This is a genomic window from Paenibacillus liaoningensis, from assembly GCF_059609455.1.
The window spans coordinates 1-52,409 of the sequence record NZ_JCAALU010000030.1 but is presented as its reverse complement, the minus strand read 5'-3'; the positions used below and the strand labels follow the sequence as shown (position 1 = coordinate 52,409).

Below are 52,409 nucleotides of genomic sequence, written 5' to 3'. Positions count from 1 at the left end.
ATTTGACGGTACACCCCCTCTTCTATCCGAATAGCGATTTATCTATTGGAGAGATCCTGCGAATAAGCGAGCATTCGTGAGAAAACTACATTTTACCGAGGGAGTTCAATACTTGTCCTATCTGCATATAATCTCCGATGACCCAATTGAAGGACAGCCGACCATGTATCCATGATTTCAAAGATCACTCATATCCTCATGGTATTGTCTTAGTAAATCCTTTGTTTTTATTTTCAATTTCAGACTACATGACTCATATAATTTTGAATAACTGATTAATGTATCAAAGGATATATTTTGATTACCAAATCTCCTTTATAGCTTTTTAGCAACTCCACCTACTTTTCTGATTCTATAGGAATCAATATCCTCAATAGATTCAATAAGTGCTTTGTTACTAGCCGGCAACCGATCTTGATTAAATGTTAGCAGCCGTGACTTTTCCAACGGAGATAGTTTATTCATTATATTAAATTTCAGTAATCGAGAATTTGAATCCTCTTTTATTTCTGAGGCTATTGCACATATCTTTTGTGATAATATTTCATCAAAGGATTGAAGAGCAAGCTTTTCTATTCCTAATTTTTCTCTCGGGAAATGTTCATCCATCCAAACACTATCGTTTCTTTGCAGCCAATTGTATTCTCGAGGATGCATACGCAGCAGAAAAATTCGCTTATTTGTTTTATTAGACTGAGAAGTTTGCAACAGAGTCAACCGATATAAATCTTTTTTTTCATTAATAGTTATAGCGCCCGTCTGCTCAATGACCTGTACAATGTCTCGAGTAATTAGTAGTGGACTTTTTTCATAATGTGTAGACCTAGATTTTTTTAACCTTCGAATACAATTATTTATGGCTGTTTCAGAATACCCTGTTTCCTTTTGGATTTGATATGGCGTGAATCCCTCTAAATATAATGTTACTACTCTTTCATACCATAAATGCCCCATTGAAACAGTAAGTGGCTTTTGGGATTCTTTTCTGCCACGCATCCATCTTTTCGAATAAGTATACCCGCATACTATACATTGAAATGTTGTTGTAATTGAAATCCCTCCTGAGATTTTCAATTTACGGTCACATCTTTGAATTGTCTTCTTTCCATACTGAATACATATTGGGTTTAGACATTCCCATGGACCATTACCAAATGGAATTGGATTTGCAATAGGATGCTCATACTTCAAAAAGTTTGTTACTGAACCGAAAAAATATCTTATTAACAGGACATAAAAAAGGATATGCGTCCTCATATGAAAAGGATGCAAAAAAACATTGGCAAAATGTTGCGATAGTAATGTACTAACATTTAATCCTGTAACCTCTAGTTGTGCAGGACTATGGTTATCTACTATGTTTTTCAATAACTCGCGGCGCATAAACCGACCTCCATAATGGATAAAATTAAGCTCCCACATTTTCATCATGATTTTGCTTTGTATATGATCAGCATGAATGATGTCCGAGAGAGAGTTCAATGTATAGAGGTCTTCAAGTAGAGTATTCTGGTAGTCAAGAATGGAACATTCATTGCGAGTTCTATTTACTTCAATATCACTTAAGCATCTACGGCATTTGGGAGTTGACAACAGTCTTTTTGCATAATCCTCACTAAGAGAGCACATACAATTAGGGCAACAATCTATCAGTTCAACTTTATGCAGATGACAGCAAGCAATAAAACCGAATTGATGTGCGCGATGAACGTAACATTCACCGTATTTTTCATAATCTTCATGTAGGCATTTAGAACAATACTTTACCTGTTTTGAAAATAGATTTGTGCCATTAAATATATTGGCCTTATTCTTCTCATTTGGAATATGCATAAGTTCATTTTCTTTGTTTCGATCGCTCTTCTTTAGAAAACAGCCAATAAGTCTTGCCCAAGTGTGATGGTTAATAAAATAATCAAATTCAAACGGGTGCCCATCCGGTAATTTTTCGTATAACTTAATTAAATTGGTAGGAAACATTGGGATTTTGAAAGACTTTATTTCAAATAGCTCCTCCTTGGTATCTGACAATTTAATATTGGGGGACATAAGATGGTATCTGTAGATAATACTTCTGATATCTTCGTCCGGATACAGTTGTGGAAAAAATGCTAAACTCGACATTATGATACTTCCTTTTTCAATGATTCATCTATTTAAGTTCTAATAAAATTTCCGATTTGTTCGAAATCCTATTCTCAAGCAGATATATGATATGGAGACAACGACTAACCTTCTATTAAATTGTTTCTGTGCAAATCAAAAATAATAGTTGAGCAATTCCATGAATTTTATTTCCACTTCTTTCCTCAGTGGACGGTTTAAGCCAGCTAACTTCAGTAGTTTCCACCCTGATAGCCTACCTTCCACCTCATGAAGCTTGTTTGCAGCCCAAATTAACCTACGTATTTGATATGTCTCTGTAGAATCGACATGCTTATTAATAAATTCATTGGTTTTAGGGAGCTTGTTTAGATTCTTTATAAGTTTATGTTTCAGTTGGCCTAAATCCGTATATCTAGCTATTGAGTTCAACGTTATTCTTTGTGGATTAGGTAACTGCTTCATCTGCTCAACTGTCTTTAACACTACGCCGTACAAAATGTCATCTCGCGAATTCCAATCCACTTTTCTTTTAACCTTCGTTAGCGAGTCTCCTTTCTCGTTGTTTCTTCTCGACTTGCAAAGATATTTTTGATTATTCGATGCACATAAGGCTGCTTTATTATTATTTAGAATCTCCGTTTGATTCTTTACAGTCCCTGGATCAACACCGAGAATTTTCGCCTTCTGACGAAGAGTTATAATGCTCTCATTAAGACACTTTAATTTATCTAACCAAATCGAACCAAAATTTTTAATTCTACCTATTCGGTTCATATCCTCATCGCAAGTATCTGGACCTCTTCTTGAATATATAAATCCGCAATTGCAATGAAAGGTCCCAACTGGCTTTGTAGTTGTTGAGCAGCGAGTAACGACACATTTATCAATAACCATTTGATTGTAATGATCAGCCGCTTTATTGAGACATGGCCAAGGGCCGTTACCAAATGGAAAATTATTGGTGGTGACAGAAAAACCAGCAACAGATTTTTCAAGAAAGCCGAAAATTAATAAATGCCTTAGTGGATGCGTAATTTCTTCTTGATTCCTGATTATTTTATGTAACCATGTATCAGAGCTATTTGAGTCGATACCACAGTCTAGATATTCCAGCAGTTTATCCGTGTAGCTATTCCGAAAATTCTGTATAAGGCGATTAATCCTTACCCGACCGCCTACTGTTCGGTAGCCTTCCATTGATGGTAGCTTTCTATAAGATGCGGTTTCCTCTTTAGCTATTTGGGAAGAGTGTAGAAGAAAATTCGATTGAACAGCAATGAATGTTAGATGATCCAACCAACTGGAGTCAATAACAGGTTCGGTATAATCCGCTTCATTATAAATTGTTAAAGAAACAAATGAAAATTTGTGATGAATCGTTGAATATTCTATCGTACTGACCTTTAAGATGGACTTATGCAACGGACATATATTTACACCGGGCAACTGATGACAACGATGCCAATAAGGCTCACCATATTTCTTGGTGTCATCCTGATAGCAACTACTGCAATATTTTAAATTGGTCGGCAGTTTGATTCTGCATGCAGGAATTCCCATTAATACATGAGATTCTCCCCTGCTACTCCCTTCTGCCATTAAGCGATACAATTCCTTTGTCTTATCTTTTGAAACATAGGACGTATAATACGGATAAAGTGTGTGATTTTTGATAAGTTCCTCTGTGGTATAGGCAGTTCCGCTCCTAGCAGCCAAAGCACTCAAGTGACTAGGTAAATCTACAGTTGCACACACCAATCGGCTACCAAATAAATCATGAACCGTTTGTTTTTGCGTTCTGTTGCCTGACATCAGATGATATCTAGCAATTCCACTGTATATAATTTCATCCGGGTATAAAGAAGGGAAATACGCTAACAATATAATCACCCTTTTCGGAGTTTATATTGCTAGTGTTCCCTTCTTCCTCGTAATCTATTACTCTTAAAAAATTAGTTTGGATAATTCTTCTTCCGAAGGAACAATTCCCTGTTCCACTAACTTCTCGTAAATTTCTTCCTCTTTTATGTTAGTACTCTTTGTTGCATTCCTGAGATCATCCACTTCTAGAACAGGCTGTTCCTTCTTTCTAGATTTCCTGCTCTTAGTACCTGTACCGCTGCTCGTTTTCATTGTTACGTCTGGATTGACTATGTCAGATGCTGTTTCTTGGAGCTCCAATTCCTTAAGAAGCTCTTTCCTCAAAACAACAATATTCTTTTCAGACTCATTTCGTTGTAGCACACGCTCAGAGATCACTTCCGAGACATCTGCAGTGGCACCAAAATCAATTGCTGTTTTAACCAGTTCCAAGAAAATTTCTTGATTAATCGCTGTTTTATCGTTTCGTTTTTCCAACGTACGTATTTCACCTTGTAGACACACCTTCTCTGTTGCCTTTTGAAGAAATTCATCTAGTGTATCCCATGTAGGCCGCAGATCATCTATAAGCATCATTGCTGATGGATCATTCCGCTTCAGTACCTTTAACAATGGTTGAATGAGCCGCATATGCCGATTTGCAACATCCTTAAGAACGCTTACTGAAATTCGTTCCTTTTCATCTCCGTACATAATAACTTCCCATTGAGAGAGCATATACAATTTCACTGCAATATCCACAATACCCTGTGATAGTTCATACATTGTCTTCTTAAGCGGCTCACTAAGCTTTGTCGGATTTGATGTCCATTGAAAGCGCCAAAGCCGCTCAATGAAGTACTCCCACTCCTCTCCATCTGTTAATCGATCCATAATCAAGTCACCTTGGCCAGTACTTCTGCGTGCTTGGCTGAAAGAACCTGATAGCAGCTTCATTGCTTTAAAAGTGCCAATAAGAATTACTGGAACACCTATCGTATTAATTAATTGGGTAAAATAGTTTAACATTCGCTCGGCTCCGCCACTCTTCATAAAGCTTAGATTTTGTATTTCGTCGATGACCAACACGCCGAGCCCATGTAAGGTTGAAATATGGGCCATGATTGGAATCAATATATCCACGGATGAGCCTTTAGAAGCAAACTTCCGAAAATAATCCGTAGCTAGGTGAGAATCAACCGCTTGAAAAAAATTTAAACATAATCCTTTTAATGAGCCATCAAATGGGCAATTCAATTTTAACCAAACTAATTGCTTACGAATAAAGGGCTGCCCATTATAGACGGAGTGATGAATCACCTGAGGGTATAACAACAAAGAGCTTTCAATAGCCGTAGTTTTCCCTTGACCGCTTACTCCTAAAATGGCAAATCCAGTTGCTGTAGAACGTACTCCCGCTATATTTGCACCATCAATTCCAACTCCCGCATTCAATATTTCCTTGAAACCAATATGGAACTGCCTCATTGTTTCAGGCAAAAAAGGATTCCTTGCTTTATAGCCATGTCGCATTAATCTAGAAAGACGTTGCTCTACTAATAAATGCGTAGGCAATGGCTCTACGTAATCACAGATTTGCTGAACTAGATGGAGTCTTGTTTGATTTCCTAACTTTCTTTGCTCTTCATTATAATCAGGGTATTTACCAACATGAATTGCAACGTGCTCCTCCTCAAAAATGGGAGGCAATGCTTCAATAAATGGATTATTCTTGTAGCTGCCGATTACTTGTGGTTTATAATTAGCTTCTTCATGTTTACCGATTAAACTCGGAGTGTAGTGATACATAAACTCCGCATTTACTTTCTTAGTCATTTTCTTTCTTCCTCCTTGCAGTAGATAAAATATCCAATTTGGACTTGGGTCTGTAAGTCTCTAACAGTTGATTATTTGTATTTGCTTCATTTTCTTCCATCTCAGCCCCTACGGATCTATCTAGTTCAAAGCTCTGCTCTTTTCTCAACTTATCCCGCTCTATTTTCCTTCCAGGCTGAATATTCGCTTTCTTCTCCGTTTTAGTCAATGAATTATCACGTTGATTTTCTGCCCTTTTTTCCGCTTGAGCTTTGATATTTTCCAGCCTTGCGCTTAAACTGACTTCTTGTTGAAGTAAGGTAGAGTTATATAAATTTTTCTGTAACTTTTCCTCAAAACTTTTCATTTCAATCTCCTCCAAACTCAAATCAGCGAAACGAGAAGACTTATCTAACAAATGACACTTTATAAAGCTACGTCCATCCTGAACCTTCACATAGACATAGTCCATACACCGCCTGTCGTAGGCTATTACTGTTTTTATCGATTTCCCTTGTACGAACCAGCCTTGTCTACTGAGTTCTTCACAACCGAAAAACATCCCCTTAAAATAGATGCCTTCAGAACTTGCTGTCACCTCGGCTTCGGGCAAAACATTCAGCCGTACAATATCAAGAGGTACCTCCTGAAGGAAATGATCATGCGCGATGCCCCAGTTCCACAATTCTCTGGGAATCGGCCTAATTTTATCTTTCGATAGTGCTTTATCTAATGGATAGTGCTTCATATAGTGAAAATTGTTTCGATGCAATATTAATTCAATCATCATCTTTGTAAAGTCTTTTAGCGTTAATTTGGCATCCAACACATAGTCTGGCCCTCCACGCTTCATGTACTCCTTTTTCACGGCACCAGGCATCCATGGTTGCAACGTTAAATTTAATGTTCTGAACTGTTGCTCTACAATACCCTTAAGATCTGCCCGATATGGCGGTGCATTTTTCAGCTTAATCCCCAAAGCCTTGCCTAATGAATCAGCATTTTTGCTCTCCATCTCCCCTCTGTCTGAAAAAAAATGCTGTGGCATATGGTGGCAAGGCCATTCGTCTTCTGTTATTTCAAGATCATACTGTGCACAGAACTCTACCTTGTTCATGCACGTGTTCTCAATAGCCATCATAATACCCTGCCAAGATGGACCTTCTAAACCAACATACATCCCTGCAACTATGTGCGTCCAAACGTCGACAACAATATAGACTACAGGTCTGCCAATAATTTGATTCGAATCATCACTGCTGACTAAATACACATCTGCAACTGTAGCATCGATCTCGAATATTTGCCCCGGTCCCGTTGCTTTGAGAGTCTCCGATCCTAATAAGGGTCTAAAATCGCGATCAAAATTAACTTTCCCCTCTCGAGCAACTAATCTCTTTTTCCGGGTATATCTAGTACGAATATGGTAGCGTAATTGAGCAATGCTAGGCATCTTATGATCAGGCGGAATAATGGGAACCTCCACGCCATGCTCTATTTTGGTTTCTATGCCGTAGCATCCTTTTAACATTTCAATGTACGTATGCTTAACGGAATCCCTTCTATTCACTTTTAAGTAGATTGTTCTAATGTATTTGTCGAAATTCTTTCTTGTTTCCTCATTTACTAAAACACCATTTAACTCTGGCGCAATAATAGTTGTAATCCTCTTCCGCCCCATCTTTTGGGTAGGATTTTTTTTCTTATTGGGTCCGCCACAATTTCTAAAGCGGGGAAGCAGAGCATTTATCTTTTTTCCTCCCATCCAGTAATATCGTAGGTACTTATAAATAAACTTTTTCCCTTTATTTTTTCGTTCACAAACATCCTTAATCATTTGAAAACGTTCACTCTTATCAAAGATATTTGGCTCTCGTTCTACGATGTCATTAATACAAGACCAGGCGTGCTCCCTAACTTCGATTTCTTTGGGGGTTAATTTCTCCTCCGGTATCATGAACTTAGCATAGGGATCATAGGATAACTTCATAATCTTGCCTGCATCGAGTTCATTTTGGAGTTCTGAAAGATAACCCCATTTGGGAAGTCCGTTCTTGTCAATAATGGAAATCGTGATAACAGCATCTTGTTTGTTATCCATCCAAAGGATTCTCTCACAATCCTGTAACTTCCCATCTAGAGATTCTCTTTTCAGAATGTTATTAACAAATAAACTCAATCAAGCCCACCTCGAATCATAAAATTATTTTCTTTGATTATTAAAGGTTCCAAGGTTGCTTTTACCCGCTGCTTCATATCAATGATCCAAAAACGATTTGCAATTAGGTGCTTCACAATTTGAATACAAGTTCCCTTGGGCAGAGCGTACTGCGCATCAAAAGCCAAGGTTACTTTGGCCAGAGGGACATCACTCTGTTTGAGCGCTTGATAAAGAACTGATTGCATTTTATTCACCATATCTCTGTTAATATGACCTAAACAACTAAGTGACTTAGCGGTATGAAGCCATTCGACATTTTTGACCAAATCATAATTAATTTGTTGCTCAGTGATTAATGACCATTCAATCCCCACGTCCTTAAAGAAATGTTTCTCTATTTGCAATTTTTCAAGTGTTCGTCTGTTCAATTTATTGATTGGCTTGATCGAGTGTGCAATAAAACCTATATCCTCTTCTTTTCTGACTGTAAGTAACATATCTGTTGTCATTACGATAGGGTACTTAGTTTTAGGATCAATTGGATGACGTATGCCTAGTTTCTCTGCAATAAACAAGGTCTTTTCTAATGGTAATAATGGGAATTGTTCCCTTATATCAATAATTGCTTCCGACCATTCCATCTGATAATGATGCGCTAGTTCAAAATGCTCTGACAAATAATGATGAAGTCGCCCACTCTTCCATCCCATTATTCTTGTTACAATACCTGTTGACGGGACATCATGAATCGTGAGCCATGGCTTATAATCAGCGAAGTGTCCCGATCCTCGTCCCTCCCTTAGTCTTCTTGCTATCGATGCTTTAGTAGTTCTTGTTCTAGTTTTAGCCATTGCGCCTCCTTGTAAATTATTATTTTACTAAATTTAAATTTTGTTAATTTTTAATTAACAAAAATAATAAACGAATAATATTCAACTTGTCAATAGCTGTTGTAAATTTATATTCTACTGTGTTACGATCCCAATATGGGATCGTAACTATTCAGTTTTCTGAATAGTTTTCATAATAATTCTATGATCTCTTCATATGAATAGAAAAGTTGGAGGTTGTGTGTATGTCTGAAATCGGAGAAAGAATTAGGGATTTGAGAATAAAGCTGGAGTGGACACAAGATTTTCTCGCTCAAAAGATCGGCACTTCAAAATACGTAATATCTAACTGGGAACGAGGGATAGCAAGTCCAGATCACAAACAAATTGTTCTTTTATGCAACTCCCTAAATGTGTCCGCTGATTATTTACTCGGAATTATAGAAGTAGCAGCTCCGTATTATCAGGGTTCGTTTGGTCAATTGAGCTTATTACCTCAAGTCGATTACTCATTTGTCAAGGAAGCTTCATGGGATCTGTTAAAACTCATTGATTCTGGAATAGTATTGATTGTAGACAACAAGGTGATTAATAGTCATGATAAACGCCTTCTTAATGAAATAATTTCATCAATCTTCAATAGACTTCAAGAGGTCACTAGAGAAACCGAGGAAAGAACGAAAACATTGCTTAATGCACAAATTTCGGATGAGCCTACCTCGGACAACTCATTATTTTAGTTTCCCATGATGCCTTCGATACTCTTTTAATGCTCGAATAATTTCGTAATATGCTTCAAGATCTTCGCTATTAACCGACTTAATTTCAATAGGACGGCAGGTAATCATTTCATTTTCATGTTGGATAAAAAAATATTCACTACACAACGGGTATTGGAAGGCTACTACTCTCCATTCCCCTTCCATCATTGCCCTTTCAAACCACCCATTTCTAATAGCTAAAGAGCACGAATATAGTTTTTCATTAACCCTAATCCCCTGTCCTGTTACTTTTGCGTATCTTTTATGATATTGTTGCATTCAATCACTCCAATAACCGTTTTACTATAATTATTATCCGTTTATCGATATTTTAAACATTTCAAGTCTTGGCTCAACCGCTTAACAGACTACAACAATAATATTGCTACCTTTAACTGTCCGTTTAAAATTTAAGTTTTCAAACTGGAGCTTTGAGAATAGAACTTGGCTTATTACATGATAGAACGTTTAATGAAACTGGGTGATTACGTTGATGACTATAACATTCGCGGTATCAAAGAGGAGAGTAAGTATAGAAGACGAGGGATTAGTTCACGATAGTAAAACCGAAAGATATTAGCAAAATTTTTTTAAAAATATATACCATCTGGTTTTGGCTCGATTATTGTAAAGGTTCATTGTTACATATGCGCAAGAAAACTGATTAAATGTCACACTCACATTCCAAACAGACGACGAATAAAGTACGTCATAGTTGATTTAACGGAATGGCCGTGCCGGAGCTCAATGCTCCATAATGGTCTGATATAGGCAGTCTTTTCTAGCAATTGAGAAATTCGTTTCTTTATGCTCTATCAGCATTTCACAGCGTTAAGGAATGGTCGAATCCCTTTAAAAGACAGAGATCGACGTACATTTTGATACCTCTTTATTTAAATTCAACCTAATAACGTTTCCTCTAAAACTCTCGGATTTACTTTCTAACGCATTTAAACTCTTGATCTTGGTTTTTTTTAATTTTTCAACATCGAATTTGGATGGGTCTATTTTATCCGCTTATAGGTTCTCCTTGTCTACTTTTTTGCCCAACAAAAGTTTCGTGTCCACAATGAAAAGTTCAGCTAATATCGTCAATTATTTTGCTAATTAGCCCAAACAATGATTGAGCAGCTGCCAAACTAAAATCAAAAATGGATACCTGAAATTCGTCGACTCAGCAATAAATATAAAATGATGAGGTGTTAACTTTAAGTGGTGAGTTGTGGAATGCGACTAAACAATTTCCTTTAATGGATCAGAAATTTTAAAGTTTTTCTATCCTTCGATCATTCTTTAATTCAACAATGTCTACAATCTCCCTCTGGTCTCGAGCAGACAACTTCCTGAAGCTGATGATTAGGCTGTTCTCCACATGATTAAGCTCCCCTACCACTTCCTTAAGTTCATCCTCACTTGCCATATCTCCGAACAAAAGCCATGTGGGGTTTACGTTAAACTCCTTTATAATTGCCAATATTGTCTCCAGTGACGGATTGTATTTGCTCTGCTCCAGTTCACTTAAAGTTCCTTGAGACACACCAACTCGGTTCGAAAACTCCATTTGATTCATCTGATTTTTTTTTCTAATTATACGAACTCGTTCCCCAAGCATTAGCTACAATCCCTTCTAAATAAAAATATCCCGATGATCTAAACAAAGCATCATCGGGACTGTTCTAGCGGTTCCACACTTTTGTCACTGGTTCCACACTTTTAACATAGGTTCCAGACTTTTTTTACTGATTCCACACTTTTTTATCACTGGACAACAGGGGGGAATTTATTACTCTCCCCTACTCCACCGTAACACTCTTCGCCAAATTTCTCGGTTTATCAACATCATGCCCGAGCGCAAGCGAAGCATAGTAGGAGATCAATTGCAGTGGTACAACGGACAGTGCTGGCGTCAGGATCGGCAGTGTGCGAGGGATCGAGAACAGTGTATCAACCGATTTGTTCGCTTCCTCTTCATAGCCAACATTACCAATACCGAGCACATTCGCGCCGCGCGCTTTTACTTCTTTAATATTGCTCAATGTTTTCTCATACAACTCTTCCTGCGTGACCAAAGCGATAACCGGAACGCCTTCTTCGATCAGCGCCAGCGTGCCATGCTTCAGCTCGCCAGCTGGGTAAGCTTCCGAGTGAATATACGAAATTTCTTTCAGCTTCAGCGAGCCTTCCAGCGCTACTGGATAGTCAATGCCGCGGCCAATAAAGAATAGGCTCGGATGCGAGGAGATCGATTCAGCAATATCGCGCAATACCGGCGCTTGCTCCAAAATGCTTTCCACTTGCTCAGGAAGCTCTTGCATCGCAGCAAGAATTTCGCTTACCTCCGCTGTATTTTTCGTTCCCAGCGTATCCGCGAAATACAAGCTGAGCAGGTAGAATACTACGAGCTGCGACGTGTAAGCTTTCGTCGAAGCAACCGCAATTTCCGGTCCTGCCAACGTTACCAGCACATCATCCGCTTCGCGGGCAATCGAGCTGCCCACTACGTTCGTAATCGCCAATACGCGAGCGCCATTGCGCTTCGCTTCACGAAGTGCAGCAAGCGTATCCGCTGTTTCACCGGATTGGCTGACTACAATTACGAGCGTGTCTGGCGTAATGATCGGCGAGCGGTAACGATATTCCGAAGCGACATCCGTTTCAACCGGAATGCGGGCAATGGACTCAATAACCGTTTTACCAACAAGGCCAGCATGATATGCTGTTCCGCAAGCTACGATATGCACTTTACGAATCGATTTAATATAATCCTTCGTCATCGCCAGTTCAGACAGCTGTACCGATTTGCCGTCGTCAGCAACGCGGCCCAGCATCGTGTCGCGGTATGCTTTCGGCTGCTCATAAATTTCTTTCAGCATAAAATGATCAAATCCGGCTTTTTCTGCGGTTACCAGATCCCAATCGACATGGAATATTTCCTTGGAAATAGCTGCGCCTTCTGTCGTCATCAATTCGACACTATCACGTGTCAAAATAGCCATTTCGCCGTCGTCCAAAATATAAACGTCACGCGTATGCTCCAAAATCGCCGGAATATCCGATCCGATGAAGTTTTCGCCTTTGCCTACGCCGATGACGAGCGGGCTTGCAAAACGAACCGCTACGAGCTTCTCCGGTTCAAACTCTGTCAAAACGCCCAGAGCGAATGCTCCGCGCATACGTTTAACGGCACGCTGCACCGCTTCAATGATGTTGCCGTCATACTCATCAGCTACGAGATGCGAGATCACTTCTGTATCCGTCTCCGATACGAATACATGGCCTTTCGCAGTCAATTCATCTTTCAGATCCAGATAGTTCTCAATGATACCATTGTGAACGACCGAAAATTTAGCGGAATTGTCCGTATGCGGATGAGAGTTCACATCGGATGGCTTGCCGTGTGTTGCCCAGCGCGTATGCCCAATGCCGACGGAACCATGCAATGGCTCGCCTTGCAGCTTGCCTTCAAGATTAGCAAGGCGTCCTTTAGCTTTCGAAACTTCAAGACCGTTGTCTGTGAATACAGCAATACCTGCCGAGTCATAGCCGCGGTATTCCAGCTTTTTCAGCCCTTCGATCAAAATCGCCTGCGAGTCACGTTTACCAATATATCCTACAATTCCACACATAATTTAATAGACCTCCGTTTTAGGTATAATGCCCTTATGACGGATGCCTGCCTATATGCGGCACAGGCGCTATTCGGTTGTCACAAATTCAGTTCTGCTTTTGTCCAAAGAAGTTGTGTAACCCTCTGCCCATACCAGCCCCACAGGCGGCACCATAGACATACGGGAATAAAAGTTCAATTATTTCGTCTGTTGATGCCTGCTGAACGTTTGTATGAATGGTCGCCCAATCATTTTGCGTCTCAGCTTTCGGTTGGCATGCTATAACCGGGAGGCCCCCGCCGAACATTTCGAACACCTCCACCTCGTCAGCTTCCCGTATGATCGCCCCGAGTGCTTCTCCATAACCACTGTGTCCGCACATCCAACATGCAGCCCATTCATCGGTTACGTAGAGCATCAAAACGAATCATCACGCAAGCTCTGGCGCTTATATTGCAGTGTAACCTCAATCCTCGCTTTCCTTCTGGAATGAAATCATTACTCTCTATTGTATTCATTATCAGGCAAATATGCAACAGCATCGGGCTCGTGCCCATTCATAAGCAGCTATACCCACCGATTGTCTCCATTGCCTCATTCATTCTATGTCTCAACAAATTATCGGTGCCTAGCCGCCTGCCTCCGCAAATCACCTTAGCATGCGCTCAAGCTTCAACGCATATGCTTCGGTTCAATCACCGGAGGCAAGCGGCCTTAATCATTAAAGGCACTGATTATTGTCATTTATGCCGCTTAACATTACTATCGTTTACTATTGCTCACATAAAAAATAAGTCACGTATAATATTACTGCCATTAAAGTATATAGGCGCCAACCCTTACGGACATTGAAGATTATGGTTGAAGTTTCCTATCGTTAACGATTATCGCCGCTGAAAACTCAGCCCATTAATCTTTAACCGAGTTCTTTTTTCACCACATCAACGATTTTTGCCACGTATGCTTCAACCTGAGCCTTGTCTGGCCCTTCTGCCATGACGCGAATGAGCGATTCCGTACCGGAAGGACGAACGAGCACGCGGCCGTTGTCGCCAAGCTCACGAGACACTTCTTCCGCTGCTGCTTCAATCGCCTGGTTGCCCAGGTATTTGCTCTTGTCTTCTACGCGCACGTTAACAAGCACTTGCGGGAACTTGCGCATAATGGTTTTCAGCTCGCTGAGCTTGCGGCCGGAAGCTTTAATCGTATCGACCAGTTGCAAAGCGGTCAGAATGCCGTCACCCGTCGTAATATAATCTAGAAAAATAACATGGCCGGACTGCTCACCGCCCAAGTTGAAGCCGCCGCGACGCATTTCTTCCATCACGTAGCGGTCGCCAACAGCCGTTTGCGCGGTTTGCAGGCCAAGCTGCCCCGCCGCCTTGAAGAAACCAATGTTCGCCATAACCGTCGTAACGATGGTGTCATGCTTCAGCTTTCCAGCCTGTTTCATGGCGTCGCCAATGATACACAAAATATAATCGCCATCGACCTCTTCGCCCTGGTCATCAATCGCAATCAGACGATCGGCGTCGCCGTCAAAGGATAGTCCCAAATCCGCTTTATGCGCCAGCACCTGCTCACGCAAATATTCCGGATGCGTCGATCCGACGCCCGCATTGATGTTGCGGCCATCCGGCTCCGCTCCTACCGTAATAATTTCCGCGCCAAGCTCGCGGAATACAGCTGGCGCCAGCTCATAAGCAGAGCCGTTTGCGCAGTCGAGCACGATTTTAAGGCCGCTGAACCCGCCTCTAATCGTCGTTTTCAAAAAGTCCAGATAACGCTTCTTCGCGGAATCGTCATCGGTTACAGTGCCAATATCGCCGCCTACAGGGCGCGGCAATTCATCCTGCTCCGCATCAATCAGCTGCTCAATGCGAATTTCCGTCTCATCCGACAGCTTGAAGCCGTCGCCAGCGAAAAACTTAATGCCATTATCCTCAACCGGATTATGCGAAGCGGAAATCATAACGCCCGCATCCGCCTTCAGCTCGCGTGTAATATAAGCGACTGCCGGCGTCGACACGACACCTAGGCGCACTACGCTTGCGCCGATAGACAGCAAGCCAGCGATAAGCGCTGATTCCAGCATTGGACCGGAGATACGCGTATCCCGTCCAATAACAACTACCGGCTTATCTGCCTCTCCCGTTAATACAAATCCGCCGCAGCGGCCAATTTTATAAGCAAGCTCTGGCGTCAATTCCTGATTCGCGACACCGCGCACGCCATCTGTACCAAAATATTTCCCCATTGTCGTTCTAGCCCCTTTTATTATATCGATATTGACTGAAAAACCAGCCAATCCTATGCTGCTGCTCATTAATCAACTAACCATTTGCGTTTGCGGAGCTGCCATTGCTAGGCTCGCCGCCCGCATTCGTAGCACCATTGCCATCATTGCCGCCATCGTTTCCCGAGCCAGGACTAGGCGTACTTTCTTCCTCATCCGGCGTTGCCGATGGCTCAGGCGTTGGAGTCGGCTCCGGCTTGGTCGTACCGCCGCTTTCTTCCGGATCTGCCGTCACCGGATCAGACTTCTCGCCAATAACTACCGTAGCGGTTAATGCCGCTTCTTCGTTCGTCAAGGTCACGAAACGCGGCACCGTTGTCGACAGCTTAATCGTATGCGTTCCAGCCTTCAGTCCCTGCAAATCAGCTGTCAGCTGCAAATCCTTGTCGCTAATTGCCGATAGCACATCTGGTGCGCCGTGAATGGTGAGGCTCGCCTCGCCGCTCTGCGGCTTGCTGATTTCAGCAAAAAGCCCTTCGCCAACATTTGTTAATTGAATCGCTCTCGTCAAGGTCAGCGCTTCCCATGAAACGACATTCACCTCAACATTAATTTCAGCAGGCTCAACCATCACTATGCCATCCAGCTTCGTGACCTTCGCCTTCACCGTGCCCGACTGCTCGACAGCTCCGAGATCAATCGTCACCCCATTATATACTTCGAGAGCATCAAGCGTTTTTTGATCCGCATAAACGGCAACTTTGTCGATTTCCGGTTTAATCGAAGCGATGCTTAAACCTTCCGGCAAGCTGCCCGTATAGCTGATCTGGAGCGGAACCATCTTGATTGGAGGAGTGACGGGAACCTCCACATCGACGATCTTCGGATCGGTAATGGCATGCTCCATCACTTTGCCTTCCGTATCATAAACGACAACACCCGCTTTTTTATCCTCAACTGTCGATTTCGCGCCTTCCACACTAACGGTCGCGCTTACCGAACCGACATATTCCATTTCATCCTTCGGAAGCGTCACTTTAACGGACGGAGCTGTTTCCTTGCCGACCAGTGATGGCGTTCCAACAATATAGCCGCTTGAAGGCGTACCAGACGTCTTCAGCCCCAAATCAAAGGACTTCGTCTGAATTTCTTCGATATCTACCTTTATCGTACGCTGTGAAATTTCCAGCAGGTTGACGCCGCTCGGCATCGTATACGTTAACGGCACAACATGCTCGCCTTCCCCAAGTCCGGTTAAATCAGCTGTAATAATATAATCCTCGTCTTTGGCAGTGAGCAGCTTGGAGCGGCGGCCTTCTACCATAATCCTGACAACGGTCGGCTCCATCTGCACGAGCGAATATTTAGCTTCATCCAGCCCGGTTGGAATAATTTGCGCGGCCTCGATAATTTTTTTATCTGTATTGGAGGTCACCGCAGCAGGAGTCGATTCCGGATCGAAATGCACGACTGCCCACAGCAGCAGCGCAATGACGATAGAAATAATTTTGATCGCTGTCGGATGACTAAGCCATTTATCCATCCTGGCCTCCTTTCCGCTTCCAGAACGCGAACGACTGACGTTCCTTCGTGCGTCCATTCGTCTTCGGAGTCAGCTCCTCGAACAGCTTCGAGATTAGCGATTCTTCTTTAATATCACGAACGATCATGCCGTTGAGCGCCAAGGAAACTTGTCCCGTTTCTTCCGATACGACGACCGACACCGCGTCACTAACCTCGCTGACGCCGATGGCCGCACGATGGCGCGTCCCAAGCTCCTTGCTTATAAAAGGATTTTCAGACAGCGGCAAATAACAGCCCGCCGCCATAATTTGATTACCCCGAATAATGACCGCTCCATCATGCAGCGGCGTATTTGGCGTGAAAATATTGTTCAGCAGCTCGGAGGTAATCCGCGACTCCATCTGTACACCTGATTCAATCAGTTCATTGACGCCGGTTGTCCGTTCAAATACAATTAGCGCGCCAATTTTTCTTTTCGCCATAAACTGAACAGCCTTCATCACTTCATCAATCTGCTCATTGACGACATCCTTATCCATGAAGGAGGAGCTGACGAACAGCTTTCCTCGTCCCACCTGCTCCAGCACCCGCCTCAGCTCCGGCTGAAAAATGATGAGGACAGACACGACGCCAAAGGTGAACATTTGGTTCATTACCCATTTGAGCGTATATAAATTAAACCATGTGCTAATCGCCCATACAGCAATAAGCACAAGGATTCCCTTCAAGAGCTGAACCGCTCTGGTTCCTTGTACAAGCAAAATGATTTTGTAAATAATATAGCTGACGATCCCGATATCAATGACGTCCTTGATGCCGTTCTGCCAAGTCAAATCTGCAAAGTAACTCATGTATGAACCCCCAAACAACCGAGCACGTATCGCATGTATTTTGAATTTCAACTTATTATTTTCTATATTCGGTGCGGAAACTCCTTTATTCAAGGTGAAACAGCTGTCGCCATCCTTTGGCGGCGCAGCGCGTTTCATTCCGAGAAATATAGAGAAAGGATGGAAGCATCATATCCTTTCCTATATTTCAAGGTGAAACGGCTGTCGCCATTCTTTGGCGGCGCAGCACGTTTCATTCCGAGAAATATAGAGAAAGGATGGAAGCATCATATCCTTTCCTATATTTCAAGGTGAAACGGCTGTCGCCATTCTTTGGCGGTGCAGCACGTTTCATTCCGAGAAATATAGAGAAAGGATGGACACATCATATCCTTTCCTATATTTCAAGGTGAAACAGCTGTCGCCTTCCTTTGGCGGTGCAGCGCGTTTCATTCCGAGAAATATAGAGAAAGGATGGAACAATCATATCCTTCCCTATATTTCCGAAAAAAAAGCTGCCTTCCCGTCAGGAAGGCAGCTCACCTAAGAAGCCAATCCGCTGAAAGTTGTCGTTACCTTATACCAGAACCAATCCAGTGCCTGATCAATGGTCCGGCTTTGCCCGGCAATAAAACCGGTCGAGGCCAAATTGAGGGAACCGTCAATGACCGTTACATTGCCATCGATTTCGCCTCTAACGTCGGCCATGCCATTTTCAACGATCAAATTTCCTTTAATATGCACACCTTCTGGAATTGTAACCGTGTTGCCGTCAATAACGACCTGATGCAGATCCTCGCCCGACACCACCAGCTTCGTATCGTGTCCCCACATGGAGACAAAGCTGCCCAGCATAACGAGTACAAAAATCGCTGCGACCGTTACGCCTGGGTACTTGTAGAGCAAACGCAAATACTGCGGACGAGTCTTCGCCTGCGGTTTCGGTATTTGGTCCAAAATAAGCTGCGTCAGCTTCTCGGAAGCCTGTATATCGTAATGCGGGACCACTGCGGCATGCTCTAAGGCGGAAAAAGTCATCGCTTCCGTCTTCTCCAGCTGTTCGAACCGAGCGAGGCAAGCGGGACAAGTACTCATATGCCCCTTCAAATCCATCGTACCTTGTCTGGTCAGATCACCGTCAAAATAGTCGTGCATCATTCCGATGGCGACTTTGCATTCCATAGCAGCCAGTCCTTTCTTTCTTTTGCTTACGTTAACGCCCTACTACAACTATAGGATACGTATCAAATCCGAAAGTGTTTCAAAATTTCGCGACAAGCTTTCGGCCAATTTTACAGCTTGTATTCCAGCTTCTTGCGCAGAAACTCCCGTCCCCGGTGTACCCTCGTCTTAATCGTCGTGACAGGGATATCCATGACCTCGCTAATTTCTTGAAGAGACAAATCCTCAATATAGCGCAGCATCATTACCGTCTTGTATTTCGGCGGAAGCGAGGCAATCGCCTGATGAATAATCCGCTGTGTCTCAGACAGCAGCGTCTCCGACTCCGGCGTTCGATTGTCGCTTGGAATCATCGAATAACCATCCAAACCTTCATGATCCGTCGATTCCGCATCTAGCGAATATACAGGCTTGCGCTTGCGCAGCTTGTCGATGCAAAGATTCGTCGCGATCCGATAAATCCAGGTGGAAAATTTCAAGGTTTCATCATAACGCTCTAAATTTCTATACACTCGCATGAACGCTTCCTGCACGACATCTTCCGCCTCTTGACGGTTGCTCAGCATGCGGTACGCCATGTGAAAAAGCTTGTCCTGATAGAGCCCTACGAGCTCAGCAAATGCCCGCTGGTCGCCTTTTAACGATAATTTTGCAAGGCGGGCTTCCAATACATTCACTTCTACTCCTCCAAACTTTCCGTTTGAACGGATTGTTGCCGCGAGTGCTATTATGAATCAGCAATGCCTACTAAAACAAATATAACTCCTGCCGCGTCCTCTGCCCTTAAACTCTATAGAAAATCGTAATCCACATGGACTTAAAAAGCAAGATAAATGCGCAAGTTGAAACGGCTATCGCTGCCTTATTTGAACTATTATATACGTTTTCCACTCTTTATGGCAAAAAAGCAGCTCTCAAGCTTATCGCTTGATGCTGCTCTTGCCGGGCCTTTTACGGATGCGCTGCGTACCGCACTTCGTTCCCAACCTTTTTTATGAAAGATATTATAAGGAATTGGTCATCAGTTTTTGAAGCACGCTTTGAATTTCGCTCGATGGAATGGCAAAACCAATGCCCTGCGCCTCGGTGCTTACCGCCGTATTAATACCAATGACCTGACCGCTCGTATTGAGCAGCGGACCGCCCGAGTTGCCCGGGTTAATGGAGGCATCGGTTTGCAGCAAATGCTTGTAATCCTTCGTGCCGCCATCTTCGTCTTGGACGGAAATCGGACGTTCTTTCGCGCTTAGCACACCCACTGTCATCGTGTGGTCAAAGCCATACGGATTGCCGATTGCGATAACCCAGTCGCCGATTGCTGTGCTGTCAGAGTCGCCAAGCGACAGCGTCGGGAACGCCGTCGTTCCGGTAATTTTCAGAACCGCCAAATCCAGATCGGCGCTGGAGCCTACCACCTTAGCCACAAACGGCTCATCATAACCTTCTACGGTTACCTTCACTTGGGAAGCTCCGCTAATGACATGCTCATTCGTTAAAATGTAGCCATCGGACTGGAATATGAATCCCGTTCCCGAGCCTGTAAGCTGCAAATTGGAATCGTCTGTTCCGCTCTGGTCATTAGAGCCTGCACTCGGCTGCTGCTCGCCGCTCTGCGGTGCCAGCTGCCCGAAAAACTGCCAGTAGTCTGAACCGCGTCCGCTTGCGCGTGTCGCTTGGCCGTAATTTTCAATTTTGACAACGGCCGGGGAAGCTGCCGCATAAATGTTGGAAATTTGGCTGTCCACCGAATTCGCTGCTGTTGTCACGCCCGCGCTGCTCTCGCTGCCATTGCTAACTACACTGCCGTTGGTCGTATTTACCGTAGCCACGCCGCCTGTGAACAAATTGCTGCGATCCGCCGTATACATAAAGCCGCCAATGACGACAGCCCCTGCTAAAAATGCTGCAAAAATGGACTTCAACGGCGTACGCTTCGCTGGCTTCTGTGAAGCCCCATCGTCGCCTCTGTCTGCGCCGCTCTGTCCTCTATCCGTCATCGTCCGCAGCTCACTGAGCTGCTTCTCATACGAATGGCGCAAGTTAGAGGGAGAACGCTCCGACTCGTAGATGTAGGAAGCAACAAGCGGCGCCGTCTGTTTTCCAGCTTCTTGCCCTGCAGCTGTTTCCTGCTGCGCTGCGGATGGATCTGTTTGCTCCGGCGTTGTCTGGCTGCTATCCGGATCCGCTGACGCCGAAGCCTCATGCCCCGGTTCAGCCGCATCTTCATAACCATAAACGGTTTTGAAAACTTGCTCGCCCTCTGGCTTGCCAACTGCACTCGATTGCTCGATTTTGCTATCGCTTGCCCCCGCTGCGTTCATCTTCGCCTGTTGTTTCCCTTGTTCGCCGCCATTTACTTGATCCGACATACGTTCATCTCCCTGTCCATTCATGCTGTTATTTGTTCCTCTATATTGGTTGTCCTCGCTCATCTTGATTGCCTCCTTCAAGTTTTACCGAGTAAATTTCTTCACGTAAGCTAAGTATTGAGATAATAAGGATTAGTCAGTGTGTATTCGGTCATTTCGTTTGCCTTCTATGTATACATCATGCAGGATGCACCTTAAACCAAACTTAAGCGATATTTAAAGCAACATAAAACCTTTCGGGGCAGCCCTATTTGCGTACTAAAAAGCTGTACAAGCGCATAACAAGTCCCCTCGCTGCCGCTCAACCCACCTTTTCAACGCAAAAAAAAGCCAAGCTGGGCAATGGCTGCCCTGCTTGGCTTTCCTGTTTACGCCAGCGTTTTCTGGCGTTTATTTATTTGTTCAAGCGCCTTATTAGCCCGTGTTTCTCAGGCCGGCGGCAATTCCGTTAATCGTAAGCAATACTTCACGAAGCAGCTCTGGATCATCCTCGTCCTTCGCCCGCAGTCCGCGGAGCTCAGTCAGAAGCTGTACCTGCATATAGCTGAGCGGATCGACGTATGGATTACGGAGGCGAATCGACTCTTGAATAACCGGTACGTTATCCAAAATTTCCGTTTGGCCCGTAATGCTTAAAATCATTTGCGACGTCAGCGCGTATTCCGACTCAATTTGCTGGAAAATACGGTCGCGGATCGCCTCGTCGGAAATCATGCCCGCGTATTCCTTCGCAATAATAAGATCGGCTTTCGCCAGTGCCATCTGCAAATTGTCGATCAAAGAGCGGAAGAATGGGAACTGCTCATACATCGTTTTCAACGTTTGCAGACGCTCTTCGCTTCCATCCACATATTGCTGGAGCGCTGTGCCGGCTGCATACCAGGCTGGCAGCAAATAACGGCTTTGCGTCCATGCGAATACCCATGGAATCGCACGCAAATCTTCAAAGCGGTCACTGTTTTTCCGTTTGGATGGACGGGAGCCAATGTTCAGCTCGCCAACCTCAGGCAGCGGTGTCGATTCCTTGAAGTACGTGAGGAAATCCGGATCGCGGAAAATCAAATCCTGATATTTCTCCAGCGCCGTCTCGGAAATCGAACGGGCAATCTCTTCCCACTCCGGCTCGGCTGTCTGGCCTTGCTCCGGATATTTGGCCAAGCGCGCAGCTGTAATCAGCGCCCAAGTGGCCTGCTCCAAGCTGCGGTATGCGATACCCTGCATCGAATAACGCGAGGAAAGCACTTCGCCTTGCTCGGTAATTTTGATGCCGCCGCCTACTGTATGCGGAGGCTGTGCCAAAATGCTGCGGTTCAGCGGCATGCCGCCGCGACCGAGCGCGCCGCCGCGTCCGTGGAAAAACTTCAGCTTAACGTCGTATTCGTTCGCCGCTGCTGTAATTTCCTTAAGCGCTACACGCAGCTCCCAGTTAGCTGTAACCGCTCCGCCATCTTTATTGCTGTCGGAGTAGCCCAGCATGATTTCATGCAGATCGCCGCGAGCCGCAATGGCTTGACGGTAAATCGGCAGCTCGAACAGCTGCTTCATAATAGCTGGAGCCGCATGAAGGTCGTCGATCGTCTCGAACAGCGGCACCGATTGAACGGAGCAGTGAACGGTACCGTCGCGATCTTGGCGGAACAAGCCGACTTCCTTCGAGAAGACCATGACTTCCAGCATGTCGCTGGCGCCCTGCGTCATACTGATCAGGTAGCTCGAAATGCAGTTCGGGCCAAACTCTTGCTTCGCACGGTAAGCCGTATGGTAGACATCGAGGCATTCACGCGTTGCATCTGTATAGTCCAAATGGCTCGACGTCAACGGACGCGGGTCATTCAGCAGGCGATGCAGCAGCTCAACCTTTTCATCCTCATTCAAAGCCGCATAATTCGGCGTAATGTTCATTTTCGCCAAAATTTCCGTCATCGCATTTTCATGCTCTTTGCTGTGCTGGCGAATATCGAGCGTCATCAGGTGGAAGCCGAACAGCTCAACCTGGCGTACCAGCTTGCCGATATGCGTATCTGCGACATAATCCGCGAAGTGATTGCGCAGGCTGCGGTCAATAATTTTCAAATCCTCCAGCAGCTCTTCCGGGTTGTTATAGCGCATAGCGGAGCCTTTAAGCGCCTCATTGCGCGTATTGGCGAGCTTCTCCAGCATAAAGCCAAGCTTGATGCGGTAAGGCTCCTTCGTATTGCGCCACAGCTCTACGCATTTCAGCTCAACCTGCTCGCGGTCGCGGCGAATCGATTCAATCAATTCATCCGACACTTCCACAATGTTCGTGCTGAAGCTCAGTTGGCCCATCAGCTCATTCAGCGTTTCTTCATATTTGCGAATCGCCAGCAGGCGGTGCATCGTCAGCGCTTCCCACGTCACCTTCGCGGTTACGGAAGGGTTGCCGTCACGGTCGCCGCCGATCCACGAGCCAAAACGGAGAAAGTCTGGCGCATGCCATTTTTCACCTGGATAATATTTTTCAAGGCAGCGCTCTAGCTCCTCGTAAACAGCAGGCAGCACCTCGAACAACGTTTCATCAAAATAATACAAGCCGTTGCGAACTTCGTCGATAACCGTAGGCTTACGGTCGCGAAGCTCATCGCTTTGCCACAAAATAAGCACTTCATTCAATAGCTTCTCGCGAAGCTTCTCGCGCTCACGGTAAGTCAGCGTCGGATTATCAAGCTCCATCACATCTTCGGCAATCCGCTTGTGGATATCCAGTACCGCTCTGCGTGTCGCTTCCGTAGGATGTGCGGTCATGACAAGCTCCAGCGAAATGCCGCTCAGCATTTGCTGTACATCTTCCACTGCGATTTGACGTTCCTTCAGATCCGCTACAGCGCTCTCAATGGAGCCGCGTTGAACGCCTTCCCCAGTAGAACGCTCATAATCGCGCTTGCGGCGAATACGGTGATTTTGTTCAGCAATGTTAACCAGTTGAAAATAAATCGCGAAGGCACGAATGACCTGGTGCCTAATTTCCGGGCTCAATGACGACACGGTCGTCTTGAATTGCGCGAATAGCTCCGGAATATATTCCGCTCGCAACGATTTGCTTGTTTCGCGGATTTGCTCCACAATTTCAAGCAATTCCTTGCCGCCCTGGTGGACGAGCACTTCGCCGAGTATGTTGCCTAGAAACCGAACATCCCTACGCAGCAAATTGTTCGCTTGCTGGCGGCTTGCCGATAAATTCGTTGCAGCTTGTTCCGACATACTGAAATCCTCCTGTAGCGTGCCCTATAACGGACTCATTTTAACTATCATACATCATACTACAAAATCCTTCATGGTTGAAGCCCCGCCATTTACCAAGATGTATGGGAGGATGTCTATCATGCTCGCAACTAAAAAGGGGGTATTTCTCATAAAATAAGGCGATGATCTTCTGCATTTCCGCCAACTCCCTACATTACCCCTATCTGCTTCATTTCTATCTAAATCACTATTTTTGAATAAATGTAATCGTTTTCTTATCCAGAAAAAAGAGTAGTTGCGATTCTCGTAAACCATCAGGTATGGTATAAAAAGGAATTTAAGGTGAAAAGGTGGGAACTTCTATGCTCCAGCTATACTTGCCATTGCTTTTGTTTATCGCAGCTATTGTTTATGTGACAGTTAAACTTACAGACAAAAAGGGCAGCTACCAGATGCTTGCCCCTTATCAAATCGCCGTTATCGCCTTCAGCTTGCTGCTTATGCTCGTGCAGTCATTTATCCCTTACCAGAATGTTACGTTTAGGGGCGGCGCATTGGCATCCTCGCTGCTGTCCACCGCCTTGTCCCTGCTCGCAATTTTCCTCACCTATTTCAGAAAAAATAGTTGGGCCTACCTCTCTCTTGCTGCTGCTTGCGCTTCGGGAATCGTGTCCGTCCTTCTGAAAATATATTAATGGAAAATTTTCCGAAAACCGAAATTTATAGAAAATAACAAAAGCCAACCAAACAGCGCTGGCTAGTTGGTTGGCTTTTATTTGGCTAAAGAATTACTAAATCTGCTTGCTACTTTTCAAGCCGCTTATTTCGACTCCACATCCCACTCATACACATTGATGAACGCGCCCAAATCCTTCGGCCCACCGACCAGCACGCGTTTGTTCGTTGCCAGCAGGCGGTAATCGGCGAACAAAGCAATTTGCGGCAGATCCTCCATGATTAGCTCCTGCACCTTGTCATAGATGACGCGGCGTTTGTCCGAATCCGTCTCCTTCGTGCCTTCCAGCAGCAGCTTGTCCATTTCTATACTGGAATAGCGGGCATAGTTTGTTTTGCTTCCCGTACCAAATACGGTCGTCAAATCGGGATCAAGAATAAAGATGAGGCCCAAAATATCCAAATCGTATTCGCCTTTGATCAGCTTCTGCACCGACGTGGCAAGATCAAACTTTTGCACTTGGGCGTTGATGCCTACCGCCTTCAAATTTTCGACAATAATGTCGGCAGCCTGCTCCCTCGTCTTATTGCCCGAAGGCACGACCAGCCTCAGCGTCTTGCTCGAATCCCAGCCTGCTTCCTTGAGCAGCTCCTTCGCTTTTTCCGGATTATACGTAATAGGCGTCAGGTTTTTGTTATAGTACGGGTGAATCGGCGTATATTGCACATCCATGCTCTCGCCTTCGCCTTTAAGCAGATTGTCGATCATCATCTCGCGATTAATCGCATAAGCGATAGCGTGGCGCACGCGAGCGTCGGTTATCGTCTCATTATTGAAATAAAGATTTTGGTAGTTGAACGGCTTGCCGGACACCGCATTAACGTTGGACATGTTTTTCACTTTCTCAAAATCCTGTACCGAAATCGTGCCGATACCCGGGAAGTTCATATCAATCTCGCCGCTTTGCAGCTGGGCAACCAAATTGCTCGAAGGCATAATTTTAAAATTCAGCTTGTCCAGCTTGGGCGCGCCTTTGAAAAAATCTTTGTTGGCTTGCAGCTCAATATATTGATCCTTGGCGTAAGTAACGAAGGTGAATGGTCCATTGACGACGGTCGGCTTTTGGAAAAATGGATTTTGCGCCAGCGTCTCTGGACTCGCGTCTTTCAATACATGCTCCGGCAGCGGCTTAAGGTTTTTGCCGAAGCTTTCCATGAACAGGTTAGGGTCCACTGGCTGCTTCGTGCGGAATTTGACGGTGTGGTCGTCGATTTTTTTCACGCCCGCTACATCGCTTGCCCCTTCCGGCAGCTTGCCTAGCTCATCGAAGCCTTCCAGCAGCGCATAACGAGTGGACAGCGATACAATCGACTTCGGATCGCCAATCAGCTTCACCGTAAATACGACATCATCCGCTGTGACGGACTCACCGTCGCTCCATTTGGCCTTTTCATTCAGCTTTACGGTGTAAACCTGATTATCTTCGGTTTCAATGCTGTCGGCCAGCATCGGAACGAACTTCAAATTTTCATCCAGCTCCATGAGCGGCTGGAACAAAATCGACGTCACAATAATCGACGTATTATCCGTCTGGTCAATGGGATTAAACATAAGCGGCGCATTCGTAATCCCAATGTTTACGACCTTACTTTCCCCCGCTGGCTTCGCTTCGCTGCCGCCGCTTTCTCCGGCTGTAGCTGGACCGCTGCTTGAGCATGCGCTTAGTGTCAGCATAGATATAATTCCAACAAGCGCACAAACCATTTTCCAACTGTTTTTTGTCTTCATCGATGATTGTCCCCCTTAAAATGGTCGTTATTTCAAGCTTTTTGGATCCATTGCATCGCGCAGCCCGTCGCCGATAAAATTTACCGACAATACGCTAACGACGATCATGATGCCCGGCGGCAGCCACAGCCATGGCTGCGAGGTCAGCACCGTAAGCGATTGGGCATCGGTAAGCATATTGCCCCAGCTTGCTGTTGGCGGCTGAACGCCAAGCCCCAGGAAGCTAAGCGAAGCCTCGGATACGATAGCACCTGCAATACCGAAGGTTGCATTCACGAGAATCGGAGCCAGAGCATTTGGCAAAATGTGCTTGAACAAAATACTCTGCGTACCTAGTCCCAAAGCGACTCCCGCTTTGACATAATCCATCTGCTTAATCGACAGCACGCTTCCCCTTACAAACCGCGCTACGCCCGTCCAGCCAAGGAAGCCAAGAATCAAAATGACATTCGTCAAGCTGGGACCGACTACGCTGACCACAACGAGAATAAGCATCAGCTGGGGAAAGGACATAAAAATATCCGTCACCCGCATGACCGCCATATCCACAATGCCGCCAAAATACCCCGAAACGAGGCCCAGCACCGTCCCTATCGTGACGCTGATTAAGACGGAGCCCAAGCCGACCATAAGCGACACTCTCGCCGCGTATATTAACCGGCTCAACACATCGCGCCCTACCTGGTCGGTGCCAAGCAAATGCTCGGCGGAAGGCTCGGCTTCGAAAGCCTCCGTCACCTGATAAGGATCATGCGGAACGATCCAAGGAGCCATAATTGCTCCCAGCGAAAGCAGCGTCATGAGGACAAGCCCCGCTACCGCAAGCTTGTGCTTCTTAAATCTGCGAACGACCATCCCTGCATAGCTCTCTTCTTTATGGCTGCTTTTCACAGCCGTCTCTGCGAGCTGGCCGCCTCCACCTCCAGAGCCCGCTGCCTTGTTCGTGCTCATCTGCAGCATAGCCATGGCGCTTCCCCCTCTCCTTGTTGCGAGACTATCGTTTTCGTTACGTTCTTACTTATATTTAATACGCGGATCTGCAACGGAATAAATAATATCTGTCAGCAGGTTTGCCGCAAGCACCATGAAAGCCGCCAATAAGTTTAATGCCATTAAGGTTGGATAATCCCTGTTCATAATGGAGCCCATCGTCAGCTGGCCGATCCCCGGCCAAGAGAATATTTGCTCGGTTACAACAGCACCGCCCAGCAGAATCGGCACTTCAAGCCCGATGACCGTGACAATGGGAATCAGCGCATTGCGCAAGGCATGCTTATTCACGACCATAAACTCGCGTACGCCCTTGGCGCGTGCGGTCCGCAAATAATCCTGGCCTAAAATATCAATGACGCTCGACCGCACATAACGAATCTTTTTCCCCGCAATGCCTGTCCCCAGTACGAGTACGGGAAGGATGAGATGCTTCAACCGGTCGACGAACCCGCCATCCCCCCCAAGCGTGATCATGCCACCTGAGGGCAGCAGCTTTAATTCCAGTGAAAATACGTAGATTAAGCCCAGCGCGAGGAAAAAGTTCGGAATGGATATGCCGAGAAAGGAACCGCCAGTCGCCAAATAATCCAGCTTGGAATTTTGCCGGGTTGCGCTAATGATGCCGAGGGGAACCGCAATCGCCAAGCCGACGATGAGCGACAGCCCCATAAGGGTGACGGTCGGCCCAATGCGCTCGCCGATCATTTGCGCCACAGGCTGATAGGTCGTCAGCGAGAAGCCGAAGTTTCCTTTGAACACATCAACCAACCAGTGGATGTATTGCAAATACAGAGGGTCATTCAGCCCCAGCGCGTCCTTCTTCGCTTCAATGTCGGCTGGCGGCGTATTGGGGTCGATCATCATTTCGACCGGACTTCCGGGCGCCAGATTGATGACAATGAAATTAATGATGGTCACGCCCAGCAGCACCGGCACAGCAATTAACAGACGCCTAATGATATAGGCCAGCATGCGGCTCTCCCCCTCTTCTCATAAACGATAGACTCTAGTGAAAAATGTTCCCTGCGGGCATTCCCGCATTCTTGCGTTCTTGCCTTCCAGCGTTCTTGCCTTCCAGCGTTCTCGCATTCTTGCATTCCAGCGTTCTCGCATTCTTGCATTCCAGCGTTCTTGCAATCCCGCCACAACGTTAGGCTTCGCTCGCAAAGCATGCGACGCTGTGCTGGGCGCCCTTAAGCTCCGGCTCCTGCTCGCGGCAGATTGCCATCGCCAGCGGGCAGCGTGTATGAAACCGGCAGCCGCTTGGCGGATTCGCCGGACTTGGCACATCGCCTTGAATAACGATGCGCTCCTTCGTCCGCAAATGCGGGTTAGGGACCGGGTAGGCGCTGAGCAGCGCCCGCGTGTATGGATGCTTCGGCTGGCGAAAAATGCTCTCCGTCGTCGCAATTTCAACGACCTTGCCCAAATACATGACCGCAATGCGGTCGCTAATATACCGAACGGCACCCAGGCCGTGACCGATAAACAAATAAGTGAGCTGAAACTCCTTCTGCAAGTCCTTTAGCAAATTAAGCACCTGTGCTTGAATCGATACATCAAGCGCCGATACCGGCTCATCGCAGACGATCAGCTTCGGTTTAAGCGAGAGCGCCCGTGCAATGCCGATCCGCTGGCGCTGTCCCCCCGAAAACTCGTGAGGATAGCGGTTTTTGTAGCTTTTTGGCAAGCCTACAATTTCAAGCAGCATCTCCACCTCGCCCGCCACCTGCTCCTTCGGCAAAATGCCATGCACCAGCATCGGCTCCGCCAATATATCGCTAATGCGCTTGCGCGGATTGAGCGAGGAGTACGGATCTTGAAAAATCATCTGCATGTCCGAGCGGACCTGCTTCATCGCCTTGCTGCCATAATGGGCAATATCGTCGCCCCGGAACAAAATCCGCCCCTCCGTCGGCTCCTCCAGCCTGACAATCGTGCGGCCAATCGTAGATTTGCCGCAGCCGGACTCCCCGACCAGCCCCACCGTCTCGCCCGGATAGATTGCCAAATTGACGCCATCGACCGCTTTGACATGCCCGACCGTACGGGAGATGACCCCTTTACGAATCGGATAATAGGTTTTCAACTGCTCGATTTGCAGCAGCGGCTGTCTGCCTGCCAGCTCCGGATTAACCATACGCAGCCTCCTTCGCCATGCTTGCCGGCTGCTCAGCGAGCCAACAGCGTGTTAAGTGATTTTTGCCGGAGGGAATTAATGGTGGAAGCTCCGCTTCGCATTTTTCCATCGCATGGGGACATCTGGCACGGAAGCGGCAGCCTGCCGGCATATTTTGCAAGGACGGGACGGAGCCCGGTATGGATGCAAGCCGTTCGCCAAGCTCCGCATCAATATGCGGAATGGACTGCATAAGCCCCTGTGTATAGGGATGCCTAGGCTCATCGAACAATGTATACACATCCGTCTCCTCTACAACTTGGCCTGCATACATCACGATGACTTTATCCGCCATTTCCGCAATGACGCCAAGATCATGGGTAATGAGCATAATCGCGGTGCCCGACTCCTGCTTCAGCTTCTTCATCAGCTCCAAAATTTGCGCCTGTATCGTCACGTCCAGCGCCGTCGTCGGCTCATCCGCAATGAGCAGGCGCGGCTCGCAGGACAGCGCCATCGCAATCATGACCCGCTGTCTCATGCCCCCGGAGAGCGCATGCGGATATTCATCCACCATAACCTCGGGGCGGGGAATGCCTACCCTTTTCAACATTTCTATCGCATAGGCTCTAGCCGCCTTTTTATCCAAGCTCATATGCAGCCGAATCGCTTCAATCATTTGATGCCCGATCGTAAATACCGGATTAAGCGACGTCATCGGCTCCTGAAAAATCATTGAAATATCATTGCCGCGAATATCGCGCATCTGAGCTTCGGTCAGTTCCCCAAGGCTTTTATCCTCAAAAATAATTTCCCCGCGTCTGATGCGCCCCTTCGCCCCGAGCAATCGCATAATCGACAAGGAGGTGACGCTTTTGCCGCAGCCAGACTCGCCAACGATGCCCAGCGTCTCTCCCGGTTTAAGCCGAAAGCTGACATCATCAATTGAAATCACTTCCCCCTGATCGGTACGAAAGGCCGTCTGCAGCCGATTGACGGTTAGCAAATGCTCCATGCGCTTCTCACGCTCCCTCTGCAAATGTGTGTAAGCTGAACCTGATTCTTACCTTGCAACAACGGGCAGCGGCTTCGCTTCAGGCGGTATTAAGCTTTGGTAAGGCTTGCCCTCGCGCTCTGCCTCATGCTCCTGCTTCGCCAACGCAAGCAGCTCGGGATTTAGCAGAAGCTCCGCTGCCGTCGCCGCCATAACTTTGCCGGCATGCAGCATGCCTTTGTGTCCTATCGACGTGGCGCCTTGGGAGACGACCTGCCAGGTATGAAGCGGCGTGCCAAGCGCAAGACATGCGGTTCCGCACTGCGCTGTCGGCACAAGCCAGCTTACATCGCCTACATCCGTCGAGCCGGGCACGATGCCGGCTTTGGGCTTGTACGCCTCCAGCTTATCGGCCAGCGGCTGCTCCGTATCCTCGCCCTGCTGCCTATCGCTTTGCAGCTCCTGCGGGGACAGCGTCTGGCGAATGTGGCTGGCGAACGCCTTTTCCTCCGCATCAAACTGCGGAATGCCAAGCCGTTCGAAATTTTGCTGCATCACCTTTTCAAGCGCCGTGTTCAAAATCATATTCGAGGAAGCCGCGTCAAAGCGGATTTCCAGCTCTGTTTCGGTCATCAGTGCTGCGCCGCGGGCAATGTTCGTTACACGCTCATACATTTGCGCCACCTGCTCATTCAGCGGAGCTCTCAGCTTATACAGCACCTCGGCCTCCGCCTGTACAACGTTTGGCGAAATGCCGCCGGCATTCGTAACCGCATAATGCAGGCGCGTTTCCTGCTCCAGATGCTCACGCAAGTAGTTGGCGCCCACGTTCATCAGCTCCACGGCATCTAGCGCGCTGCGTCCCAGATGCGGGCTGGCAGCGGCATGGGAGCTGCGTCCCTTGAACTTGTAATACACTTGGCACGTAGCGAGGAAGCCATAGGACATCACGCCATTGCGCGTGGAAGGATGCCAAGTCAATGCCGCATCTACACCGTCGAAAAGCCCGGCCCTCGCCATAAAGGCTTTGCCGCCTCCGCCCTCCTCTGCTGGACAGCCATAATATTTCACCGTGCCGGCCAAGCCATTTTCCAGCATGTAAATCCGAAGTGCTGCTGCCGCCGCTAGCGCCCCGGCACCTAGCAAATTATGTCCGCACCCATGTCCATTGCCGCCTGCCTCAATCGGCTGCTTCTCCGTCAAGCCTGGGCGCTGACTCAAATTAAATAAGGCATCATATTCGCCCAAGATGGCGATGACCGGCGCACCCGAGCCAAAGCTGCCAACGATGGCATGAGGCACATCGCCCGCTTCCCTCACAACGTCGAAGCCTGCCTGCTCAAGGGTGGCAGCGACAAGCTCCGCCGACTTCTGCTCCGTATAACGCGTTTCTGCATATGCCCAAATTTCATCGCTCAGGCGAATGAATGCCTCTCGTTTCTGGTCAATAATTGCGGATAAACGTTCTGCATGATGCGTCTTATTCGTTGGGCTCAAAGCAGTCAGCTCCTTTTCCTGTCTCTGTTATTCACTAGCGCGAATTGCGTGTGAACTTTCCTCACGTCAATTAAACAGGATTTTGAGCCGTTTTAGTAGGCATTGGATTTATGATTTGGATTCATATCTTGGCATAAAGCTGGAGGCTTGACGGCAATAGGTATCTTTATTTCATTTTTCCAGCTAAAATAGATACTTTTTCACCCAAGACAGCTAATGAATATCCCTTTACAGCCTTTTCCATGAGACCAATGCTATTTAAAAAAGCTCCCACGACTAAAACTAGTCATGGAAGCTTTTTGTTCGGATGTTCATATGAGAGCCTATTCGCCTAAGAGTGTGTTATTTAGAAACGAAGGCTTGATCTGGAGGCAAAATAACGGGTTCCTTCCGCTGACGCAGCACCCATAAAAACGGCAAAACCGCAAATACAATAAGAGCAGCCAGAAGCGTGACGTCATTAATCGCCATCGTGTAGGCCTGCAGTTCTGTACCCGTATCTGGTGTTTGTGGGCCCTTTTCCGCCACATGCACCATGTGCCGCGTCGACAGCAGCGACGTAAACAAGCCTATTGCCAGCGATGCACTCGCCTGACGCACCCAATTGCTAGCCGATGAAGCATGAGCCGTCATCTGGCGGGCAATTTGCTCCATCCCCGCATTAGACACAGGCACAATGCCAAGCGCCACGCCAATGTTGCGAACAATCATCCAACCTATTACGTAACCATGCGGCGTATCCACCGTTAACCGCGACATCGCAAGCGTTCCAATCCCCATTAGCAAAAGGCCTGTCAATACTAGCCTCGCCGGGCCAACATGCCCATACAGCTTTCCAGCTATCGGAATAAAAACCGCCATGGCAATGGAAGCTGGCAGCATCACCAGTCCCGCCTCCATCGCAGTAGCCGATTGAATCGTTTGGAGGAAGACAGGGGTCAAATATGATCCATTGTATAGGGACATGCCAAGCACGCTGCTGACGACGAGACACATCGCAAACCGCCTGTTGCTGAATACGGACAAATCAAGCAGCGGCTCCGCAGCATTTCTCTCCCGCCATATGAAGGCAAGCAGCAGCAGCATTCCGGCAACCAGCAGCCCGACTGTTTTCCAAGAGCCCCAGCCCCATTGATCGATTTCACTGAACGCAATGAGCAGGAAGGAGCTGCATGTAATGACCAGCGCAAAGCCCGAGCTGTCGAACCGCTTCGGCTCGCTTAAGCTATAATGCGGAAGCAGCTTCCAAGCCGCAACCACCGCAGCAATGCCGAAGGGCAGATTCATCCAAAACACCCACTGCCAGGACAGCGACTGAATGAGCCACCCTGACAACGTCGGCCCAAGCGCAGGCGCAAGTACGGTGGAAAGGCTCCACATGCTGCTGGCGAAGGCTTGGCGTTCCCGCGGAATAACCTGATAAATAATCGTCATCGTCACAGGCAAAATCAAACCGCTGAACAGCCCTTGCAGCAGCCGAAAGACGATCAGCGCCTCCATGCTCCACGCCACTGCGCACAGCGCGCACGATACCGTGAAGCCGACAAGCGCCAAAATGTATAAATATTTCGCACTTAGCTTATCGACTAAATAGCCCGTCACCGGAGCAATAATGCCATTAGCCAGCATAAATCCCGTCAATGTCCATTTCACGGTGCTTAGCTCCGCCTGAAAATGGTTCATAAGCACAGGGATCGCCACATTAATCGAGGATATAGCCAATACGGATAAAAACGCTCCGAAAAATATCGCTGTCATAATCGGCCAAAACGAGCCTTCCGAAAATTCTCCTGTTGCTTCCTTGCGCGAAGCGGACATATCCCTCTCTCCTTTGGCGGCAGCCTATGCCGTGAGCGCACGGGGGCAGCAAGGCAAGCGCCGCATCAAATGCGGCTTTGCCCGCAGCGCCTCATGCTCCTGATGATAAAAGCTTAATTGCAAAAAGGCTGCATGCGCCCTATCCTCACGAGCTTCGCAGCCTTTTTGATTGCCCTTTGCTTTGCTTTTCGCTGCCATTGCTTTATTACTCCTGTTACGTTGTCACGCGCCCCTATCGTTGTTACTTTTTCGCCGATGGTTTTACATATGCAGGTATTGGGCATTCATAAGCTCCACCCTGCAGCCGCTCCTTCAGCTCCGCCTTCGCCTCCGCAATCAGCTCAGGCGATTGCAGCGCTTCGAGTCCGGTCATCGCCATCACCTTGGCGGCATGCAGCATGCCTTTATGGCCGATGGACGAGGCGCCCTGCGCGACGACCTGCCACGTATGGAAGGGCGTGCCGATGGCGACGCAGGAGGTGAAGCATTGTACCGTTGGCACAATCCAGCTCACATCGCCTACATCCGTCGAACCGGACATGCGGCTCCCGCCCTCCCGCTCATCAAAGGGCAGCAAAATGTCGCATAAATCCTTGCCTGCAACCTCCTTATAGGGAACGCTCGCTTTGTCCGCCTCCGACAGCGTAGCGCGAATCGCACGGGCGTAGCGCTGCTCCTCTTCGGAAAATACAGGCATCCCCAGTTGTTCGAACTGCTTATGCATAGCACGGCCAAGCGTATAGTTCGGCACCAAATTAGAGCAGGCCTTGTCGAACACGATTTCGACCTCGGTGCCTGTCATCAGCGCGGCCCCTCTTGCAATATTGCATACACGCTGATAGATTTCCTCTACCTGCGGCGTTTCCGGCGCCCGGATGAGGTACAGCACCTCCGCCGCCCCTTGCACAACATTCGGCGAAATGCCGCCCGCGTTCGTCACCGCATAATGCACTCTGGCTTCCGGGATGATATGCTCGCGCAAATAGTTCACGCCCACATTCATCAGCTCGACCGCATCGAGCGCGCTTCTGCCCAAATGCGGACTGCCTGCTGCATGGGAGGAGCGGCCCTTAAATTTATAATAAATTTGGTAGTTGGCGAGGGAGTTCCCCGGCATAATGCCGTTCAAGCCGCCCGGATGCCAGCAAATCGCCATATCCGCATCATCGAATAAGCCCTCTCGCGCCATAAACGCTTTGCCCGAGCCGCCCTCCTCGCCTGGACAGCCATAATAGCGTACCGTTCCGGCAATCCCGTTCTGCTCCATATAATGGCGCAGCGCAACAGCCGCAGCCAGCGAGCCCGTGCCGAGCAGATTATGGCCGCATCCATGCCCATTGCCCCCCGGCTCAACCGGCTGCTCTTCCGACAGCCCCTTGTGCTGGCTCAGCCCTGCGAGTGCGTCAAACTCGCCCAATATCGCAAGTACAGGCGCTCCTTCGCCATAGCTGTAGCTGCCAATGAAGGCCGTTTCTATGCCGCCGACACTCCGCTCGACTCGAAAGCCTTCCTCCTCAAGCGCCTTGCACAGCAGCTCAGCCGATTGGTGCTCTTCAAAACGCGTTTCGGCAAGTGCCCAAATTTGATCGCTTAACGCCGTGAACAATGGCTTCTTAAGCTCAATCATGTCGCTTATATCCAAACCCTGCTTCAGCATGCCCCAGCACCTCCAGATTCAACGTTAAATTACATAACATAATTGTAACAATAGAACCTAAAGCATAAACAGGGACTGCATTTGTGAATTACTCTCCTTTTTTAACGTATTTCTAGCTCTGGCAAGGCTGAAAGGTATCATTTTTCAATATTCTGCCTCCATTTTTGACACTAACCTTCCTTCTCCTATAATCCAAAATGAATAAAATCGCTCATTACCTAGTCATTTTTCATAGAATATCTGTTTACGCAATGCTATAATGTCACTTAACATAACATAATATCTTACTTTGGAAAAGGGGGCTGCCCTTTGTATAAGCTGTTGATCGCTGATGATGAGATTGAAATTCGCAATGGATTAAGCCAGTACATTCCTTGGGATCATATTGGCTTCGAGGTAGTGGGACAAGCAGCAAATGGCTTGCATGCGCTCGAATATATGGCGGAGAAGCCCGTGGACGTGCTTCTGTGCGACATTAAAATGCCGCAGATGGGAGGAATTGAAGTTGCCCGCAAGCTGTTTGAGCAGCGTTCAAGCGTAAGCGTTGTGCTGCTAAGCGGCCACCGGGAATTTGAGCTGGCCCAGCAGGCGTTAAACTATGGCGTGAAGCAATACTTATTAAAGCCGACGAAATACAGCGAAATCAATAAAGTTTTCGAGCGCCTGAAAGAGGATCTAGATCTCAAGGCTTTGCTTGAGCAGCAATCGGAGCCGTCAGATGATGCTCAAACCGAAGAACAGCCGGCACCCGAAACAGCGATTGATAAAATTAAGCATTATATTTCATGCCATTACAAGGAAGCCTCCTTGGAAAATGCCTCTAATGTCGTATATATGAACCCCTACTATTTAAGCAAATATTTTAAGCAGAAGACGGGTGAAAACTTCTCCGATTATTTAACGGCGGTCCGTATGAACAAAGCGGCCGAGCTGCTTAAGGACCCTTCCTATAAAACGTATGAAATTAGCGAGCTGGTTGGCTATAGCAATGCCAAAAACTTCACGCGCACGTTCCGCCGCTATTTTGGAGAAACGCCTAGAGAATACCGCAATATGGATGGCAGGCGATTGGAATGACCAAGGTGTATTTTAAATTTTTCGCCCGCAATCTGTTTACTTTTCTTATCCCAATGCTTGTACCGCTGCTGGTGCTTGGCACATTGTCCACGTTCCTCATTTCGCAATATATAACGAAGGAAATCAACAATAACAATATGAATCTGCTGAAGCAGACGAAAGGCAATATCGAGCTGATCTTTAACGAGCTAGATACGCTGAATCTGCATATTGTCGCCAGCGCGCTTCAGTTTACGAATTTGAAAAATATGATGACCAAAGAATTTCCCGAGCCCGTCGATTACGATCAGCTTGCCTCGCTCAAAAACTTTATCGATTCGCCCTCCATCGGCAAGCCTTATATTGATTCGATTTATATTTATTTAAATAATGACCGCAAGCGGTTTATTTCCTCAACGACTGGCGGCCTGGTCGAGCTGAATGACTTTTACGATTCGGACTGGTACAGCAGCTATCAAAGCCACCCTTTAGATGAGCTGATGTGGGCGGAAAGCCGGCCCGTCATCCGTCCAACAACTGGCCAGTCCACCGTGCAGACGAATGTCATTACAATGTTCCGCCGCATTTCCGTAGCAGCCGACAACGATGGCATCATTGTCCTCAATGTTAAGCCTGATTACATTACGCAAAGCTTAAACGAGCTGGATACGCTGCAAGGGCAAAGCATCTTTATTTTGGACCGTGACAATAACGTTATTTTTCGCAATCATCCGGACTATAAGCTGACCGCCGAAGATGCTGAGACGATTTACCGGACAGACAGCTCCTTCTTCTCCATGAAGGTCAATGGCGAAACACAGGTGCTGAACAAGCTGGCTTCCGAAAAATATCAATGGACCTTTCTCTCAAGCGTGCCTAGCGACTCCTTATATGTCATTCCGAATGGGCTCAAGCTGACTACATTAGTGCTGCTGATCATTTCGTTCGCAATCGGCACTATGCTGGCCTACTGGCTGACTCGTAAAAACTACAGCAATCTGAAGGCGATTGTCACGATTTTGGATTTCGCCAAGAGCGGCCGCCCGCTTCCGCCTCTGCCTCGTTACTCTAAGGATGTTTTTGGCTACATTTTGCAAAATACGCTTAACCATTTCATTGAGCATAATTTTCTAAAGGTTCAGCTGTCCGAGCGAAAATATTTGCTGCAAACGCTGGAATTCGAAGCGCTTCATGCGCAAATCAATCCCCATTTTCTCTTTAATACTCTAGAAACGCTCAATTGGAAGGCGAGCAAGCTGACCGGTGGCCCTAATGATATGACCGATATTATCGAGAACTTATCCGATATTTTGCGCTATTCGCTCGAAGGCGGCTCGGGCATGGTATCGCTGCAAACAGAAATCAATCAAACGCTGCCCTATATCGCCATTCTCCGCACACGCTACAAGGACAAATTTGATGTCAGCTGGGACGTAGATGACAAAGCGCTCAAATATCATGTGCTCAAGCTGACCTTCCAGCCGCTCATTGAAAACAGCCTATATCATGGCATAAAAGAAAAGGACAGCTTTGGCCTAATCCGAGTGAAAGCACGGGTGTCCGGTGCGCGGCTGCTGCTCTCCGTCGTCGACAACGGCATAGGCGTAACGGCTGAAAGGCTCGCTTATTTGCGAACCCAGCTGGAAAGCAGTCTGGAGCAATCCCAGCATATCGGCATGTTTAATACGCAAAAAAGATTGAAGCTTACCTATGGCAAAACCTTCGGTTTAACCATCCGCAGCAAGCTTGGCTGGGGAACTGGCATATACATCGCGATCCCGATTGATTAAGCGCGTACAGGAGCTCATGCAGCCTTGATACGGGTGTTCGGGATGAACTACCCGTCGCCATATCGCTTATCCCCTTCCCTCCTCTCGGTCTACTTCACCCCCCTATAGATCAAAAAAAAGACGCCTGCTCTGTTCTACACAGAGCAAACGTCTCTTTTGATTGGGCAGCTGCTTGCATTTGCAGCAAATGTCTTTCATTATATTTTTCTATTTCTTCACCGCTGAAACTAATAAAAACATCGGACGGCGCATTTCCTCCTGCCAAGCTGGATGGCTATCCAGCAACTCCTTCGTTGGCGCAAGCTCCGAAAGCTGTTTAAGCTCAAACCCGGATTCAAGCAAAAGGTTCATATAAGTTGAAACCGTACGATGGTATTTAACGACATCATGCTCCAAAAATCTGGAATGGCGCAGGCCCTCCCGATGATAATCATCAAGCGGCCAATGCAGCTTTTCCCCTTCTACCCCATAATGCCAGTCCTGCCCCGCAAGCGCAGTGAACACCGGGTGCTCGACTGAAAATACAAAAGCTCCGCCTGGCGCCAAGCAATGATGGATTCTCTTGAAAAGGTCGCCCAATTGCTCCACATAGTGCAGCGCAAGCGAACTAATAACGATATCGAACTCCTCTGCTGGAAAATCGATGTCCTCAATCGCAAGCTGGCGATATTCAATCTGCTCATCGTCCGTCATTTCTTTTGCCCGTTCCAGCATGTTGCCCGAAAGGTCAATCCCAACAACCGAGCGGGCCAGCTGCTCCCGCGCATAGCGGCAATGCCAGCCAAACCCGCAGCCTAGATCGAGTACTTTTGTACCAGCCAGCTCCGGAAGCATTTGCCGAAAGAACGACCATTCTCCAGCGGCGTCCAGTCCCCCAATCGAACGAGCCATCTGGCTATAATTTGTGAAAAAAGAGGACTCATCATATTTGTTCTGCTTCAATATTTATCAGACCTCCATTACTTTAGGCGGAATGAGGGTAGAAATTATAAGATCGTTTCTGATGGACCTGATTTTTGATCTTCCATATCACCTAATATTTTTAAAGCAGCCTCACTTCTTAGAACCAATTGCATGTTCTTTTTTAATATCTGGTCAAATTTCCGGGTAACACTAACCATTGGAAGCGGCATTTTGAAGGTAATGTTATTAATGTCTCCCGAAGAGGATACGTAAGATACGATATATACTTGCAACGTTTTCCCTTTTTTTGTACCGATGCCCGACATGCCACCTAATACCAGCCCTGCTGGACCAAAAATAAGTCCACCGACAATTCCACGGCCGATTACACTTTTTTGAACCTCTCCCATGTCCTTGTCTGTTGTCAGCGTTGATTCAAGAAAGTTAGCCAATGGAATTTTGAATGTGTTTTCCACATTTCTTTTAAAGCCTTTATAAGCATGCTCTACGATAATCAAATATTCGTTATCAAATGTAATCTCCAGTTGTGCCTCCGGGTCCTTCAAATTCAATCCATCAACTAAACTTACAATCGCTTTTACCATTAACAATCATTCCCTTCGCTTCAAGTATGTAATTAACAAATTATACAACATTGCTCCGCTCTTTACCTCCACTTTTCTACAAATAATGACAATCCCACGCCACGACCTAACAATGGATCTAAAATATCCCATAACAAAAAGCCTTGCATGCCGCAAGGCTTTCTTCGTAATTAGAGGCATTAAAACCAAAAAAGCTGAGATTTGCCCCACGATCTGCCCCATAGACCAAAAGTACTCGTCCGAATTTGAAAAAACAGCAAGCAAAAAACCCCTGCTGCACAAGGGTTTCAAGTCTTTCTCTTCGTTAAGCGGGTGATGGGAATCGAACCCACGCTATTAGCTTGGAAGGCTAAAGTTCTACCATTGAACTACACCCGCAAATAATGGTCGGGACGACACGATTTGAACATGCGACCCCCTGGTCCCAAACCAGGTGCTCTACCAAGCTGAGCTACGTCCCGACAGACGATTCTTTTGTAAAGAAATGGCGTGCCCTAAGAGATTCGAACTCCTGGCCTTTTGATTCGTAGTCAAACGCTCTATCCAGCTGAGCTAAGGGCACACAATATGGAGCGGACGACGAGATTCGAACTCGCGACCCTCGCCTTGGCAAGGCGATGCTCTACCACTGAGCCACGTCCGCATTATATTTCCGCCTGTATTTCTCAAGTATTTCATCGCGGCGACAAGTAATAATATATCATGTTGCGGAGGGAATTGCAACTGTTATTTGCTCTTTTTCAAAAAAAACTTTTTTCCTCGTGCTGAGCTTTCCTTCGCTGCATGTCTCGCCATAAAAACATCAAACCGTGCTCCTTCCAGCACGGTTTGATGACCAACTATACGACTCCAGCTAATGCCGGTTTCTTATCAAGAATGACTTTGGATGCAGCCGACTCGCCTGCGAGCGCATACGGCATGCACAGCGGAACACCGGTACGCGGATCAGGCATAATATCCGCTTCAATGTTAAACACCTCGCGCAAAATCTCCGGTGTCATAACCTGTTGCGGCGAGCCTTCGCCAACGACACTGCCTTTTTTAATCGCGATCATGTGATGCGCATAACGCGAAGCGTGGTTCAAGTCATGGACAACCATAACGACCGTCCGGTTATTAACCTCGTTAAGCTTCTCAAGCAAATGCAATACTTCGAGCTGATGCGCCATATCAAGGAACGTGGTTGGCTCATCCAAAAATAAAATATCCGTTTCTTGCGCCAAAGACATCGCGATCCAGGCACGCTGGCGTTGTCCGCCAGACAGTTGGTCAACCGGACGGTCTGCAAAATCAACCATTCCTGTCGCTTCAATCGCCCATTGAATAATTTTACGGTCATCCTTGCTCACAGAGCCGAAGCCCTTCTGATAAGGAAAACGTCCATACGATACAAGCTCAGATACAGTCAGACCATCTGGAGCAGTCGGATTTTGCGGCAAAATCGCCAGCTGCTTCGCCACTTCCTTCGTCGCTTGCTTATGAATCGACTTCCCATCCAGCAATACGCTGCCTGCAGATGGATTCATCAGACGAGCCATCGTTTTCAAAATCGTCGATTTACCCGAACCGTTAGACCCTACCAACGCAGTAATTTTTCCTTGTGGGATAGCAATATTCAGATCTTGAACGATTAACCGTTCATCATAAGCAATGTCGAGATTCGATGTTGTGAGGCGAATCATGTGACATGCACGCTCCTTCCGATGCCCGCTTATACGGGTTTTTTGCTGATTTTATTATATAAGGTGAAACGGTTATCGCTATCCTCTGGCGGCGCGGCGCGTTTCATTCCGAAAAATAGAGAGAAAGGATAGCGTTAGGTTACCCTTTCCTATATTTCAAGGTGAAACGGTTGTCGCCGTCCTCTGGCGGCAAAGCTACCGTTTCGCGTTGAAATATAAGCCCATTATAAGTGTGAAACTTATAAATGCTTATATTTTAAAAACACACGACTTATCATTCATTAAGCATGATAACTATTATCAGTATCATTCAATAATTAATGATAATCGTTCTCACGTATAAAGTCAATGAAAATAAAGCAATTGTTAAGGCTAAAATAAATTTGCACAGCCCAAACCCCGCCTAACGGCTTCTTATTGTTGCAAGAAGCCTTTGCTGCGGAGAAACTCGCCCATATGCAGACGCGGATGATTGATTTTGGCCGCCATTGATTCGGACCAGCTCGTATTCAGTTTTCCTTCTGACCGCTCCAGCATATACTGCCTAATCGTCTCGTCATACTCCCGAATGCCGCTTTCCACTGCTTTCTGATCATAGCTGTCTTCATGCAAAATCGCCTGCTGCGGCAGTCTTGGACGCGTCAGCGGCGCTTGATCCGGCTCCCCCATGCACATTCCGAATACGGGGTACACATGCGATGGCAGCCCTAATAGCGCTGAAACCTCCTGCGGATTGTTGCGGATACCGCCAATATAGACAATTCCGTAGCCAAGCGATTCTGCCGCGATTGCTGCATTTTGAGCTGCCAGCGCAGTATCGACTGTGGCAACGATAAAATTTTCAACCGTGCTCGTCATATCGCCCTCAAAATGAAGCTTGGCTGCCTGTTCATAACGGAACAGATCCGCGCACCAGACGAGAAATACTGGGCATTCCTCAATATACGCCTGGTTGCCGGAAAGCTCGGCCAGCTGTTTCCGCTTATCTCGGTCACTCACGTTGATTACCGTGAAGCACTGCATACTGCTTGAGGTAGAAGCCTGCTGCGCCGCCTCTATTATTTTTGCCAGTGTCGGCTGTGGAATGGGGGTCGATTTGAATTTCCGTATGGAGCGGTGATTAAGCAGCACGTCTATCGTTTCAGGCCACATCATGATCAACTCATTTCTATATATAGTTTTACTCATTAACCTACATCTTCGTTGTGCAAAAGGGCAACCGCCTCATCAAGCTGCCCATCAATGGCCAGCGGCGAGTACACCCACCATTTGTTAAAAGGAACCATATGCATGCTGCCACTGCGGACTGCCGCGAGATTTTGCCAGCGTTCGGACATTTGCAATCGCTTAAAAGCTTCTGGAGCTCCTTTATCCTTCGGATTGACCATAATTATGAGCCGATCGGCGTCGTATTTTGACAGCTCATGATACGGTTTAGGCTCGGAAAAAATAAACGGCGCTCCCGCCTCCATATGCTGCTTCACAAGCGGATGGGGATTGAGGCCAAGTGTCTGAAAAAAAACATGTCCCATATTTCGGCCCCCTACTACTCTGAATGTATCGCTTTCCATGACCAGCACGGCGCATGTCTCCTTGCCACCAATAAGACGCTGGACCCGTTCCCTCGCTTGATCCGCTTTAGCCATATGCCGTTCCATCCATTCTCGTTCCTGTTTCCGCTTGCCTACAATGGCTGAAATTTGTCGCAGCTGCCCATAAACGTCCTGGGTATGCCAATCGATAGGAATAACCTCGGCTAGTTGGCTAAGCTGCTCCTGCTCCTCAGACAGCATATGCTCATAACCTAAAATCAAGTCAGGCTTCATAGCTCGAACAGCATCCATGTCACATGGTTCCCATTTGAACGGGGTCATTGCTCTTGCATGCTCACGCACATAATAATTTTCGAATAGATGGTAATCGGGGGCGCCTACAGGCACATGACCAAGGGCCAGCAAATGCGATGTATAGAGAAGGCCAATAACCCGGGGCTCTCTCGTCTGCATATATACCCGGGGTGATACGCCAACCTGCTGCTTAAACTTTCGGCTAAAATAAAATTCATCCTTAAAGCCAACATGGCTGGCTACTGTGACCATATCATTCGAAGCGACCAGCAGCAGCTTCTTAGCCCGGTCCATGCGCAGCTTGCCCAAATAATCCATCGGGCTTGCTCCCGTCACCTGCTTGAACAAATGAGTGTACTGTCGTATACCCACACCCGCTAAATTCGCGAGCTCCGGCAGTATTATTTTGCTTTTATAGTATTCCTTCATATATAAAATCGTTCGTTGTACGGCATGCTCCGCATCCCTGGAGTCGTTAGAAGCCGCAGCGGCGGCAGCAAATAAATAAATGGCCTCCTGCAGGTTAATATTGCGCTTAAATCGCTCCATTCCGCTCACAGCCGTTCGTAAATCAAACAATGAATCCATAACGTCCATGAATGGGGCAAACGGCTTTATGAAGAAGGGATGGCCCACAGCAAAGGAGAGCAGCTCCTTGCCATCCTCTTCAACACTCGCGGACGCGGCTTCAAACTCAAGCGAATAATACTGAATCCGTCCATCCACCGTTCCATTGACCTCTATAGTTGAATTGGGCTCAAACAGAACGCAGGTGCCTGGCTGAAGCAATATAGGATGTCCTTGGAACAACACAGTTGTCGTTCCTTGCGTTATGGCCAATAACGTATATGCCCTAGCGTTTTGGGACAGCGCTGGTATCCCTTCAGTACATGAGCCCTTAGTAATCTGAACCCAGCGGAGCTGCAAATCATCTAGGTGTTCATCCATATCCGCCATTTGACCTTGTTCCCCTCCCATTATGATAACCGTTCTCAAAAATGCTATCATTTTATTGTAGCGGAAAAATGCCCAAGCGTAAACGGCTGAAGCCATCCTTTGGCGGCAAAGCTTCCGTTTCGCGTAGAAACATAGAGAAAGGATGGAAAAACCATATCCTTTCCTATATTTATAAAAAAAAAGCTTTCCCATTGAATCAGGAAAGCTTCATTGCCAGCTGTTCGTTTATTTTTTGAATAACTGCATCGTTTCATCCAGCAAAGCGTCGGTCGAAAACAACGTATAGGACCACCATTTATCATGCGGTACGATATATACTTTGCCATTTTTCACTGCGGAAAGACTTTTCCAAATCGCCGATTGCTGCATTTCTTCAAAAAATTGCTCCGAACCCGGCTGTGTAATATCTACCTTTACGATCAACCGATCCGCATCATAATCCGGCAGTTTTTCAAGCGATAGTGAATCGGTATACACAAAATAATCTTCGCTATCATCAATTTGCTTCTGAATGGATGGCAGCGGTTTAAGCCCCAGCAAATCATAAAGCACATGTCCCATGTTGCGATTGCCGGCTACCTGGAACGAGTTTTTAAAAATTTGAATCGCAGCAACTGTCTCATCTGGCTCAACATACTGCTTAATCTCTTCCTTGTATTTCGCCGCTTTCTCCTCATGCTGCTTAATCCACTGCTCGGCCTCTGCTTCTTTCCCTACAATACCGGCTATGAACTTCAGCTGCTCATACAAATTTACTCCCCATGGATAAATAACCGTAGGTGCAATTTTGCTGAGCTGGTCAACGACATCGGCTTCAACAAAGGAAGAAGCAATAATAAGATCCGGCTTCAATTCCAAAACCGACTCATAATTAATCGGATAATCTCCAGCGATCGTAATTTGATCTTTATAACTATTTAAATAATAATCCGGTGTAATTTCATAATTCAAGCCGCCAATCGGCGTAATACCTAGTGCCAGCAATGGCGTAGTAGCGCTCACTGAAAAAATCCGCTGCGGATTAGCCGGAATTTCCTTCTCTCCGTATGAGTCAGTGACTATACGTGTATTAGAAGCGTCAGCTGGCTCCTGCCCCGTCGCTGCATTTGTCTGTTGTGCTGGAGACGCTGTTGATTCCGATCCCGAATTTGCCGCTGTACCACAGCCTGCGAGAACGATTAGACATCCTATAAGCAGCGTTGCTAACCTAATCGTGTATTTCCTTGTTCCATTTACCACCGAACTCACCCTTTTCTGTTTCTTCATTGATAGTAATTCTCACTGCTATGCCATTATACACAATCAAACCTACAAGCAACATGGAAAATCGGGCGTACTTTACTGGATAAATTGGAGGAAGGACCTTGATAAAAAACATCAAAAAACCCTTCTTATCTTTTTCAGATAAAAAGGGTTGAATTTAATTAAATGGCGCGCGTGGAGGGACTTGAACCCCCACGTTGTGAAACGCCAGATCCTAAGATTGGTGAGTACCTAGGCGGTGATTCATTCCGCTCGTTTTAGCGAAAATTGTTATAATATCAAGTTTTCTCGCCGATTGCAAACTTTTTTTCGAAATCCAAAACATCGATTTTTGCACAGATTTAGCGAGTGCATATTCCCTATTGCTTAGTGCAACCGATAAGCAGTCTTCGCGCTAATCTTTTTCTCACTAATCCTTCCCGAGGAAAGGATGATTTATTCCATGAAAACTCACGGCCAACACCACGAACGGTCTCATCCGTACCTGCTAAGGCTTCTTCAAATTTTTATGGCAAGACGGCAATATGGGAACCAATCTGGCAGAAGGACTTAAGGTGATGAAAGCCCAAAATCAAATGCTGGTCACCTTTACCGATCGTACCGATTCAAATGACGTGCGCTAAAGCACTTATACGGTTCATACAGGAACGCGGTACACTACCATTTGAAGAAATCTGGATTACCTTGAACAACAAAACATTGCAAAAAGCAGCCATTGAAAAAATCGTTCGTGACCATTGCAAAAAAGTGGCACTCAAAGGTGTTCGGGGCTCCTGCCATACCTTCCGACACACAATGGCAAAAATGTACCTTTTCAATGGCAGCGATCTCCTTACACTTCAATATATTTTGGGGCATTCCACGTTGGATATGACTCGCCGCTATATCGCATTTTTCGGCAACGACATTCATCTGCAGCATCAAAAATCCAGCCCTTTTGAGTTTTTACTGCAATCCGCTGAACAGGAGGCGGAAAAACAATGGCGCGTCGAAACAATAGCTTGCAGTCTCCTGAGCAATCCGTCGAGCCGCAAAACCAGCAAATTACGTTCGAACAGGCCGTCAGATCATTTATTTTGAACGGTGTGTTGTCCATAGGCGCAAAGAAAGACGCGTACACCTTCAGTAATTATACGTTTGGTTTGTTCCTCCTCCAAAGTCCCAGTTTTTCTAGGTTGATTGAATACCAACAAAAACGTTAATGCAGCGAAGTGCTTTGTAGCCATTTCAGGATCGGGCACATTGAGTAATCCGGTTTGTCCAAACTCTGTAAACCTCCTGATAATCCCCTCTTCCGTCGCGTTGTCCAGCCTTTCTAGGAATAAGGCTGGCAGATTCGCGGCTTCCGTCAGAACTAGACGGATCAAAGCGGTGTAATCGGACGAACCATTCGCAGAATCAACAATTTGTTCGCAAAATAAGATGAGCGCCTGATTCAAATCCTTGAATTCCCTGAGGTGGTCTGAAATTCCTTGCTCAATCATGTCCAGAACCGCCGAACTGGTTTCTTCGAGAACAGTGAGCAATAAGTTCTGTTTGTCCCCATAATAATCATAAACTGTCCGTTTGGAAACTCCCGCTTTAGCTGCGACCGTATCGACGCTGGTACGATCAAACCCCTCTGAAAGAAACAGGTCTCGTGCCGCCGCAATAATTTTAGCTCGTTTGTCTGAAGAGCCTTTGCGGATTTTCTTGTTTTCCGTATGATCCATTCTCAAGTTTCCCCCTAGTATGAGCAAATAATTCAAAACTCGTTGTTTCGCTTTACAAATTACACTATACGGTGTAGTATATCATTTGTGGCATAACAAAGCAATAATCAAGGAGGGTTTTATCCATGAAAACCATGCAATCTTTTGTTGATGTTCTCATTGTCGGAGCCGGACCAACCGGACTTACACTTGCGTGCGACCTTGGCCGTCGAAACGTAGACCATCGCATTATTGAACGAAGCACCTTGTATAACGTAGCATCTCGCGCCAAAGGAATCCAGCCCCGCTCGCTTGAAGTCATCGATGATTTGGGGGCCGTTCGCTACCTTGTTGACACAGGCGTCGTGGATTTGCCTGTCCGTTATTATACCCCAGATGGCAGAAGCGTGGACAAGCCGGCTATTACCGTGGCAGCCAGCGCCGAACTTGAGACACCTTATCGTGATCCGGTCTGGATTGCTCAGTTTGATGTGGAAAAAGCATTGCGCGACCGATATGCGTTGCTTGGCGGTCAAGTTGAGTTGGGCGTGGAAGCAGTTGGGCTTGTTCAGGATTCGGACGGTGTAACGGTAATCGTGAATACACCACAAGGAGAAGAGCAAATTCGCGCCCGATATGTAGTTGGCGCTGACGGGGGCAAAAGCAATATCCGCAAGTTTATTCATTTGCCGCTGATTGGGGAAACACACGATCATGAGCGGTGGTACCTTGGCGATGTACGTTTGGAGGGGCTGGATCGTGACCATATCCATATCTGGACATCTCCAGAGGGGATGGTCGGGGTGACACCATTGCCGAATTCGGACATTTGGCAACTTCAGGCTACAATTGCAGCAGAAATCGAAGAACCGGAGAAGCCGTCACTAGAAGAGTACCAAGCCATGATTGACCGACGAGCAGGCGCCGGACGTGTCCGGCTCACGGATGCCTCATGGCTATCCATCTACCGGATCAACGTCCGCATGGTTGAATGTTACCACAACGGCAGAGTTTTCCTTGCTGGCGATGCCGCTCATGTTCATTCGCCGGCCGGCGGCCAAGGCATGAATACGGGGATACAAGATGCTTACAACCTCGGATGGAAGCTGACAGCCGTCATACGAGGAGCAGGCCCCGCCTTGCTCGACACGTATAATGAGGAGCGCCACCCCGTAGCTCGAGCCGTGCTTGAGGACAGCACAAAGAAGATGGAAGGGGTCGTAGGAACGGCGACTGAAAGCATAGCGTTGTCCCAATCCTTAAGCGCCATATCCGACGATCTGACGAGCGGACTTCTCATTTCTTACCGGTCAAGTTCTCTTACCCGTCCGTCTGCTCGAACGAATGTTACCCGTTCATTGCCCGGAGATCGTGCTCCTAATGCCGAGAGTCTTCAAGGCACAGGGCTCGCTGGAAGTGCTTTTGACCTGTTCCGCGGCCCACACTGGACGCTATTAGCTTTTGTAAATTGCTCAGATCATCCTTCTTTGGAGAACTTCACTTACGACGAACTCCACGTGCATTGCATTCTGCCCTCCCATGCGGGGGAAGCCAAAGGCATAATCGACACGGCAGGAAATGCCTATCGAGTATACGATGTAACAAACGAAGAACTCATATTGATTCGTCCCGATGGTTATATTGCGCTACGCACCCCTATTGAGGACACTTCATCGATTCCACAATACTTGAACTCTATTTATCGCGCTATTTGATTTGAGCCAGGCTGGCGGGCATTCTCAGATGCCGCCGGCTCTTTTATAGAATGCATTCAATCAAGGCTATGGAGGGACTGTTACTATGGAAGATATTATTCGAACCGTTAACCTGACAAAGCAATACGGAAATAAAGTCATAGTGGATGGGGTTTCGATTTCCGTTAAGAAGGGAGAAATCTATGGCTTCCTGGGGTTAAACGGCGCCGGGAAAACGACAACTATCCGTGCCCTTCTCGGCATGAGCAAGCCTTCTTCCGGAGAAGTATATCTATTCGGTCAGCGATGGACCAACCGGAATTTCGACTTGTCCAGACGGGTAGGTTATATGGTGGAAGTCCCTTATGCTTATCCCCAGTTTACAGTTAGGGAAAACTTGAACTTGATGGCCAGGTTGCGAGGATTAATGGTTCCAAGGACAGTTAACGATATGATGGAGCAATTAAAATTGGCTGAATACGCGAATACCAAGGCCAAAGATTTGTCACTGGGCAACGCGCAAAAGCTTGGATTGGCCAAAGCATTAATTCATAAACCGGACGTTCTGATTCTTGATGAACCAACCAATGCGCTTGACCCCGCGGGAATTGTAGAAATACGTGAAATGCTTAAAACTCTAGCAACTCAACATGGTGTTACCGTCTTTATATCGAGCCATATCCTTGAGGAAATCTCCAAATTGGCTTCTCGAATCGGTATTATTCACAAGGGTGTACTCCTGGAGGAACTTACAACAAAAGACTTTGAAGCAATTCGCCGAAAGCAGTTGATGATCGGAACGAAGGATGCTTGGAAGGCTCTATCTATTCTATCTGACTCTGGGTATACGGTACATTCGACTTCGAATAACTGCCTAGCGCTAACGGATGATCATGCCGTTAATCATCCCGAACATATTGCGAAATTGCTTGTGCATCATGAAGTGCCGCTCGCCATGCTTAAAATTGAAGAAGAGAATCTGGAGCATTATTTTTTCAAAGTAATCAGAGCTCGAGGAGGGAACAACGAATGAGACAGTTGTTGACAGCCTGCAGCGTTGAGATTTATAAATTGCGTCGATCCTTTGTTTTATGGGGGACGCTTCTGTTCACCTTGTTCGTTATCACGTTGTTCCTGGGGCAGTCCGATTGGTCTTCCTTTTTTGAAAAGATTGCGTTTTTGTATGCATCCGTATTTGGGCTGCTGGGATTTGGATTGATAACAAGCTGGACATTTGGCCGTGAGTATTCCGATCGAACACTTAAGGATCTGCTAGTGCTGCCTATATCGCGCGGTAAAATAGCAATTGCCAAATATACCGCAATTGTATTCTGGTGTATTGTGATGATGCTGATCAGCTTAGCATACGCCGTAATAGTTGGTTTCGCATCTGGACTACCTGGATTCTCATCAGCAACTGTACAGCATTATTTTTTCCTGATACTTACAATTGGAATTCTTCACCTATCTATAAGTGCACCTCTTGCCCTATTGGCCTGCATTTCACGCGGTTATCTGGTACCGATCGGCTTTGCTTTTACAACTTTGATGCTGGCACTGGTAATCGGGCCAACCGCTATTGGTGCTTATCTACCTTGGTCTGTTCCTGCTTTGCATTTGAAGGAAAACGGAGTAGCTCTTTTCCCCTTGACGGGCATTAGTTATTTTCTGGTATTCATAACAGGACTAGCAGGCTTCATTGGGACGGTTAAATGGTTGCAAAACAGGGAGCAACGATGAGTGTCCCCATAACCTCAAACAAGTTATTCGGTAGATCCCGGACATATCTTTACAACCGTGATTCCCTTATCGTTTACTTCCGCCAAAAAAGCCTCACTCCAGGACATAACAAATGACATTGTTCCGCTTATATACGACCATAAACTGCATAGGTTGAAAAGCGACTGTGGCAGTCACATTAATAATGTCCCGGATTTACGCTAAAAGCATGACTTTGCAAGAAGAAATGCGTTGTCGCCGCTCACTTCCGCGGAAGTGAGCGGCGACACAAAGTGTTGAAAACAAAGGATTTCTATGTATCTATACGTTGTATTCCTATTACGCACTCCAAATGTGTCGTATACGGTAATGCGCATTTTGGACAATTATAAAAGCCATCAGATTCTTTGATCTAATGGCTCAATTTGTGTTTATGGTGCGCGTGGAGGGACTTGAACCCCCACGTCGTGAAACGCCAGATCCTAAGTCTGGTGCGTCTGCCAATTCCGCCACACGCGCATGGGTAAAGCTATAAGGAAAAATGGTGAGTCATGTAGGATTCGAACCTACGACACCCTGATTAAAAGTCAGGTGCTCTACCAGCTGAGCTAATGACTCATGAAATGGCTGGGGATTCAGGGATCGAACCTGAGAATGACGGAGTCAAAGTCCGTTGCCTTACCGCTTGGCTAATCCCCAATAAATGGTGACCCGTAGGGGATTCGAACCCCTGTTACCTCCGTGAAAGGGAGGTGTCTTAACCCCTTGACCAACGGGCCTTACGAATAAAGCTGGAGCTCTCAACCGGGATCGAACCGGTGACCTCATCCTTACCATGGATGCACTCTACCTACTGAGCTATGAGAGCATATGGCTCCCCGAACAGGACTCGAACCTGTGACAACTCGATTAACAGTCGAGTGCTCTACCAACTGAGCTATCAGGGAATATTTCAGCTGTTCGTTGAATGACCTGGTAAAAAAGGTTCAACGGTAAAGACGCTACGATTGAGTTGCGCCTTGAAAACTGGATGCGAAAGACAAGTCATGAAAATTTAGCGTGTTTGTTAGGATAAGCCCTCGACCGATTAGTATTCGTCAGCTGCACGCATTGCTGCGCTTCCACCCCGAACCTATCAACCTCGTCGTCTTCAAGGGGTCTTACTAAATTGGGAAAT

At 46.8% G+C, this 52,409-nt stretch carries 40 protein-coding genes, 10 tRNA genes and 1 rRNA gene; 8 read left to right on the top strand and 43 right to left on the bottom strand.

Features of this window, described 5'->3' with window-relative positions; translation table 11 throughout:
- Window positions 1-315 precede the first annotated feature (315 nt).
- The 5 genes from AC6B99_RS31935 to AC6B99_RS31915 form a co-directional block, all read right to left on the bottom strand.
- Window positions 316-2,124, bottom strand: a complete 1,809-nt coding sequence (locus AC6B99_RS31935; protein ID WP_494862834.1) for a TnsD family Tn7-like transposition protein — start codon at window positions 2,122-2,124, stop codon at window positions 316-318.
- Window positions 2,125-2,259: 135 nt separating this feature from the next.
- On the bottom strand, window positions 2,260-3,987 hold the full coding sequence (locus AC6B99_RS31930) for a TnsD family Tn7-like transposition protein (protein ID WP_494862836.1): 1,728 nt from the start codon (window positions 3,985-3,987) through the stop codon (window positions 2,260-2,262).
- Between the two features lie 63 nt (window positions 3,988-4,050).
- A complete protein-coding gene (locus AC6B99_RS31925) occupies window positions 4,051-5,802 on the bottom strand; it encodes an AAA family ATPase (RefSeq protein ID WP_494862838.1) in 1,752 nt (583 codons plus the stop codon).
- Entirely contained in the window at window positions 5,795-7,960 is a 2,166-nt protein-coding gene (locus AC6B99_RS31920) for a TnsB C-terminal domain-containing protein (RefSeq protein WP_496665063.1), read from the bottom strand. The genes AC6B99_RS31925 and AC6B99_RS31920 overlap by 8 nt, the downstream gene beginning before the upstream one ends.
- Complete coding sequence (locus AC6B99_RS31915) at window positions 7,957-8,793, bottom strand: TnsA endonuclease C-terminal domain-containing protein (protein ID WP_494862842.1); 837 nt, start codon at window positions 8,791-8,793, stop codon at window positions 7,957-7,959. Before AC6B99_RS31915 ends, AC6B99_RS31920 begins: the two co-directional genes overlap by 4 nt.
- 224 nt (window positions 8,794-9,017) lie before the next feature.
- Between AC6B99_RS31915 and AC6B99_RS31910 the strand changes: the two genes are divergently transcribed.
- A complete protein-coding gene (locus AC6B99_RS31910; RefSeq protein ID WP_494862844.1) occupies window positions 9,018-9,512 on the top strand; it encodes a helix-turn-helix domain-containing protein in 495 nt (164 codons plus the stop codon).
- On the opposite strand, the gene AC6B99_RS31905 is transcribed toward AC6B99_RS31910, so the two are convergent.
- The 11 genes from AC6B99_RS31905 to ppc form a co-directional block, all read right to left on the bottom strand.
- Window positions 9,504-9,812: a hypothetical protein gene (locus AC6B99_RS31905; protein ID WP_494862846.1), complete on the bottom strand. Its 309-nt coding sequence runs from the start codon at window positions 9,810-9,812 to the stop codon at window positions 9,504-9,506. The genes AC6B99_RS31910 and AC6B99_RS31905 overlap by 9 nt on opposite strands.
- A 985-nt stretch (window positions 9,813-10,797) precedes the next feature.
- Entirely contained in the window at window positions 10,798-11,145 is a 348-nt protein-coding gene (locus AC6B99_RS31900) for a helix-turn-helix domain-containing protein (protein ID WP_494862848.1), read from the bottom strand.
- Between the two features lie 181 nt (window positions 11,146-11,326).
- The gene (glmS, locus tag AC6B99_RS31895; protein WP_056033178.1) at window positions 11,327-13,159 is read right to left on the bottom strand and encodes a glutamine--fructose-6-phosphate transaminase (isomerizing); all 1,833 of its coding nucleotides are present in this window, start codon (window positions 13,157-13,159) and stop codon (window positions 11,327-11,329) included.
- Window positions 13,160-13,247: 88 nt separating this feature from the next.
- Window positions 13,248-13,523 carry a hypothetical protein gene (locus AC6B99_RS31890; protein WP_496665062.1) on the bottom strand — a complete coding sequence of 92 codons (276 nt, stop codon included), beginning with the start codon at window positions 13,521-13,523 and terminating at the stop codon, window positions 13,248-13,250.
- Between the two features lie 534 nt (window positions 13,524-14,057).
- A complete protein-coding gene (gene glmM / locus AC6B99_RS31885; protein ID WP_496665061.1) occupies window positions 14,058-15,398 on the bottom strand; it encodes a phosphoglucosamine mutase in 1,341 nt (446 codons plus the stop codon).
- Window positions 15,399-15,474: 76 nt separating this feature from the next.
- The gene (locus AC6B99_RS31880; RefSeq protein WP_496665060.1) at window positions 15,475-16,920 is read right to left on the bottom strand and encodes a CdaR family protein; all 1,446 of its coding nucleotides are present in this window, start codon (window positions 16,918-16,920) and stop codon (window positions 15,475-15,477) included.
- Complete coding sequence (gene cdaA, locus AC6B99_RS31875) at window positions 16,913-17,752, bottom strand: diadenylate cyclase CdaA (protein ID WP_056033166.1); 840 nt, start codon at window positions 17,750-17,752, stop codon at window positions 16,913-16,915. The genes AC6B99_RS31880 and cdaA overlap by 8 nt, the downstream gene beginning before the upstream one ends.
- 522 nt (window positions 17,753-18,274) lie before the next feature.
- Window positions 18,275-18,913, bottom strand: coding sequence for a zf-HC2 domain-containing protein (locus AC6B99_RS31870; RefSeq protein WP_056033159.1), 639 nt, complete (start codon window positions 18,911-18,913; stop codon window positions 18,275-18,277).
- Between the two features lie 110 nt (window positions 18,914-19,023).
- Window positions 19,024-19,590 carry an RNA polymerase sigma factor SigW gene (sigW, locus tag AC6B99_RS31865; protein ID WP_056033156.1) on the bottom strand — a complete coding sequence of 189 codons (567 nt, stop codon included), beginning with the start codon at window positions 19,588-19,590 and terminating at the stop codon, window positions 19,024-19,026.
- Between the two features lie 327 nt (window positions 19,591-19,917).
- Window positions 19,918-21,345: a S1C family serine protease gene (locus AC6B99_RS31860; RefSeq protein WP_496665059.1), complete on the bottom strand. Its 1,428-nt coding sequence runs from the start codon at window positions 21,343-21,345 to the stop codon at window positions 19,918-19,920.
- 351 nt (window positions 21,346-21,696) lie between these two features.
- Window positions 21,697-24,501 carry a phosphoenolpyruvate carboxylase gene (ppc, locus tag AC6B99_RS31855; protein WP_494882187.1) on the bottom strand — a complete coding sequence of 935 codons (2,805 nt, stop codon included), beginning with the start codon at window positions 24,499-24,501 and terminating at the stop codon, window positions 21,697-21,699.
- A 344-nt stretch (window positions 24,502-24,845) separates the two neighbouring features.
- On the opposite strand from ppc, the gene AC6B99_RS31850 reads away from it, so the two are divergent.
- Window positions 24,846-25,178, top strand: a complete 333-nt coding sequence (locus tag AC6B99_RS31850; protein ID WP_056033147.1) for a hypothetical protein — start codon at window positions 24,846-24,848, stop codon at window positions 25,176-25,178.
- A 125-nt stretch (window positions 25,179-25,303) separates the two neighbouring features.
- Here AC6B99_RS31850 and AC6B99_RS31845 read toward each other — a convergent pair whose 3' ends face one another.
- The 9 genes from AC6B99_RS31845 to AC6B99_RS31805 all read right to left on the bottom strand — a co-directional run bounded on the left by AC6B99_RS31845 (window position 25,304) and on the right by AC6B99_RS31805 (window position 36,025).
- A complete protein-coding gene (locus tag AC6B99_RS31845; protein ID WP_496665058.1) occupies window positions 25,304-26,947 on the bottom strand; it encodes an ABC transporter substrate-binding protein in 1,644 nt (547 codons plus the stop codon).
- Window positions 26,948-26,974: 27 nt separating this feature from the next.
- Window positions 26,975-27,907, bottom strand: coding sequence for an oligopeptide ABC transporter permease (opp4C, locus tag AC6B99_RS31840; protein WP_496665064.1), 933 nt, complete (start codon window positions 27,905-27,907; stop codon window positions 26,975-26,977).
- A 54-nt stretch (window positions 27,908-27,961) separates the two neighbouring features.
- On the bottom strand, window positions 27,962-28,912 hold the full coding sequence (locus tag AC6B99_RS31835) for an ABC transporter permease (protein WP_056033137.1): 951 nt from the start codon (window positions 28,910-28,912) through the stop codon (window positions 27,962-27,964).
- Window positions 28,913-29,090: 178 nt separating this feature from the next.
- A complete protein-coding gene (locus AC6B99_RS31830) occupies window positions 29,091-30,080 on the bottom strand; it encodes a dipeptide ABC transporter ATP-binding protein (RefSeq protein WP_494862866.1) in 990 nt (329 codons plus the stop codon).
- Window positions 30,073-31,074 carry an ABC transporter ATP-binding protein gene (locus tag AC6B99_RS31825; protein WP_056033131.1) on the bottom strand — a complete coding sequence of 334 codons (1,002 nt, stop codon included), beginning with the start codon at window positions 31,072-31,074 and terminating at the stop codon, window positions 30,073-30,075. Before AC6B99_RS31825 ends, AC6B99_RS31830 begins: the two co-directional genes overlap by 8 nt.
- Before the next feature lie 48 nt (window positions 31,075-31,122).
- Window positions 31,123-32,550, bottom strand: a complete 1,428-nt coding sequence (locus AC6B99_RS31820; RefSeq protein ID WP_056033127.1) for an amidohydrolase — start codon at window positions 32,548-32,550, stop codon at window positions 31,123-31,125.
- Between the two features lie 342 nt (window positions 32,551-32,892).
- Complete coding sequence (locus tag AC6B99_RS31815; RefSeq protein WP_496665057.1) at window positions 32,893-34,368, bottom strand: MDR family MFS transporter; 1,476 nt, start codon at window positions 34,366-34,368, stop codon at window positions 32,893-32,895.
- Window positions 34,369-34,392: 24 nt separating this feature from the next.
- Window positions 34,393-34,566 (bottom strand): hypothetical protein, encoded by a 174-nt coding sequence (locus AC6B99_RS31810; protein ID WP_496665056.1) that lies wholly within the window; start codon window positions 34,564-34,566, stop codon window positions 34,393-34,395.
- A gap of 43 nt (window positions 34,567-34,609) precedes the next feature.
- Entirely contained in the window at window positions 34,610-36,025 is a 1,416-nt protein-coding gene (locus AC6B99_RS31805) for a M20 family metallopeptidase (RefSeq protein WP_496665055.1), read from the bottom strand.
- Between the two features lie 309 nt (window positions 36,026-36,334).
- Between AC6B99_RS31805 and AC6B99_RS31800 the strand changes: the two genes are divergently transcribed.
- Both AC6B99_RS31800 and AC6B99_RS31795 read left to right on the top strand, forming a co-directional pair.
- On the top strand, window positions 36,335-37,102 hold the full coding sequence (locus AC6B99_RS31800) for a response regulator transcription factor (protein ID WP_056033119.1): 768 nt from the start codon (window positions 36,335-36,337) through the stop codon (window positions 37,100-37,102).
- Window positions 37,099-38,871, top strand: coding sequence for a histidine kinase (locus AC6B99_RS31795; RefSeq protein WP_494862874.1), 1,773 nt, complete (start codon window positions 37,099-37,101; stop codon window positions 38,869-38,871). The genes AC6B99_RS31800 and AC6B99_RS31795 overlap by 4 nt, the downstream gene beginning before the upstream one ends.
- Window positions 38,872-39,078: 207 nt before the next feature.
- On the opposite strand, the gene AC6B99_RS31790 is transcribed toward AC6B99_RS31795, so the two are convergent.
- The 10 genes from AC6B99_RS31790 to AC6B99_RS31745 all read right to left on the bottom strand — a co-directional run bounded on the left by AC6B99_RS31790 (window position 39,079) and on the right by AC6B99_RS31745 (window position 46,131).
- A complete protein-coding gene (locus AC6B99_RS31790) occupies window positions 39,079-39,813 on the bottom strand; it encodes a class I SAM-dependent methyltransferase (RefSeq protein WP_496665054.1) in 735 nt (244 codons plus the stop codon).
- Between the two features lie 44 nt (window positions 39,814-39,857).
- Window positions 39,858-40,379, bottom strand: coding sequence for a hypothetical protein (locus AC6B99_RS31785; RefSeq protein ID WP_496665053.1), 522 nt, complete (start codon window positions 40,377-40,379; stop codon window positions 39,858-39,860).
- Between the two features lie 307 nt (window positions 40,380-40,686).
- Window positions 40,687-40,757: transfer RNA gene (locus AC6B99_RS31780), tRNA-Gly, on the bottom strand.
- 6 nt (window positions 40,758-40,763) lie between these two features.
- Window positions 40,764-40,840, bottom strand: a tRNA-Pro gene (locus tag AC6B99_RS31775).
- Between the two features lie 24 nt (window positions 40,841-40,864).
- A tRNA-Arg gene (locus AC6B99_RS31770) sits at window positions 40,865-40,941 on the bottom strand.
- Window positions 40,942-40,947: 6 nt separating this feature from the next.
- Window positions 40,948-41,022, bottom strand: a tRNA-Gly gene (locus tag AC6B99_RS31765).
- Between the two features lie 196 nt (window positions 41,023-41,218).
- Window positions 41,219-42,061: an ABC transporter ATP-binding protein gene (locus AC6B99_RS31760; protein WP_056033104.1), complete on the bottom strand. Its 843-nt coding sequence runs from the start codon at window positions 42,059-42,061 to the stop codon at window positions 41,219-41,221.
- 414 nt (window positions 42,062-42,475) lie between these two features.
- A complete protein-coding gene (gene nfsA / locus AC6B99_RS31755; RefSeq protein WP_496665052.1) occupies window positions 42,476-43,249 on the bottom strand; it encodes an oxygen-insensitive NADPH nitroreductase in 774 nt (257 codons plus the stop codon).
- On the bottom strand, window positions 43,249-44,865 hold the full coding sequence (locus tag AC6B99_RS31750; RefSeq protein WP_496665051.1) for a helix-turn-helix domain-containing protein: 1,617 nt from the start codon (window positions 44,863-44,865) through the stop codon (window positions 43,249-43,251). The genes nfsA and AC6B99_RS31750 overlap by 1 nt, the downstream gene beginning before the upstream one ends.
- 225 nt (window positions 44,866-45,090) lie before the next feature.
- Window positions 45,091-46,131 (bottom strand): ABC transporter substrate-binding protein, encoded by a 1,041-nt coding sequence (locus AC6B99_RS31745; RefSeq protein WP_081418715.1) that lies wholly within the window; start codon window positions 46,129-46,131, stop codon window positions 45,091-45,093.
- A 606-nt stretch (window positions 46,132-46,737) separates the two neighbouring features.
- Here AC6B99_RS31745 and AC6B99_RS31740 point away from each other — a divergent pair.
- On the top strand, window positions 46,738-47,208 hold the full coding sequence (locus AC6B99_RS31740; protein ID WP_496665050.1) for a tyrosine-type recombinase/integrase: 471 nt from the start codon (window positions 46,738-46,740) through the stop codon (window positions 47,206-47,208).
- Here the strand turns inward: AC6B99_RS31740 and AC6B99_RS31735 are convergent.
- Window positions 47,196-47,840 (bottom strand): TetR/AcrR family transcriptional regulator, encoded by a 645-nt coding sequence (locus AC6B99_RS31735; protein WP_056033091.1) that lies wholly within the window; start codon window positions 47,838-47,840, stop codon window positions 47,196-47,198. The genes AC6B99_RS31740 and AC6B99_RS31735 overlap by 13 nt on opposite strands.
- A 125-nt stretch (window positions 47,841-47,965) precedes the next feature.
- On the opposite strand from AC6B99_RS31735, the gene AC6B99_RS31730 reads away from it, so the two are divergent.
- From AC6B99_RS31730 to AC6B99_RS31720, 3 genes are all read left to right on the top strand, one after another.
- Complete coding sequence (locus tag AC6B99_RS31730) at window positions 47,966-49,534, top strand: FAD-dependent monooxygenase (protein WP_496665049.1); 1,569 nt, start codon at window positions 47,966-47,968, stop codon at window positions 49,532-49,534.
- Window positions 49,535-49,619: 85 nt separating this feature from the next.
- On the top strand, window positions 49,620-50,546 hold the full coding sequence (locus AC6B99_RS31725) for an ATP-binding cassette domain-containing protein (RefSeq protein ID WP_494882220.1): 927 nt from the start codon (window positions 49,620-49,622) through the stop codon (window positions 50,544-50,546).
- Entirely contained in the window at window positions 50,543-51,253 is a 711-nt protein-coding gene (locus tag AC6B99_RS31720) for an ABC transporter permease (RefSeq protein WP_056033082.1), read from the top strand. Before AC6B99_RS31725 ends, AC6B99_RS31720 begins: the two co-directional genes overlap by 4 nt.
- Window positions 51,254-51,666: 413 nt before the next feature.
- On the opposite strand, the gene AC6B99_RS31715 is transcribed toward AC6B99_RS31720, so the two are convergent.
- The 7 genes from AC6B99_RS31715 to AC6B99_RS31685 all read right to left on the bottom strand — a co-directional run.
- Window positions 51,667-51,751: transfer RNA gene (locus tag AC6B99_RS31715), tRNA-Leu, on the bottom strand.
- A 23-nt stretch (window positions 51,752-51,774) separates the two neighbouring features.
- Window positions 51,775-51,850 (bottom strand) — tRNA-Lys (locus AC6B99_RS31710).
- 6 nt (window positions 51,851-51,856) lie between these two features.
- A tRNA-Gln gene (locus AC6B99_RS31705) sits at window positions 51,857-51,931 on the bottom strand.
- Window positions 51,932-51,936: 5 nt separating this feature from the next.
- Window positions 51,937-52,011, bottom strand: a tRNA-Glu gene (locus tag AC6B99_RS31700).
- A 13-nt stretch (window positions 52,012-52,024) separates the two neighbouring features.
- Window positions 52,025-52,100 (bottom strand) — tRNA-Thr (locus AC6B99_RS31695).
- 3 nt (window positions 52,101-52,103) lie between these two features.
- Window positions 52,104-52,179: transfer RNA gene (locus AC6B99_RS31690), tRNA-Asn, on the bottom strand.
- A 120-nt stretch (window positions 52,180-52,299) separates the two neighbouring features.
- Window positions 52,300-52,409 (bottom strand): 23S ribosomal RNA (locus tag AC6B99_RS31685); the annotation flags it as partial.

Excerpts from the sequence above, each read along its gene's own strand:
- AC6B99_RS31890 (WP_496665062.1), bottom strand. The coding sequence starts at position 13,523 with ATGTGCGGACACAGTGGTTATGGAGAAGCACTCGGGGCGATCATACGG.
- glmM (WP_496665061.1), bottom strand. The coding sequence starts at position 15,398 with ATGGGGAAATATTTTGGTACAGATGGCGTGCGCGGTGTCGCGAATCAG.
- AC6B99_RS31935 (WP_494862834.1), bottom strand. The coding sequence starts at position 2,124 with ATGTCGAGTTTAGCATTTTTTCCACAACTGTATCCGGACGAAGATATC.
- AC6B99_RS31825 (WP_056033131.1), bottom strand. The coding sequence starts at position 31,074 with ATGGAGCATTTGCTAACCGTCAATCGGCTGCAGACGGCCTTTCGTACC.
- AC6B99_RS31730 (WP_496665049.1), top strand. The coding sequence starts at position 47,966 with ATGAAAACCATGCAATCTTTTGTTGATGTTCTCATTGTCGGAGCCGGA.
- AC6B99_RS31900 (WP_494862848.1), bottom strand. The coding sequence starts at position 11,145 with ATGCTTGGGGAACGAGTTCGTATAATTAGAAAAAAAAATCAGATGAAT.
- opp4C (WP_496665064.1), bottom strand. The coding sequence starts at position 27,907 with ATGCTGCAGATGAGCACGAACAAGGCAGCGGGCTCTGGAGGTGGAGGC.
- AC6B99_RS31830 (WP_494862866.1), bottom strand. The coding sequence starts at position 30,080 with ATGGTTAATCCGGAGCTGGCAGGCAGACAGCCGCTGCTGCAAATCGAG.
- AC6B99_RS31850 (WP_056033147.1), top strand. The coding sequence starts at position 24,846 with ATGCTCCAGCTATACTTGCCATTGCTTTTGTTTATCGCAGCTATTGTT.
- AC6B99_RS31795 (WP_494862874.1), top strand. The coding sequence starts at position 37,099 with ATGACCAAGGTGTATTTTAAATTTTTCGCCCGCAATCTGTTTACTTTT.
- AC6B99_RS31910 (WP_494862844.1), top strand. The coding sequence starts at position 9,018 with ATGTCTGAAATCGGAGAAAGAATTAGGGATTTGAGAATAAAGCTGGAG.
- AC6B99_RS31880 (WP_496665060.1), bottom strand. The coding sequence starts at position 16,920 with ATGGATAAATGGCTTAGTCATCCGACAGCGATCAAAATTATTTCTATC.
- AC6B99_RS31805 (WP_496665055.1), bottom strand. The coding sequence starts at position 36,025 with ATGCTGAAGCAGGGTTTGGATATAAGCGACATGATTGAGCTTAAGAAG.
- ppc (WP_494882187.1), bottom strand. The coding sequence starts at position 24,501 with ATGTCGGAACAAGCTGCAACGAATTTATCGGCAAGCCGCCAGCAAGCG.
- AC6B99_RS31925 (WP_494862838.1), bottom strand. The coding sequence starts at position 5,802 with ATGACTAAGAAAGTAAATGCGGAGTTTATGTATCACTACACTCCGAGT.
- AC6B99_RS31915 (WP_494862842.1), bottom strand. The coding sequence starts at position 8,793 with ATGGCTAAAACTAGAACAAGAACTACTAAAGCATCGATAGCAAGAAGA.
- AC6B99_RS31740 (WP_496665050.1), top strand. The coding sequence starts at position 46,738 with ATGACGTGCGCTAAAGCACTTATACGGTTCATACAGGAACGCGGTACA.
- AC6B99_RS31750 (WP_496665051.1), bottom strand. The coding sequence starts at position 44,865 with ATGGCGGATATGGATGAACACCTAGATGATTTGCAGCTCCGCTGGGTT.
- AC6B99_RS31815 (WP_496665057.1), bottom strand. The coding sequence starts at position 34,368 with ATGTCCGCTTCGCGCAAGGAAGCAACAGGAGAATTTTCGGAAGGCTCG.
- AC6B99_RS31760 (WP_056033104.1), bottom strand. The coding sequence starts at position 42,061 with ATGATTCGCCTCACAACATCGAATCTCGACATTGCTTATGATGAACGG.
- AC6B99_RS31810 (WP_496665056.1), bottom strand. The coding sequence starts at position 34,566 with ATGGCAGCGAAAAGCAAAGCAAAGGGCAATCAAAAAGGCTGCGAAGCT.
- AC6B99_RS31735 (WP_056033091.1), bottom strand. The coding sequence starts at position 47,840 with ATGGATCATACGGAAAACAAGAAAATCCGCAAAGGCTCTTCAGACAAA.
- AC6B99_RS31870 (WP_056033159.1), bottom strand. The coding sequence starts at position 18,913 with ATGGAATGCAAAGTCGCCATCGGAATGATGCACGACTATTTTGACGGT.
- AC6B99_RS31845 (WP_496665058.1), bottom strand. The coding sequence starts at position 26,947 with ATGAAGACAAAAAACAGTTGGAAAATGGTTTGTGCGCTTGTTGGAATT.
- glmS (WP_056033178.1), bottom strand. The coding sequence starts at position 13,159 with ATGTGTGGAATTGTAGGATATATTGGTAAACGTGACTCGCAGGCGATT.
- AC6B99_RS31860 (WP_496665059.1), bottom strand. The coding sequence starts at position 21,345 with ATGAGCGAGGACAACCAATATAGAGGAACAAATAACAGCATGAATGGA.
- AC6B99_RS31745 (WP_081418715.1), bottom strand. The coding sequence starts at position 46,131 with ATGAAGAAACAGAAAAGGGTGAGTTCGGTGGTAAATGGAACAAGGAAA.
- AC6B99_RS31785 (WP_496665053.1), bottom strand. The coding sequence starts at position 40,379 with ATGGTAAAAGCGATTGTAAGTTTAGTTGATGGATTGAATTTGAAGGAC.
- AC6B99_RS31835 (WP_056033137.1), bottom strand. The coding sequence starts at position 28,912 with ATGCTGGCCTATATCATTAGGCGTCTGTTAATTGCTGTGCCGGTGCTG.
- nfsA (WP_496665052.1), bottom strand. The coding sequence starts at position 43,249 with ATGAGTAAAACTATATATAGAAATGAGTTGATCATGATGTGGCCTGAA.
- AC6B99_RS31725 (WP_494882220.1), top strand. The coding sequence starts at position 49,620 with ATGGAAGATATTATTCGAACCGTTAACCTGACAAAGCAATACGGAAAT.
- AC6B99_RS31905 (WP_494862846.1), bottom strand. The coding sequence starts at position 9,812 with ATGCAACAATATCATAAAAGATACGCAAAAGTAACAGGACAGGGGATT.
- AC6B99_RS31720 (WP_056033082.1), top strand. The coding sequence starts at position 50,543 with ATGAGACAGTTGTTGACAGCCTGCAGCGTTGAGATTTATAAATTGCGT.
- cdaA (WP_056033166.1), bottom strand. The coding sequence starts at position 17,752 with ATGAGTTACTTTGCAGATTTGACTTGGCAGAACGGCATCAAGGACGTC.